At 65.6% G+C, this 55,837-nt stretch carries 51 protein-coding genes (2 of these 51 running past the window's edge); 23 read left to right on the top strand and 28 right to left on the bottom strand.

What is annotated here, in order from left to right; translation table 11 throughout:
* Positions 1-1,059, top strand: the 3' portion of a protein-coding gene (locus ACFV4R_RS13630) for a TM0106 family RecB-like putative nuclease (protein WP_377202959.1). 2,586 nt of this gene lie to the left of the window's left edge; only the last 1,059 of its 3,645 coding nucleotides appear in the window; its start codon lies beyond the left edge, outside the window; the stop codon is at positions 1,057-1,059.
* Here the strand turns inward: ACFV4R_RS13630 and ACFV4R_RS13625 are convergent.
* The 3 genes from ACFV4R_RS13625 to ACFV4R_RS13615 all read right to left on the bottom strand — a co-directional run bounded on the left by ACFV4R_RS13625 (position 1,037) and on the right by ACFV4R_RS13615 (position 3,708).
* Positions 1,037-1,351, bottom strand: coding sequence for an acylphosphatase (locus ACFV4R_RS13625; RefSeq protein WP_377202958.1), 315 nt, complete (start codon positions 1,349-1,351; stop codon positions 1,037-1,039). The genes ACFV4R_RS13630 and ACFV4R_RS13625 overlap by 23 nt on opposite strands.
* A gap of 107 nt (positions 1,352-1,458) precedes the next feature.
* Positions 1,459-2,388 (bottom strand): glycosidase, encoded by a 930-nt coding sequence (locus ACFV4R_RS13620; RefSeq protein ID WP_377202957.1) that lies wholly within the window; start codon positions 2,386-2,388, stop codon positions 1,459-1,461.
* Between the two features lie 258 nt (positions 2,389-2,646).
* Positions 2,647-3,708, bottom strand: coding sequence for an adenosine deaminase (locus ACFV4R_RS13615; protein WP_377202956.1), 1,062 nt, complete (start codon positions 3,706-3,708; stop codon positions 2,647-2,649).
* Between the two features lie 332 nt (positions 3,709-4,040).
* Here ACFV4R_RS13615 and ACFV4R_RS13610 point away from each other — a divergent pair, with 332 nt between their 5' ends.
* The gene (locus ACFV4R_RS13610; RefSeq protein ID WP_377202955.1) at positions 4,041-4,694 is read left to right on the top strand and encodes a transglycosylase family protein; all 654 of its coding nucleotides are present in this window, start codon (positions 4,041-4,043) and stop codon (positions 4,692-4,694) included.
* Between the two features lie 127 nt (positions 4,695-4,821).
* On the opposite strand, the gene ACFV4R_RS13605 is transcribed toward ACFV4R_RS13610, so the two are convergent.
* The gene (locus ACFV4R_RS13605; protein WP_377202954.1) at positions 4,822-5,403 is read right to left on the bottom strand and encodes a hypothetical protein; all 582 of its coding nucleotides are present in this window, start codon (positions 5,401-5,403) and stop codon (positions 4,822-4,824) included.
* 156 nt (positions 5,404-5,559) lie between these two features.
* Here ACFV4R_RS13605 and ACFV4R_RS13600 point away from each other — a divergent pair, with 156 nt between their 5' ends.
* The 3 genes from ACFV4R_RS13600 to ACFV4R_RS13590 all read left to right on the top strand — a co-directional run bounded on the left by ACFV4R_RS13600 (position 5,560) and on the right by ACFV4R_RS13590 (position 8,251).
* Complete coding sequence (locus tag ACFV4R_RS13600) at positions 5,560-6,480, top strand: MSMEG_6728 family protein (RefSeq protein WP_377202953.1); 921 nt, start codon at positions 5,560-5,562, stop codon at positions 6,478-6,480.
* Between the two features lie 3 nt (positions 6,481-6,483).
* On the top strand, positions 6,484-7,344 hold the full coding sequence (locus ACFV4R_RS13595; RefSeq protein ID WP_377202952.1) for an NAD-dependent epimerase/dehydratase family protein: 861 nt from the start codon (positions 6,484-6,486) through the stop codon (positions 7,342-7,344).
* A gap of 61 nt (positions 7,345-7,405) precedes the next feature.
* The gene (locus ACFV4R_RS13590) at positions 7,406-8,251 is read left to right on the top strand and encodes a YqjF family protein (RefSeq protein ID WP_377202951.1); all 846 of its coding nucleotides are present in this window, start codon (positions 7,406-7,408) and stop codon (positions 8,249-8,251) included.
* Positions 8,252-8,327: 76 nt separating this feature from the next.
* On the opposite strand, the gene ACFV4R_RS13585 is transcribed toward ACFV4R_RS13590, so the two are convergent.
* Positions 8,328-10,820, bottom strand: coding sequence for a Tex family protein (locus ACFV4R_RS13585; RefSeq protein WP_377202950.1), 2,493 nt, complete (start codon positions 10,818-10,820; stop codon positions 8,328-8,330).
* Positions 10,821-10,985: 165 nt separating this feature from the next.
* Between ACFV4R_RS13585 and ACFV4R_RS13580 the strand changes: the two genes are divergently transcribed.
* Positions 10,986-11,303, top strand: a complete 318-nt coding sequence (locus ACFV4R_RS13580) for a hypothetical protein (RefSeq protein ID WP_377202949.1) — start codon at positions 10,986-10,988, stop codon at positions 11,301-11,303.
* Between the two features lie 237 nt (positions 11,304-11,540).
* On the opposite strand, the gene ACFV4R_RS13575 is transcribed toward ACFV4R_RS13580, so the two are convergent.
* From ACFV4R_RS13575 to ACFV4R_RS13560, 4 genes are all read right to left on the bottom strand, one after another.
* The gene (locus ACFV4R_RS13575; protein WP_377202948.1) at positions 11,541-12,620 is read right to left on the bottom strand and encodes an alkene reductase; all 1,080 of its coding nucleotides are present in this window, start codon (positions 12,618-12,620) and stop codon (positions 11,541-11,543) included.
* 143 nt (positions 12,621-12,763) lie between these two features.
* On the bottom strand, positions 12,764-13,681 hold the full coding sequence (locus ACFV4R_RS13570; protein ID WP_377203016.1) for a hypothetical protein: 918 nt from the start codon (positions 13,679-13,681) through the stop codon (positions 12,764-12,766).
* Positions 13,682-13,683: 2 nt separating this feature from the next.
* On the bottom strand, positions 13,684-14,268 hold the full coding sequence (locus tag ACFV4R_RS13565) for a DUF6318 family protein (RefSeq protein ID WP_377203015.1): 585 nt from the start codon (positions 14,266-14,268) through the stop codon (positions 13,684-13,686).
* 297 nt (positions 14,269-14,565) lie between these two features.
* Positions 14,566-16,293 (bottom strand): cytosine permease, encoded by a 1,728-nt coding sequence (locus ACFV4R_RS13560; RefSeq protein WP_268158988.1) that lies wholly within the window; start codon positions 16,291-16,293, stop codon positions 14,566-14,568.
* 215 nt (positions 16,294-16,508) lie between these two features.
* On the opposite strand from ACFV4R_RS13560, the gene bioB reads away from it, so the two are divergent.
* From bioB to ACFV4R_RS13535, 5 genes are all read left to right on the top strand, one after another.
* Positions 16,509-17,522, top strand: a complete 1,014-nt coding sequence (gene bioB / locus ACFV4R_RS13555) for a biotin synthase BioB (RefSeq protein ID WP_377202947.1) — start codon at positions 16,509-16,511, stop codon at positions 17,520-17,522.
* Positions 17,519-17,830: a hypothetical protein gene (locus ACFV4R_RS13550; RefSeq protein ID WP_377202946.1), complete on the top strand. Its 312-nt coding sequence runs from the start codon at positions 17,519-17,521 to the stop codon at positions 17,828-17,830. The genes bioB and ACFV4R_RS13550 overlap by 4 nt, the downstream gene beginning before the upstream one ends.
* 54 nt (positions 17,831-17,884) lie before the next feature.
* Positions 17,885-18,319 (top strand): pyridoxamine 5'-phosphate oxidase family protein, encoded by a 435-nt coding sequence (locus ACFV4R_RS13545; RefSeq protein ID WP_377202945.1) that lies wholly within the window; start codon positions 17,885-17,887, stop codon positions 18,317-18,319.
* A 19-nt stretch (positions 18,320-18,338) separates the two neighbouring features.
* Positions 18,339-18,773, top strand: coding sequence for a very short patch repair endonuclease (locus ACFV4R_RS13540; protein WP_377202944.1), 435 nt, complete (start codon positions 18,339-18,341; stop codon positions 18,771-18,773).
* Positions 18,774-18,988: 215 nt separating this feature from the next.
* Complete coding sequence (locus ACFV4R_RS13535) at positions 18,989-19,399, top strand: Hpt domain-containing protein (protein ID WP_377202943.1); 411 nt, start codon at positions 18,989-18,991, stop codon at positions 19,397-19,399.
* Here the strand turns inward: ACFV4R_RS13535 and ACFV4R_RS13530 are convergent.
* Positions 19,372-20,136, bottom strand: coding sequence for a response regulator transcription factor (locus ACFV4R_RS13530; RefSeq protein ID WP_377202942.1), 765 nt, complete (start codon positions 20,134-20,136; stop codon positions 19,372-19,374). The genes ACFV4R_RS13535 and ACFV4R_RS13530 overlap by 28 nt on opposite strands.
* 94 nt (positions 20,137-20,230) lie before the next feature.
* Between ACFV4R_RS13530 and ACFV4R_RS13525 the strand changes: the two genes are divergently transcribed.
* Positions 20,231-21,886 (top strand): sensor histidine kinase, encoded by a 1,656-nt coding sequence (locus ACFV4R_RS13525; protein ID WP_377202941.1) that lies wholly within the window; start codon positions 20,231-20,233, stop codon positions 21,884-21,886.
* Here the strand turns inward: ACFV4R_RS13525 and ACFV4R_RS13520 are convergent.
* The 10 genes from ACFV4R_RS13520 to speB form a co-directional block, all read right to left on the bottom strand.
* On the bottom strand, positions 21,883-23,082 hold the full coding sequence (locus tag ACFV4R_RS13520) for a restriction endonuclease (RefSeq protein WP_377203014.1): 1,200 nt from the start codon (positions 23,080-23,082) through the stop codon (positions 21,883-21,885). The genes ACFV4R_RS13525 and ACFV4R_RS13520 overlap by 4 nt on opposite strands.
* Before the next feature lie 73 nt (positions 23,083-23,155).
* Positions 23,156-25,387 carry an McrB family protein gene (locus tag ACFV4R_RS13515; protein WP_377202940.1) on the bottom strand — a complete coding sequence of 744 codons (2,232 nt, stop codon included), beginning with the start codon at positions 25,385-25,387 and terminating at the stop codon, positions 23,156-23,158.
* Positions 25,388-25,496: 109 nt separating this feature from the next.
* Positions 25,497-25,754, bottom strand: coding sequence for a membrane protein (locus tag ACFV4R_RS13510; RefSeq protein ID WP_015936192.1), 258 nt, complete (start codon positions 25,752-25,754; stop codon positions 25,497-25,499).
* 64 nt (positions 25,755-25,818) lie between these two features.
* A complete protein-coding gene (locus ACFV4R_RS13505) occupies positions 25,819-26,235 on the bottom strand; it encodes an acyl-CoA thioesterase (protein WP_377202939.1) in 417 nt (138 codons plus the stop codon).
* Positions 26,236-26,282: 47 nt separating this feature from the next.
* Complete coding sequence (locus tag ACFV4R_RS13500) at positions 26,283-28,361, bottom strand: ABC transporter ATP-binding protein (RefSeq protein WP_377202938.1); 2,079 nt, start codon at positions 28,359-28,361, stop codon at positions 26,283-26,285.
* Complete coding sequence (locus tag ACFV4R_RS13495; protein ID WP_377202937.1) at positions 28,358-30,091, bottom strand: ABC transporter ATP-binding protein; 1,734 nt, start codon at positions 30,089-30,091, stop codon at positions 28,358-28,360. The genes ACFV4R_RS13500 and ACFV4R_RS13495 overlap by 4 nt, the downstream gene beginning before the upstream one ends.
* 183 nt (positions 30,092-30,274) lie before the next feature.
* Positions 30,275-32,488 (bottom strand): MDR family MFS transporter, encoded by a 2,214-nt coding sequence (locus ACFV4R_RS13490; protein ID WP_377202936.1) that lies wholly within the window; start codon positions 32,486-32,488, stop codon positions 30,275-30,277.
* Positions 32,481-32,978 carry a MarR family winged helix-turn-helix transcriptional regulator gene (locus tag ACFV4R_RS13485; RefSeq protein ID WP_377202935.1) on the bottom strand — a complete coding sequence of 166 codons (498 nt, stop codon included), beginning with the start codon at positions 32,976-32,978 and terminating at the stop codon, positions 32,481-32,483. Before ACFV4R_RS13485 ends, ACFV4R_RS13490 begins: the two co-directional genes overlap by 8 nt.
* Before the next feature lie 166 nt (positions 32,979-33,144).
* Entirely contained in the window at positions 33,145-34,845 is a 1,701-nt protein-coding gene (locus tag ACFV4R_RS13480) for a thiamine pyrophosphate-binding protein (RefSeq protein WP_377202934.1), read from the bottom strand.
* 6 nt (positions 34,846-34,851) lie between these two features.
* Positions 34,852-35,916 (bottom strand): agmatinase, encoded by a 1,065-nt coding sequence (speB, locus tag ACFV4R_RS13475; protein ID WP_261619369.1) that lies wholly within the window; start codon positions 35,914-35,916, stop codon positions 34,852-34,854.
* Between the two features lie 204 nt (positions 35,917-36,120).
* Here speB and ACFV4R_RS13470 point away from each other — a divergent pair, with 204 nt between their 5' ends.
* Positions 36,121-36,411 (top strand): hypothetical protein, encoded by a 291-nt coding sequence (locus ACFV4R_RS13470; RefSeq protein ID WP_377202933.1) that lies wholly within the window; start codon positions 36,121-36,123, stop codon positions 36,409-36,411.
* Between the two features lie 113 nt (positions 36,412-36,524).
* Positions 36,525-36,860 carry an endonuclease domain-containing protein gene (locus ACFV4R_RS13465; protein ID WP_377202932.1) on the top strand — a complete coding sequence of 112 codons (336 nt, stop codon included), beginning with the start codon at positions 36,525-36,527 and terminating at the stop codon, positions 36,858-36,860.
* 123 nt (positions 36,861-36,983) lie between these two features.
* Here ACFV4R_RS13465 and ACFV4R_RS13460 read toward each other — a convergent pair whose 3' ends face one another.
* A complete protein-coding gene (locus ACFV4R_RS13460; protein WP_045731969.1) occupies positions 36,984-37,559 on the bottom strand; it encodes a helix-turn-helix domain-containing protein in 576 nt (191 codons plus the stop codon).
* A 263-nt stretch (positions 37,560-37,822) separates the two neighbouring features.
* Between ACFV4R_RS13460 and ACFV4R_RS13455 the strand changes: the two genes are divergently transcribed.
* Positions 37,823-39,349 (top strand): sodium:solute symporter, encoded by a 1,527-nt coding sequence (locus ACFV4R_RS13455; protein WP_377202931.1) that lies wholly within the window; start codon positions 37,823-37,825, stop codon positions 39,347-39,349.
* Positions 39,350-39,477: 128 nt separating this feature from the next.
* On the opposite strand, the gene ACFV4R_RS13450 is transcribed toward ACFV4R_RS13455, so the two are convergent.
* Positions 39,478-39,702 (bottom strand): hypothetical protein, encoded by a 225-nt coding sequence (locus ACFV4R_RS13450; protein WP_314215390.1) that lies wholly within the window; start codon positions 39,700-39,702, stop codon positions 39,478-39,480.
* A gap of 278 nt (positions 39,703-39,980) precedes the next feature.
* Here ACFV4R_RS13450 and ACFV4R_RS13445 point away from each other — a divergent pair, with 278 nt between their 5' ends.
* Both ACFV4R_RS13445 and ACFV4R_RS13440 read left to right on the top strand, forming a co-directional pair.
* Positions 39,981-41,156 carry a VIT1/CCC1 transporter family protein gene (locus tag ACFV4R_RS13445; RefSeq protein ID WP_377202930.1) on the top strand — a complete coding sequence of 392 codons (1,176 nt, stop codon included), beginning with the start codon at positions 39,981-39,983 and terminating at the stop codon, positions 41,154-41,156.
* Between the two features lie 28 nt (positions 41,157-41,184).
* Positions 41,185-42,126, top strand: coding sequence for a matrixin family metalloprotease (locus ACFV4R_RS13440; protein ID WP_377202929.1), 942 nt, complete (start codon positions 41,185-41,187; stop codon positions 42,124-42,126).
* A 40-nt stretch (positions 42,127-42,166) separates the two neighbouring features.
* On the opposite strand, the gene ACFV4R_RS13435 is transcribed toward ACFV4R_RS13440, so the two are convergent.
* Together ACFV4R_RS13435 and ACFV4R_RS13430 are read right to left on the bottom strand one after the other, a co-directional pair.
* Complete coding sequence (locus ACFV4R_RS13435) at positions 42,167-43,300, bottom strand: LOG family protein (RefSeq protein ID WP_377202928.1); 1,134 nt, start codon at positions 43,298-43,300, stop codon at positions 42,167-42,169.
* Positions 43,301-43,454: 154 nt separating this feature from the next.
* Entirely contained in the window at positions 43,455-44,873 is a 1,419-nt protein-coding gene (locus ACFV4R_RS13430) for a sugar porter family MFS transporter (RefSeq protein WP_377202927.1), read from the bottom strand.
* A 281-nt stretch (positions 44,874-45,154) separates the two neighbouring features.
* On the opposite strand from ACFV4R_RS13430, the gene ACFV4R_RS13425 reads away from it, so the two are divergent.
* Genes ACFV4R_RS13425 through ACFV4R_RS13415 form a run of 3 tightly spaced genes read left to right on the top strand, consistent with a single transcriptional unit; the run spans position 45,155 to position 47,862 of the window.
* A complete protein-coding gene (locus ACFV4R_RS13425; RefSeq protein ID WP_091718525.1) occupies positions 45,155-45,895 on the top strand; it encodes a GntR family transcriptional regulator in 741 nt (246 codons plus the stop codon).
* A 19-nt stretch (positions 45,896-45,914) separates the two neighbouring features.
* On the top strand, positions 45,915-46,808 hold the full coding sequence (gene iolB, locus ACFV4R_RS13420) for a 5-deoxy-glucuronate isomerase (protein WP_377202926.1): 894 nt from the start codon (positions 45,915-45,917) through the stop codon (positions 46,806-46,808).
* A gap of 37 nt (positions 46,809-46,845) precedes the next feature.
* Entirely contained in the window at positions 46,846-47,862 is a 1,017-nt protein-coding gene (locus ACFV4R_RS13415) for a LacI family DNA-binding transcriptional regulator (RefSeq protein WP_377202925.1), read from the top strand.
* 27 nt (positions 47,863-47,889) lie between these two features.
* Here ACFV4R_RS13415 and ACFV4R_RS13410 read toward each other — a convergent pair whose 3' ends face one another.
* Positions 47,890-48,462, bottom strand: a complete 573-nt coding sequence (locus tag ACFV4R_RS13410) for a recombinase family protein (RefSeq protein WP_377203013.1) — start codon at positions 48,460-48,462, stop codon at positions 47,890-47,892.
* Positions 48,463-49,086: 624 nt separating this feature from the next.
* On the opposite strand from ACFV4R_RS13410, the gene ACFV4R_RS13405 reads away from it, so the two are divergent.
* Entirely contained in the window at positions 49,087-49,674 is a 588-nt protein-coding gene (locus ACFV4R_RS13405) for an ABC transporter substrate-binding protein (protein ID WP_377202924.1), read from the top strand.
* Positions 49,675-49,855: 181 nt separating this feature from the next.
* On the opposite strand, the gene ACFV4R_RS13400 is transcribed toward ACFV4R_RS13405, so the two are convergent.
* The 3 genes from ACFV4R_RS13400 to ACFV4R_RS13390 form a co-directional block, all read right to left on the bottom strand.
* Positions 49,856-50,203, bottom strand: a complete 348-nt coding sequence (locus ACFV4R_RS13400; RefSeq protein WP_377202923.1) for a hypothetical protein — start codon at positions 50,201-50,203, stop codon at positions 49,856-49,858.
* Between the two features lie 70 nt (positions 50,204-50,273).
* Positions 50,274-50,906 carry an ANTAR domain-containing protein gene (locus ACFV4R_RS13395; protein ID WP_377202922.1) on the bottom strand — a complete coding sequence of 211 codons (633 nt, stop codon included), beginning with the start codon at positions 50,904-50,906 and terminating at the stop codon, positions 50,274-50,276.
* Positions 50,907-51,412: 506 nt separating this feature from the next.
* Complete coding sequence (locus ACFV4R_RS13390; protein WP_377202921.1) at positions 51,413-51,898, bottom strand: hypothetical protein; 486 nt, start codon at positions 51,896-51,898, stop codon at positions 51,413-51,415.
* 495 nt (positions 51,899-52,393) lie between these two features.
* Here ACFV4R_RS13390 and ACFV4R_RS13385 point away from each other — a divergent pair, with 495 nt between their 5' ends.
* Entirely contained in the window at positions 52,394-53,293 is a 900-nt protein-coding gene (locus ACFV4R_RS13385) for a DNA/RNA non-specific endonuclease (RefSeq protein WP_377202920.1), read from the top strand.
* A gap of 228 nt (positions 53,294-53,521) precedes the next feature.
* Positions 53,522-55,837, top strand: the 5' portion of a protein-coding gene (locus ACFV4R_RS13380; protein WP_377202919.1) for an AMP-binding protein. Its footprint extends 339 nt past the window's final position; 2,316 of the gene's 2,655 nt are visible here — the first part of the coding sequence; the start codon lies at positions 53,522-53,524; the stop codon falls past the right edge of the window.

The following is a 55,837-nucleotide window of genomic DNA, read 5'->3' as shown; positions in this document are numbered from 1 at the left end:
GGCTGGAAGGTGGGCGTGGTGGCACAATCGCATAACGTGGTGGAGAACCTGCTGTGCCGGGCCATCGAGAAGGGTGGGGTGGACCCCTTACTGGTGGCGAAGAAGCTCTCTGCACCCCACGAGGTTCCGTGGAAAGCTACGGCCGACGGCGATGTCGCACGACTGCTGGAGTCTGCCGGCGGCTGCCTTGTGGGGGGAACGGCCTGGACCATGACCGGCAAGGAAGTCCCGGCCGGTTCCCTGGACCTCCTGGTGATCGATGAGGCCGGACAGTTCTCCCTGGCCAACACCTTGGCCGTATCCCGGGCAGCGAAGCGGCTCCTGCTACTGGGGGATCCCCAACAACTCCCCCAGGTGACGCAGAGTGCCCATCCGGAGCCGGTGGATGACTCCGCCCTCGGCTGGCTGGCCGCCGGTCACGCCACCCTGCCCCCGCGGTTGGGATATTTCCTGGCTGACAGCTGGCGGATGCATCCGGCCCTGTGTGCTGCGGTGTCGAGGCTCAGCTACGAAAGTAAGCTCCAGTCCGCGCCGGCCGCGTCCCTGCGTGAGCTGGAAACCGTGCCGCCGGGCGTGGAGACCGTATTCGTGCGGCACACCGGCAATTCGACAAGCTCGGCAGAGGAAGCTGCGGAGGTGGTGCGGCAGGCACACCGTCACCTGGGCCTGAAATGGACGCCCAGGCCGGAAGCTCCGGCCCGGCCGCTGGAGCAGCAGGACCTGCTGGTGGTGGCCGCGTACAACGCCCAGGACCATCTGATCCGCAAGGAACTGGCCGACGCCGGCCTGCCGGACGTCCGCGTGGGCACGGTGGATAAGTTCCAGGGCCAGGAAGCACCGGTGGTGCTGGTATCCATGGCCTGCTCTGCGGTGGCGGAGGCTCCGCGGGGTGCCGAATTCCTCCTGAACCGGAACCGGATCAACGTGGCAGTGTCACGTGGCCAGTGGCGGGCGGTCATCGTCCGCTCCCCCGAGCTCACGAACTACATGCCGCACAAGCCGGCGGCCTTGGAGGAACTTGGCGCCTTTATCGGGCTCAGCGTGCCCGGAACTCCCTGAAAGATCCCTTGGCTTCGGACATGGAGTGGTCCACCCGTTCCACCCGGCCGGGGGCGCGGTCCGAATTCAGCCAGTCCAGGAGCTTCCGCACCTGGTCCCGGGTGCCTTCGGCAACCAGGGCAACCGAACCGTCGTCGAGGTTTTTCACCTCTCCGGTCAGGCCCAGCTCCTCGGCTGCGCCCATGGTCCGGTACCGGAAGCCGACACCCTGCACCACGCCGAATACGCGGGCGCTCAAGCGAACCCGGCCAGCCGACGGCCTGTCAGCCGTTGGTTCTGCGTGGCGTGCCATGGGTAGGCCTCCTTGGGAGCTGCCGCCCTCCCAACTGGGTCGCAGTTAATGCTCGTTCCGAGGGCTCAAAACGAGATTTACTTCGACCCAGCTGGGGAAGATGGCGCCTAGTTGATGGTGATGTCGCGCGTGGAGTGGTTGTAGCGGATGGTCACGGTGCCGCCGGAGTGGTGCAGTTCGTGGTTGGGGCCATCGAACGTCCCGAAGGCGCCGTAGTTCTCGGTCCACGAGCGGTTGAGCGCGATCTTGAAGGTGTAGTGGCCGGCCGGCAGTTCGGCGCTCTTCTTCCACAGCTGGTCCAGGAAGTCGAACTCCATCTGGGCCTCGTCATACTGCGGCGCCCAGTTCTCAGGGGCACCCAGGATGGTGTTGAAGTCACCGGCAAGAGCCACGGCCTCGGGCTGCGGGTGCGTCTCAACGTCCGGACCTTCAAACGGCTCGGCTGCAACAGGCGCGGCTGCTTCGGCCTTGGCCGGCGCCTTCTTGCGAACGGCCTTCACCACGGGCTCCACGGCGTCTTCGATCGCCTTCGCTGCCTTGCCCACAACGGAGGCAGCCTTCTTGGCCGGTGCCTTCTTCGCGGGAGCCTTCTTGGCCGTCTTGGCGTCATCCTTCGCCGGCACCTCAAGGGTGGCGGCAGCGGCGGATACCGGACGGACGAACCCGGCGGGTGCTGCCGGAACCGGGGTGCCGGCCGGAACGGGAGTGCCGGCGTCGAGCGCCGAAGCGAAGGAGACAGCATCCGGGTAGGCGACAGTGGCGCGCATGCCGTCGTCGGTGATGGTCCAGCCCGAGCGGCCCTTGACCAGCCAGCCGGCCTTGACCAGCTTGGCGGTGGCCGAGGTCAGGGTCTTGTGTCCGCGGGGAATCCCGCCGCTGAGCAGCTCTGCCTCGTGCTCGTTGAACGGCACGCGTGCCGTGGACTCCGCCAGGACCTGGCCCGCATTCAGCGCATCACCGGACCACACGCCTTCGGTCAGGACATCCAGCACGGTCTTGAGTCGAAGGAAGGTGTTTTCTGCGGTGGACTTGGCCATGATTCCCCTAGTGTGTGAGCGATCCGATGAGAGCATCTTGCCAAGTGCCCGTTAAATCGCGCGACTTTAATTGGTTAACTCTGCGTGTCGTGACCGACTATGAAGCGCAAGTCACAACAACTGAGGCGGCGGTCTCGGGTAAGGCCGGCTGCTCGACCATTTTCTGCGCTGCCGCGGGATTTCTCCCCCACGTCCCTGACCCGCCTGCGGGACCAAGTTTAGCCGGAGATTGGGCGGCCGGGACGCGCAAGGCCCGGGTCAGTGCGCCAGTTCCCCGCTGTTCAGTTCCTCCAGCAGCTCGGCCTTGCGTTCTTCGGACGCAAACGACGAGTGGATGGAGTTGGCCGCCAGCCGCGCTTTGTCGAATTCAGAGAGCTCGAACACGGCCTCCAGCTGGGCAAAATTGTCGTCCACGTACCCGCCGAAATAGGCGGGGTCGTCAGAGTTCACGGACACGTTGAGTCCGGCGGCCAGCATGGCCGGCAGCGGGTGGTCCGCCAGGGTGTCCACGGTGCGGAGCCGGACGTTGGACAGGGGGCAAACCGTGAGCGGGATCCGCTCGTCCACCAGGCGCTCCACCAGGTCGGTGTCGTCCATGCAGCGGATGCCGTGGTCGATGCGTTCCACACCCAGGACGTCCAGGGCTTCCACGACGTACGACGCCGGGCCCTCCTCGCCTGCGTGGGCGGTCAGCCGCAGGCCTGCTTCGCGGGCTTTGGCATAGAGGCGCTCGAATTTTGCGGGCGGGTTGCCCACCTCCGCCGAATCCAGGCCGATGGCACCGATCGGTGCGTCCATGGCCAGCAGGGCGTCCAGGACTTCGAGGGCAGACTCTTCGGGGAGGTCGCGCAGGAAGGCGGCGATCAGGATGGTGGACATCCCAAAGTCCTCCATCGAGGTGGCCAGGACGGATGCTACGCCGTTGATGCAGGTCTCCAGGGAGATGCCGCGGGACAGGTGGGCCTGCGGGTCCAGCATGATCTCGGCATGCCGGACGCCGGCGGCCGCCGCACGTTCCAGGTAGGCGTGCGTCATGGCCGCGAAGTCCTCTTCGGTCTGCAGCACTGCCATGTTGGCGTAGTACAGGTCCAGGAAGGACTGGAGGTCGGTGAATTCGTACCGCTGGCGCAGCTCGTCAAGGTCCGCGTACGGGAGGGTGATGTCGTTGCGTTCCGCGAGGGCAAAGATCAATTCAGGCTGGAGGGTGCCTTCGATGTGCAGGTGCAGTTCAGCTACCGGCAGGAGCCGGACCGGGACAGCAGCATTGGATTCTGACACTTCGGTTTCGGGCGCAACGGGCTCACCCTCAAAGTTTTCCATCCGGTCAGGATAATCCCCCACGAGGATTCCTGCCTGCCCGGGCCCTGGAGCCGCACACCAGGGTGGAGGCCGCCGGCACCGCGGGCAACCCGCACGGCTGGCCCTTCCCGCGGCACCAAGCCCGGCACCTATCTCGATTTGATAACGCCATGGCTATGTTTTAGCGTGAAATGCATGCCCGTCCGGCGGGCGCATGAATGCCAGGTGCTGCCTTCACCAGAACTGCCCAGCGGCAGCCACCGACGTTGACCTCTATTTGTCAGGGGCGGGCAGTAGCGCGACGATCTTCGGGGACGGAGCCAGCGCTGGTGGCCTTCAGGAGCATCACCACCATGAATAAATCCTCTTTCCGTACTGTCGCGCGCCGTGGAGCCACCGTGGCAGCTATCTCCGTAGCAGGCGTCGCCCTGTCCACCGGCGCTGCCAACGCGGCCGCCCCCACGTCAACGTGGGACTCGCTGGCCCAGTGTGAAAGCGGCGGCAACTGGTCCACCAACACGGGCAACGGATTCTCCGGCGGCCTCCAGTTCACGTCCAGCACCTGGCAGGCCTACGGCGGTTCCGGTTCCCCGGCAGACGCCAGCCGCGAACAGCAGATCGCCGTGGCCGAGCGCGTCCAGGCCTCCCAGGGCTGGGGCGCATGGCCGTCCTGCTCATCCCAGCTTGGCCTGAACGGCGGCGGCGGCGCCCCAGTCCAGCAGGCACCGGTCCAGCAGGCGCCCGTGCAGCAGGCTCCGGTCCAGGCGGCCCCCGTCCAGGCCGCGGCCGTCGAAGCCGCGCCTGCCGCGCAGGCACCCGCCCGGCACGCTACCTCCGTAGCCCTCAGCGGCGAGACCTACACCCTTGAGGCCGGCGACACCCTGAGCATCGTGGCCGATAAGCTGGGTATTGCAGGCGGTTGGCAGCACCTTGCCGACGCCAACCTGGACACCGTCTCGGACCCCAACCTGGTGTTCGAAGGACAGGTGCTCCAGCTCCCCGCCTAGCGGGCCCAAAAACCGGTCGGCGATAGACAAATTCCGTTGACCATAGAACGACGCCGGCACACCCCCACAAGGGACGTGCCGGCGTCGTTCGCTTTAATTGTGGCGCCTCGGAAGCCGAGGTGCAGCTTTAGCTGGCGGGGATCTCCCGGACGATGCGCACCTTCCAGGCCGAATCGTCAGAGGTGTCCAGCAGGGCCACGGTGCCGTGTGCCAGGTTCAGTGCCACGCGCTTGACGGCGAGCAGTTCCAGGTACAGGTGTTCGTTCATGCGTGCCGGAGTATCGATCATGTACTTCACGGCGTCGCGCACCTTGCGGTAGTTGGCGCTGCGTTCCCGGTGCAGGTGGAGTTCCAGGGCGGAGCGCTGCTTCAGGCGCGGCTCGTGACGGTTCAACAGCGTCACTGCCGTGTGCACCGCGAGGACGAGGGCCAGTGAGACGGCGTAGATCCACCATCCGCTGGAGAGCAGGAACAGCGGGAGGTTGCCGATAGCCACAAGGGCGATCACCACGCGAAGGGCCGCGATGCGGCGCATGGTCCTGGCGACGGCGGCCATGCCAGCACGGAAACCGTGCTGTTCGTGGCGGGCAGCGGCGGGGTCGATGGTGAACTCATCGAGGACCAGGATGCCATTGGCTTCGGGACCGAGCATCAGTCCGTAGCGGGGCTGCGCGGGGCGGGAGGCGGGGTTTTCAGCTGAAAATGTCATGAGGTAGCTTCCAAAACGCGGGATGGGTTGCGGTGATCTTAGTGGTTCGACCTACCGCCAGTATGTAACCGTCCACTATTTGGACATCCGGCCTGCCTTCCTGTGGTGCCCGGCACTGCAATTGGCACATCAGCAACGTGCCGTCAGACTGAATGGATGCAAACCTTCCTCCCGTACCCTGATTTCCGGCAGAGCGCCGCTGCACTGGACACCGCCCGGCTGGGCAAGCAGCGGGTGGAGGCCCTGCAGACGCTCCGCGCGCTGGTCCTTCCCGGATACGGCTGGCAGACCCATCCGGCGATCCGGATGTGGATGGGCTACGTCCCGGCCCTCACCATGTACGGCCTGGCCATGGTGGACGAGTGGATGGAACGCGGCCACCCGGACAACACGCGCGCCAATATCGCCGAGTTCGCCCCTCAGGCCGCCCACCCGGATTACGCGTCGAAAATCCTGCTGCCGCCGTGGCTGGGGGAGCCTGACTTCCACCTCAGCCACCGGTCCAAGCTGGTCCACAAAGATTCCAAGTTCTATAGCCCCCTCTTCTCCGACGCGATTCCGGAGATGGACTACATCTGGCCCGAACCCCGCCATGAGTTCCTGCCCCAGGAGCCCGAGGGCGAGATCCTGTGGATCCTCCGCAACCCGCACGCCGACGTCGATCCCCAGACACTGGACACCGTTGCGCTGCCGCCCGTGGGCCGGGGCAACGCCGCCACGGCAGGCACACCGGGCTCGGACGACGACTACAGCCCCGTCTACCTCGAGGAAAAGTCCCGGCGGCCCTCCAAGCAGTCACGGAAGGCCGCGCCCAAGCCGCAGGCCAAGAAGCCCACCCGCAAGCGGCTCGCACAGGAGGAAGCCTTCTCCACACTGCCGGGAAAGACCCCGGTTGCCGTTCCGTTCGAAAAGGGCGCCAAGTTCGCCGTGGGCCAGGTGGTGGGCCGGCCCATCACCCTTGACGACGGCCGGTTCGGCAGGCATTTCACCGTCACGGAGATCATCGACCGTTCCGCGTTCGCCTACCCGGCGCTCCTGCAGGACCCGCGCGTTTTCTTCCCGGTGGAGGCACCGTAACCCATGACGATCCTTTTGGCGGGCTGCGGCGACCTGGGCACAGAGGCCGGGCTTCGGTTCGCCGGCCTGGGCCACCGTGTTGTCGGCTGGCGCCGCTCCCCCTCCAAACTTCCGGCGGAAATCGAAGGCGTGGCGGCTGACCTAAGCTCCGCCCAGCTGCCGGCGGTCCCGGCGGACACGTCCGCCGTCGTCATCGCCGTGGCTGCGGACGCACCGAGGGAAGACGCGTACCGCGCCGCCTATGTGGACGGCGTGGCCCACGTGCTCGATGCTTTGGAGCGCGACGGCGTGATCCCCCGCCGGGTGCTTTTTGTCTCGTCCACCGCTGTGTACGGCGACGCAGGCGGCGGCTGGGTGGACGAAGGGACTGCACCGGAACCGGGCGGTTTCTCCGGCCGGGTTTTGGTGGAAGCCGAGGAACTGCTGCGTTCGAGGCTTGCGGACTCCGGTACCGCGGCGGTGTCCCTGCGGCTCGGCGGTATCTATGGGCCCGGACGGACGAGGCTGATCGACCAGGTGCGGACCGGCTCAGCAGTGGTTCCGCTGGATATCCGGTACACGAACCGCATCCACCGCGACGACGCCGCGGCCGCCCTGGTGCACCTCGCCACCATGGCGGACGAACCGGCGCCGGTCTATGTGGGAGTAGACGACGACCCGGCAGACATGGGCACCGTCCTCCGCTTCCTGGCCGCTGAACTGGGCCTCCCGGAACCCGAAGTGGGTGACGCAGGCCCTGCGCGCGCCGGCAACAAGCGCTGCTCCAACAAGCTTCTCCGCGGGACCGGCTTTACTTTTGCGTTTCCCAGCTTCCGGGAGGGGTACAGGGATGTTTTGGCCGGGAACGGGGTACGGCACCCCTAAGCAGCGGTGAAGAACGGCCTGAGGATCGGGCCGGCGCCGTCGCGCAGTTTAGGCTTCAGCCATGACTGTTCCACTTACCGGCGGTGGTCCGCATTCAGTGCGGCCCGCAAACAACCAGTGGCCCCACCCGCCGGGGCTTCCTGGCCCCGTACTCTCTGACCAGCGCTGGCTGGACGCCATCTTCCTGCACTGGCGGATCGACGTGTCCGTGGCGGCGCGGTTCATGCCGGCAGGCGTCCGGCCGGATGTCTTTGACGGCAGTTCCTGGGTGGGACTGATCGGGTTCCGGATGGAACAGGCCGGGCTGGGGCGCGGGCCAGGCGTCCCCTATCTGGGGAGCTTCAACGAGGTCAACGTTCGGCTCTACTCGCGCGCGCCGGACGGGACGCGCGGAGTGGTGTTCCTGAGCCTGGACGCCAACCGGCTGCCTGTGGTGATGGCCACGCGGGCAATAGGAATCCCTTACGTCTGGTCAAGGATCCAGCGCTGGCCGGCATTTCCCCCGGAGGTTGGTGGACTGCAGAAGACCTGGCCAGGGGCCGGACCCACGGTATCGGAAGGCGGGGCCTTCCCGGTGGGCTACTCGGTACGCCGCTTCGGCGGTTCAAGGGCGGGCAGCGATTTTACTGTTGTTCCCCGCCTCGGCGCTGCGGCGGCTGACCCCTTATCCGTTTTCCTGACGGCACGGTTCGGCATGCATGGCCGCTTCTTCGGCCGCACCGCTTTCATCCCCAACACGCACAGCCCTTGGCCCCTCTTTGGCGCAGATGTCCAGACGCTGGCGGACGGGCTGATTGAGTCTGCGGGCATCAAGGTGGAGGGACCGCCGGAGTCCGTCCTCTACTCACCCGGCGTGCAGACGCGGTTCGGCAGGCCGCGCCTGCTGGGGAGCCAGCGTCCGGGATGACCCGCTAGAACGTACTCCCCTGCGGATTCTCCACCGAGGTGTCCTGCCAGCTATGACTGTCAGTGCAGCGACGCACCTACTTCCCGAGCCCCGCCCGGCGAAGCGCCTCGGCCATGGCAGTGTTCGCGGGTGCAGCCTGCGGAGCAGATCCGCGGCCGCCCGGGCGTCCGCCGGCCGCACCCGGGTTTCGACCTCCCGCGTTCCTGCCGCCCTGGCCTCCGGCCGTATTCCGCTCGCCTTGCTTCGCGGTGCCAGGGCCGCCCCTGCGGGAATCCGGTTCCTTGGCGCCACCCGCAGACGAACCCGCGGGGCGCTGGCCACCGGCCCCCGTACCGCGGGGAGCCTGTCCGCGCGAGCCTGGCTCGTCGTCGAGCCTTAGCGTCAGGGAAATCCTCTTCCGGTCCGGATCCGCTTCCAGCACCTTGACGCGCACCACCTGGCCGGATTTCACCACTTCGCGGGGATCGGATACGAAGCGGTTGGAGAGGGCGGATACATGGACCAGGCCGTCCTGGTGAACGCCCACGTCCACAAACGCCCCAAAGGCGGCCACGTTGGTGACCGTACCCTCGAGGATCATGCCGGGTTTCAGGTCGGAAATCTTTTCAATTCCTTCGGAGAACGCGGCAGTGGTGAACGCCGGGCGCGGGTCACGGCCCGGCTTGTCGAGTTCGGCAAGGATGTCCGTCACGGTGGGCAGGCCGAAGGTTTCGTCCACGAAGTCGCGCGGATCCAGCGACGACGCCGGCGCCGTGCCTGCAGCCACCAGGATCTTCCGGGCCACCGCGTAGGACTCCGGGTGCACGCTTGAGGCGTCCAGCGGCTCCGCTCCCCCGGTGATCCGCAGGAATCCGGCACACTGCTCAAAGGCCTTGGCACCCAGCCGCGGCACTTTCTTGAGGTCCGAACGCTTGCCAAATGGGCCGTTCTGGTTGCGGTACGCCACGATGTTTTCGCTGAGCAGGGGCCCGACGCCGGCTACGCGGCTCAGGAGCGCGGGCGAGGCGGTGTTGACGTCCACGCCGACGGCGTTCACGCAGTCCTCCACCACCGCGTCCAGGCTCCGGTCCAGCTTTGATGCGGTGACGTCGTGCTGGTACTGGCCCACGCCGATGGACTTGGGATCGATCTTCACGAGCTCCGCGAGGGGGTCCTGCAAACGCCGCGCAATAGACACAGCGCCACGAAGTGAAACATCCATGCCGGGGAGTTCAGCGGCGGCGAGTGCGGAGGCCGAGTAGACGGAAGCTCCGGCTTCGGAAACCACCAGCTTCTGCGGCTTCCGGTCCACCTCCGGGAGGAGCTTGATCAGCTCGGCGGCGAGCTTGTCCGTCTCCCTGGACGCGGTTCCGTTGCCGATGGCCACGAGTTCGACGGCGTGCTGCCGCGCCAGTTTCACCAGCGACGCCAACGCTTCATCCCATTTCCGAGCCGGTGCATGGGGGTACACGGTGTCCGTGGCGACCACCTTGCCGGTGCCGTCCACCACCGCCACCTTTACGCCGGTGCGCAGTCCCGGGTCCAGGCCGAGTGTGGGGCGGTTGCCCGCAGGCGCAGCCAGGAGGACGTCCCGGAGGTTCGCGGCGAACACCCGGACTGCTTCGTCCTCCGCCGCCGCGAACATCCTGCCGCGCAGGTCTGCTGTGAGCCGGGCCAGCACCCGGGATTTCCATGCGACCTGGGCAGTCTGCATCAGCCACGCATCGGCGGGCCGGCCGCGGTGGGCGACCCCGAGGAACCTTGCCACCGCGGACTCGTAGCGTGAACGCGAGGCGGCCAGGGCGTCGTCGTCCGCGGGATCCGCCTCGGCGAGGTCGAGTTCAAGGACGCCGTCCTTCTCACCTCGCAGCAGCGCGAGCACGCGATGGGACGGCATTCCTGCGGGCGCCTGGGTGAAGTCGAAGTAGTCCGCGAATTTCTGGCCGTCCGACTCCTTGCCTTTTTTCACGCGGGACACCATGCGGCCCTGCGTCCAGAGACGCTCGCGGAGCGTGGCCGCGAGATCGGGGTCCTGGGCGACGCGCTCCACGAGGATGGCGCGGGCGCCGGCGAGGGCGCCTGCCGCATCGCCGATGGCGTGTTCAGCGTTGAGGTACTTAGCGGCCTCACGCTCCGGATCCAGTTCGGGCCGCTTCACGAGCGCGTCGGCGAGTGGCTCGAGCCCTGCTTCGCGCGCTATCTGTGCCTTGGTGCGGCGCTTGGACTTGAAGGGCAGGTAGATGTCCTCCAGCCTGGACTTGGTGTCCGCTGCCAGGATGGCCTTCTTCAGTTCTAGTGTCAGCTGGCCTTGGGCCTCGATGGCTTCCAGGACCGCGCGACGGCGGTCCGCAAGTTCCCGGAGGTAGCGCAGCCGCTCTTCCAGGTCGCGGAGCTGGCCGTCATCCAGCGTTCCGGTGGCTTCCTTGCGGTACCGGGCGATAAACGGGACCGTTGACCCGCCGTCAAGCAGATCGACAGCAGCTTTCACCTGCCAGGGTTTGACGCCCAGCTCCTCGGCAATCTGTGTGTAGATGGCGTCGTCCGGCTGCTGTGCTGCGGGCTTGGAAGGGGCTTGCGGCTGTTGGGTCACCAGAACATCTTGCCTTACCCGCCAGTTGCGCTCCAGCGGCGGCGGGAGCAGGCGCACTTCATCGGATTGCGCATTCGGAGGGCGTTCGCCGGGCCGTGCGGCCGGTAAGGGTATTCCACTCGCGTCCGCGAAGTGCTGTAGTTGATATGCCGTCTTAGGCCATTAATGCTCGAGGAAGAGGCCGCCATGAAAGAACTGCTGATTGTGTTTCAGGAAGGGTTCGAGGAGGCCAACATCACCCTGACGGTCAACGGCAAGCAGGTGTGGCGTGACGTGGACGTATCCACAAATCCCATCCTCGGGATCGCCTCTGAGGTCTCAGTGGAGCTGCCGGCGAAGGGTTCCCAAGTGGGCGTCGAGGTGACCAATCGCGGACTGAAGGCGATTACGAAGGTGAGCGGAAAGCCTAAAAGCGTGCTTGTCTCCATCCAGGAAAACAGGCTCGTCATGAAGGAGGGAACGGGCCGCGAGGCCTTCCTGTAGCCCTGAAACCTGCACCTGTTCCGCGGCCGAAGAAGGCCTAGTAAAAGTCAAATCGTTGGAGTAGCATCTGATCACCGCCGGCTTCCAATGGGGTCCGGCGGGCCAAAAATCCGAGTAGGCCGGGGGTCGTCGGATGGCTTCCGGTTTTTCGCTGCCGGGACAGCACACCGCGCAGCAGCAGATGAAGGCGGCACCCAATCATGGGTGCCGCCTTCATCGCATGTGGCCGTTTCGCTGCTACGAGTTGCTGTCCTGGTACACGGGGTAGTCCGTGTAGCCTTCTGCGCCTGTGCTGTAGAACGTGCTGGCGTCCGGTTCGTTGAGCGGCAGGCTTTCCTTCCAGCGCCGAGCGAGGTCCGGGTTGGCGATGGCGGGCCGGCCCACCACCACTGCGTCTGCATGGCCATCATCCACGAGGCTCACTGCCTCTTCCCGCGTGGTCACCACGCCGAAGCCGGTGTTGACCAGGAAGGGGCCGCCGAAGCGGGTGCGGAGGTCCTGGACCAGCTGGCCGGTGGGCTCGTGGTGGAGGACGCTGAGGTAGGCGAGGTTGAGCGGGGCGATGCTGTCCACGAGCACTTCATAGGTGGCGCGGACGTCTGCCGCGTCCGTCTCGGCGATGCCCTGGACGTTGTGCTCGGGCGAAATGCGGATGCCCACACGGTTGGCGCCGACCGCTGCCACAACGGCGTTCACGGTTTCGATCACGAAGCGGGCGCGGTTCTCGGGTGAACCGCCGTAACTGTCAGTCCGGACGTTTGAGTTCGGGGCCAGGAACTCGTGCAGGAGGTAGCCGTTGGCGGAGTGCAGCTCGACGCCGTCGAATCCGGCCTCAATGGCGTTGAGCGATGCGTTGACGAATTCCTGGATGACCATGGGAAGTTCGTCAGTGTCCAGGGCACGCGGCACCGGGTACGGCTGCTTGCCGGCCGGCGTGTGGACTGTTCCTTCCACGGCAACGGCGCTGGGCCCTACGATTTCCGCCCCGCCCGTGATGTCCTGGTGCGAGACGCGCCCGCCATGCATGATCTGGGCGAACATGCGGCCACCCTCGGCATGAACAGCGTCTGTGACTGTCTTCCAGCCGGCAACCTGCTCGGGGGTGAAGATCCCGGGCTGGCCTGCGTACGAGCGTGCACCGGCGCTCGGGTGGGTTCCTTCGCTGACGATCAGGCCCAGCGAGGCGCGCTGGCGGTAATGCTCGACGACGAGCGGCCCCGGGACGCCTGCCTCGCCTGAGCGGACGCGCGTCAATGGCGCCATGACCAGACGGTTGGGGAGCTCAAGTTCGCCGAGAGTGAGGGTGGAAAACAGCATGCGCGTTCCTTTCGGGGGCTGAAGGCTTACTCTTCCTGCCAACTAAGAAGCGCATGCAACTATTCCGGATGCGATTCGAATCACAGGCCAGCTGTCCCTGCCGCCGCGGAATGGGCCGAATTCGGCAGTTCTTGGATTGTCGTTCAGCGGGCGGTGCCGGGACAGCCTTGGCCTTGTGGGTTGGTGTTGCAGTCATCTGCGTAGTTACGGGTGAGGGACCGCCAGACACTGATGGTCTGCGGCGGGGCGCTGAACTGCCCTTGGCCGGGAATGGGCAGGGCGGGGCCGTTATTGACGGAATAGGTTCCCTGGAACGACGTGGTCAGCACTACCTGGAAATCACCGGTCGCGCCGTAAGCGTGGCTGGTCCGGGTCTTTTCACCCCACCGATCCTGGGGCAGCGGGCCGCCCATCGAGGGTTGCGGGCCGAAAACGGTGCCGTCGCCGTAGTTCCACGTGTATTGCACCGGGGTGGCGACCACGTGAACTTGCTGGCCGAACATCGTGATGTCGAACTGCTGCTCCACGGACTCCGCATAGAAGTTGGTTTCAGCCCCGCGAAGCGTATGGGGACTCGGCTGGGCAGTGACAGATCCGGCGCTCACTGGCAGGTTTTGGAATTCCCGCTGGATGTCCGCCGCGATGCGGGGCAGCAGGTCCTCGGGCCTGGCGTCGTAAAGGCAGGTCGGGCCGGAGTGGGGCGCCCAAACAGCGCCGGGAACGCCCCGGGGACGGGAAAGCCACATGACAGGGATGCCTTCGTCACCGTCAGGGCCGTTTTTGCATTCCAGCTGGCGGGCCAGGCACGGGGTGTCGAAATCTCCCCCGCCGAGGTGGCACTGCAGCTCGTACTTGTATTCGTTGGGATCAGTACTCACCGCGCCCGGTTCGGGAGTGACAAATTCGTTGCGATCGGAGTCCCAAACGTGTCCGCTCATCCCCAATCCAGGATTCCACTCACCGCCGAACTCCGGATCATCAGCCGCTTGAGCTGGAAGTGGCGCGAGCAACATGGTGCTTGTGGTGACCACGACTAGGCAGAGCCGCTTCAACCGGATCATCGTCAACCAACAATGCTTCCGAGTTCACTGGCAACCCACGACCCGTCTTTGTAGTCCAACATCAGGAGGTTACCCTGATCCGGCGCCTGAGGATCCGTTCGAGCAACTGACCCGTCCGCACGCATGTAGGACAAAGGTTCTTGATGAACTTGTACAGCGACTTGATACCGGCCGTCTTGGGCCTTCGCGAAAGTCGTGTTCGCGACTGGCGTCGTCAGTTTGCCACCAACCAGCCAACGACCTTCCGAATGCCAGTTCTTGATGACTTCCTTTACCTTCAGACAGGTGGTGCAACCTAGCGGCTCCACTTGTTCGAACATGTCGACATTGCCGGTTTCGTATGCGTAGCTGAGCACACTAAACCAGTACTTCGTAAAAGCCTCTGCACCCTCCTTCGTCTCGGTCTTCGCCACTTCCGGCAGCACCGGGACGGGGACGTTTTGGGCGGGCCCGGATGCGTCGGCGGGCTTGTAGACGGCACTGGGAGTGGGAGTAGGCGTGGGCGTAACGCTGGGAGACGCCGACGGGGAAGGCGTCGCCGACCCAGGGCCGGGATCCGCAGGCGCTCCCCCGGAGCAGCCAGCCATCAGAAGCACTCCGGCAACCGCAAGAACAGCCGCACCGGACCGAGGGCCAAAGGACGTACGAACGTTGCGTGAGGTCATGGGCCGCTATTCCCCCAGTAGTTTCAAGACGGCTTGCTCCGGACAGTGATTCAAGGGTAGCCCAGGTCACATCTCTGCGATAAGAGTTATCCACAGGCATCCGACTCCGGTTCTACCACCCCGTCAGGCTGCGCGGAAGTCACACGGAAAAAGCCGGTGCCCCAGGCACCGGCTTCCCCCCAACTGCTTACAACCCCAAACCACGGGGCTCCAGGACGGCTACTTCTGCGCCGGAAGCACCAACTCCCCTGTCTTGTCCGTGGACAAGGCGAGCGAGGAAACATACTGCGGGCCGCCGTCGGGCGCGTCCTGCGCCGAACGCACCATGTCCGGCCGCTCAAACTCCAGCCCCGTTACGTGGCAGGTGAGTTTCGCGTCGCTGGGGTTGCCGTCGGCATCGAACATGGGCAGGTCAATGCCGTCGTCGGTCCGGCGGAGGTAGTACCGGCCGCGGGTCAGGACCGCGAGCGCCGGCGGCAGCACCAGCGCCAGGCCGACAGCGAAGATGGGCGAATACGGCTGGATGCCGGACCCAAAAGCCCCGAAGAACACAGCGATGGAAACGCCCGCGGACACCAGCATCGACACAAACCCCACCGGGTTCACGGCGTAGAGCATGCCGCGGCGGAACTCGGGCACCTTCGGGGAGATCTTGAGCAGGTACTTGTTGATGGCGATATCGGAGGCAACCGTGACCACCCAGGCCATGGCGCAGTTGGCGTAGAAGCCGAGGATGGTGTTGAGGAAGTCGAACATGTTGGCTTCCATCAGGACCAGGGCGATGAGCAGGTTGACCACCACGAACACCATCCGGCCCGGGTAGGTCTTGGTGATGCGGGTAAAGCTGTTGGTCCACGCCAGCGAGCCCGAGTAGGCGTTGGTGACGTTGATTTTGATCTGCGAAATGACCACCAGCACCACGGCCAGGGTCATCGCCAGCCAGGCCGGCATCATCTCCTGGTACACGCCCAGGAACTGGTGCACGGGCTCGTTCGCGGTGGCAGACGCCGCGGGGTCCAGCGTGGCGATGAGGTAGATGGCGATGAAGAGGCCCACGATCTGCTTAATGGCGCCAAAGATCACCCAGCCTGGACCAGCCAGGATGACTGCCCGCCACCAGGCGCCGCGGTTGGCGTCGGTGCGCGGCGGCATGAACCGGAGGTAGTCGATCTGCTCGGCGATCTGCGCCATCAGCGACAGGCACACGCCGGCCGCCAGCATCACGGAGGCCAGGTTCGGGCCGCCGTCGCCGGACTCCCCGGTGTACGCAAAGAAGCTGTCGATGCTCTCCGGGTGCGAAACCAGCAGGTACCCCACGGGAACCACCATGAGGAGCAGCCACAGCGGGGTGGTCCACACCTGCAGCTTGGCGAGGGTGTTCATCCCGTAGATCACCAGCGGGATGATGATCACGGTGGACGCCGCGTACCCCAGCCACTGCGGAATCCCGAGGCCCAGCTCCAGCCCCTGGGCCATGATGGAGCCCTCCAGCGCGAAGAAGATGAACGTGAACGTGGCAAAGATGACGTTGGTGACCACGGATCCGTAGTACCCGAAGCCCGAGCCGCGGGTGATCAGGTCCAGGTCGATGTTGTAGCGGGCCGCGTAATAGGCCAGCGGGAAGCCGGTGGCGAAGATGATCACCGCTGCCACCAGGATGCCGAAAATCGCGTTCACCGTGCCATAGGAAATCCCGATGTTCGCGCCAATGGAGAAGTCCGCCAGGTAGGCTATGCCGCCCAAGGCACTGGTGGCCACCACTCCCGCGCTCCACTTGCGGTACGAGCGCGGGGCGAACCGCAGCGTATAGTCCTCCAGGCTCTCCTTGGTGGCGTTCAGCGCTGCAGCGTTTCCCGCGGTTGGAGTCGCCGTGGATCCGCCGACGACGGCGGCGCCGGGCGGTGCGGCAGGCTCCAGCAGTTGCGTGGATTCTGAGTCGTGGCTCATGGGCGTGCGTCGCTTTCGTTCGGAGTTCGAGGTCTGCGAGAGACGCTATCCAGCCGAAAAGACAGTCCCATCACGTTCCTGTTTCCGCGGTGTAAAGCCTTGACCACTTCAGTCAACAAAGGGCGGGCAGGCTACTTGTTGCCACCCCACAAAAACGGTCGGCACCACCCGAACTAGCGTCGGCAGGGTACGTTCCGCAAGACAAAGGACCATCCATGACTCCCACCGTCCACAATTGGCCCATCCTCGAGACAGCCCGCGCCCAGGTGCTGGAGCAGGGCGTGGGCCTCACCGAAAGCCAGCTGGTGGAGGTCCTCACCCTCCCGGACGAAGCACTCCCCCAGGCTTTGGAGCTGGCGCACCAGGTCCGGCTCCGGCATTGCGGCGAAGACGTGGAAGTTGAAGGCATCGTCTCCATCAAGACCGGCGGCTGCCCCGAAGACTGCCACTTCTGCAGCCAGTCCGGGCTCTTCGACAGCCCCGTCCGCGGCGTCTGGCTGGACATCCCCGAACTGGTCAAAGCCGCCAAGGAAACTGCGGCCACCGGCGCTACGGAGTTCTGCATTGTGGCCGCCGTGCGCGGGCCGGACATCAAGCTGATGAACCAGGTCAAGTTCGCCATTGACCGGATCAACGAGGAAGTGGACATCAACATCGCCTGTTCCCTGGGCATGCTCACCCAACGGCAGGTGGACCAGCTCGCCGGCTGGGGCGTCCACCGCTACAACCACAACCTCGAAACCGCCCGCAGTTTCTTCCCGGAGGTGGTCACCACGCACACCTATGAGGAACGGCTCGAGACCTGCGCCATGGTGAAGGCTGCCGGCATGGAACTGTGCTGCGGCGCGCTGCTCGGAATGGGCGAATCACTCCACCAGCGGGCTGAACTCGCCGCCCAGCTGGCGGCATTGGAGCCTCACGAAGTGCCACTGAACTTCCTCAACCCCCGGCCGGGAACGCCGCTCGAAAACCAGGGCGTCATGGACGGCAAGGACGCCCTCCGGGCCATCGCCGCGTTCCGTCTCGCCATGCCCCGAACGGTCCTGCGCTACGCCGGCGGACGCGAGCTCACGCTGGGCGATCTGGGCACCCGCGAAGGGCTCCTGGGCGGCATCAACGCCGTCATCGTGGGCAACTACCTGACCACCCTGGGCCGCCCCGCCACCGCCGACCTCAACCTCCTGGTGGACCTCAACATGCCCATCAGGGAACTGCAGAAGACCCTGTGAGCCCGATCCCGGCCGAAGCGAACGCCGATGCTGCGGCCGTGTACTGCAGCCACTGCGGCGGGCCCCGCGAAGACGACGCCCGCGAAGGTGGCCCGGGCGATGGCACCCACCCATCAAAGGACACGGACGACGGCGGGACCGCGCCGCCGTCGTCCGCCCACCTGCGGTGCGCGTCCAGGCTCCACCTGGAACCGCCGCGGTTCTGCAGCCATTGCGCGCGCCGCTTGAAGGTCCAGGTCACACCGCTGGGCTGGTGGGCTGCCTGCTCACGGCATGGCGTCACCACCCACCCCGCCATGGAATCGTGAAAAATGCAGCCACAGCCCCTAGCGATTTTCTACAAGCCGTAGAAGAATGGCTGCATGATGTTTGAACACGCAGATGGGCAACCCGTTCTCGAACTCACCGACGAGCAGTCCTGGGAACTCCTCGAGGGAACCAAGCACGGCAGGCTGGTGGTTTCCGTTGCGGGTGAACCGGACATTTTCCCGGTCAACTACGTCACGGCGGACCGAAAGATTTACCTGAGGACCGCCCCGGGCAACAAGCTGGCACAACTGACCATCAACTCCAAGGTGCTCTTCGAAACGGACGGCATCCTCTCGGACCAGGCGTGGTCTGTGGTCCTCCGCGGCAGTGCACGCGTGCTGAGCAACTCGGCGGAGCTGGAAACGGTCGAGGCGTTGGGGCTGAAGACCTGGGTTCCTACGCTCAAGGACTTCTACGTGGAGATCGAACCCAGCTCCGTCAGCGGGCGGCACTTCAACTTCGGTGAGCAGCCCGAACGGGAAATCTAGGCGCTCCTAGACTGGAAGCATGGCGGACAGGCTCACTCCCGAGCAACGCAGCTGGAACATGTCCCGCATCCGGGGCAAGAACACCAAGCCCGAGCTCCTGGTGCGCAGGCTCCTGCACACGAAGGGCTACCGTTACCGGCTCCATGGCGCCGCAGGCGGGGGCAAGCTTCCAGGCAACCCGGACCTCGTATTCGCCGGCCGCCACAAAGTCATCTTCGTCAACGGCTGTTTCTGGCACTTCCACGACTGCCGGGTCGGCCAGCACGCGCCCAAGGCCAACGCGGGCTTCTGGGCCGATAAGCGCACCCGCACCAGGGAACGCGACGCCGGGCAGCGCCGCCAGCTTGAGGACGCCGGCTGGGAAGTCCTCACCATCTGGGAGTGCGAACTCAAGGACACCCCTGCGCTCGAATCGCAACTGGTGAAGTTCCTTGAAACCCGGCAGCAGGCGTGAATCACGCCGTCCGGGTGACGTTGCCCCGTGGCGGCATGGGCGCGCAAAGCACTCGCTCAAGTATTGGGTGTGGAGGCCGCAGTGTCATCAAGAAACCCACAATTATTCCCCGAAACGGTGCCGCCCCCGGGCCCCGGTCCTAACCTGAAACTGCACGCCCGCCCCACCCAGATAATGCGCTGCCGGACTGAGAAACGTCAGCTGGAAGGAACCCCGTGAGCTCCTCCGATGACGCCCCCCTGCCGCTGGTGGACCAGTCAGTGCTGGACCGTCTCCGTGGAGAACTCGAAGAAGACGCGGGCTACTGCAAAGTGTTCGTTGGGAACTTCATCGAGTGCCTGCCCCAGCGGCTCAGCAAGCTCCGGCTGGCCCTGACCACGGGCGACCTGGACGGCTCCGTGGACGCTGTCCTGAGCCTGAAGACCTCCAGCCAGATGGTGGGCGCCGAGCGGCTGGCGGGGCTGGCCACGAATCTCGAAAGCGAAATCCGCACCGGGGCACGCGCGGCGGACGCCGCCGTCGTACTTCCCCACCTGGCCGCCGCTTTCCTGCGGAACATCACCCAATGCAGCCGCCAGACCACGCACCGCCTGCAGGCTCAGTGCGCGATGGGCGCCAGCCTGTAACCAACGCCGCGGACGGTCTGCAGCCAGCGCGGCTGCTGCGGCGAGTCGCCCAGCTTCTTGCGCAGGTTGCCCATGTGAACCTCGACGGACCGTTCGTCCGCCTCGCTGATGTAACTCCCGACGTCGTAATCCTCGTCCCGCAGCCGGCGCACCAGGTCCGACTTGGTCCGGACAGTCCGCCCGGCTTCCAGGAGTGCGTGCAGGAGTTCGAACTCCGTACGGGTCAGGTTCATTTCCGTGCCGTCCACCAGCACGGTCCGGGAAGCGTAGCTGAGCTCGAGCCCGTTGTGGCTGTAGTTACCCCGCTCCGGGTGGCCGCCGGCCTCCGCCGGAATCTCGCCGGGTGCGTCTGCGGGTTCGGAAGCGGAACGCGGACGCCGCATCATGGCCGCCACCCGGGCACGGAGTTCGCGCGGCCGGAAGGGCTTGGTGAGGTAGTCATCCGCACCGGACTCAAGGCCGATCAGGGTGTCCAGCTCTTCCGTGCGGGCCGTGAGCATCACGATATAGGCATCGGAAAATTCGCGGATCTGCCGGGAAACCTCAAAACCGTCGATGTCCGGCAAGCCCAAATCCAGGGTGATGACATCAGGGCTGATGGTTTTGGCCACCAGGACACCTTCTGCGCCACTGCTGGCTACTGTTACATCAAATCCGGCTTGGGTCAGCACCGTGCGAACCAGTTCCCGGATGTCGTGGTCATCCTCGATGACAAGTCCCACACGTGCATCACTCATAGCGCCCCCTCAGCAGCCAACGTCAGAAGTATAGCTGGCTGCGGATATCCTGCTGGTATGGTCTCGCACGCGCCCGCCCGAATGTTCAAGCTCAATGGCTAACCCGGCGGCATGGTCGTCCGGAGGGCTGCGCTTCTTCCGGCGCCAGTTCCACGAGTACAGGCTGCGGGACCGTGTGGCCATGAGCCAGATGCCGCTGTTCATCACCACGCTGCTGACCATGTTCCTGGTGTGGGCCTTCTTCCCCGGAACAATGGGCAATCCACTGTTCGTATCCTTCGTGATTTCGCAGATGGTCCTGATGGGCCTGTGCTACGTCATCCCGTGGGAGCGGCTGCCGTATACGAGTTTCCTGGTCATCCCGCTGCTGGATTTTGTGTCCATTGCTGTGGGTCGCGAAGGCGGGCAGGACAGCTTGACGGGCATCAGTCTGTTGGCCGTCTTCCCCGTGATCTGGCTGTGCGCCTCCGGGTACTATCCCAAGACTGCCCTCTGGCTGTCCTTCCTGGCGCCGCTGGCCATCATCTGGGTTCCGCTGCTCTTGAAGGGGAACGTCACGGCCCAGGACCTCACCCGGTCCCTGCTGCTGCCGGTCATGATGCTCGGCATCGGGATCTCGGTCAGCGTCCTTACGCTCAGCATGATGCGCCAGCAACGCGAACTCGAGGACAAGGACGCCCAACTCCAGGCCAATCTCCGCACCAGCCAGCGGCAGGAGGCCCTGCTGAACACCGTCCTGGATACCGTCCACCTGGGCGTGCTGGCAGTGGATGCCGACGGCCACGATGTCCTGATGAACAAGAAGCAGCGGGCCAATCACCTGCTGGCCAGCCCCAAGGACAACCCGGACCCCAACGAGTCCCAGCTGCTGGTGTTCGGTCAGGACAGGAAGACCCTCATCCCGGTCCAGGACCGCCCCGTCCGCCGCGCCGTGCTGGGCGAAACCTTCACCGACTACCTGGTATGGCTGGGCGACGGCAGGGAGCAGCGCGCCTTCGTCACCACGGCAAGGGCCATGAAGGACAGCGACGGGAAGTTCTCCGGCTCGGTTATTGCGTTCAGTGACGTCACGGACCTGGTGAACGCACTGGCTGCGAAGGACGACTTCGTCTCCAGCGTTTCCCACGAGTTCCGCACACCGCTGACGTCCATCCTCGGTTATGTCGAAATCCTGCTGGCTGACGAACCGGACGAATCACAGCAGGAGATGCTCGAAATCATCCGGCGGAACTCCGAGCGCCTGCTGACCCTGGTATCGGACCTGCTCTCCAGCCGGAACGGTCAGCTCATCGTCACCCCGCACACGGTGGACGTCGCAGAGCTGGTGCGGACCAGCGTGTCCTCCGCCATGCCGAGGGCCACGGCGTCCGGCGTGGTGCTGGCAGCCGAGACCCCGGATCAGCTCGAGGCCCATGTGGACGGGGCCAGGATCTCCCAGGTCCTGGACAACCTGGTATCCAACGCCATCAAATACTCCCCCGACGGCGGCAACGTCCTGGTCAGCCTGGCCCGGGAGGACGGCCACCTCGAATGCCGTGTGACGGACACCGGCATGGGGATGACCCCCGAGGACGCCTCCGAAGTCTTCGCCAAGTTCTTCCGCACCAGTAACGTCCGGCGGACTGCCATCCCGGGCGTGGGGCTGGGGCTGCCCATCAGCAAGGCCATCGTCGAAGCCCACGGCGGGACCATCAGCGTGGACAGCACCCTGGGCCAGGGCACCACCTTCATGTTCCGGGTGCCGGTCTAAGGCTCGCCGGCGCGCGCCTGCCGGACAACTTCGCCCCAGGACTGCCGGGCCAGGTCCTGCACGGCGGCCAGGATCTCAGTGGGCGGCAGGGAGAGGTCCAACGGGAACTCCACGATGTCGATGTCCGTGTTCAGGATCCGGCGGAGCTTGATGTCACCGGATCCGGCGTAGACCAGCCACGCTGTTGGCACCGCCAGCGCTGTGCAGTGTGCCAGCATCTGGAAGTGGTCTGCGGTGAGGGAAGCGCCGGAGTCTGTGGCGGCCTTGTACTTGGCGTTGTAGGCCACCACGGGACGGCCACCGAGCATGTGCACGGCGTCCGGCTGCACGGTGAGGCGGTCGGAGTCGCGTACCGCTTCGCTCAACAGCGCGTTGTACCGGAGCCGCAGTTCCCCGGGGTAGGCGGCCATTGCCTCCCGCAGGGCTGTGCCCACGAAGTCCTCGAAAACCCTGGCCATGTCCACTACGAACGCGGCCGTCTGCTGCCGCCCCGGCCCCGCCTCTGCCGACGCGTTCCGGAGGATGAGCTCGGCCAGCCGCAGCACCGGGTGGTACCGGAGGTTCATCCTGCTGGGCTTCCACGGCGGCAGCGGCGCGCCCGACGGGAGCCGGGTGACGCCGTCGAGCTTTCCCTTGAGCAGGCGCAGCCGGCTGAGCACCTCGGGGCGGACCCTCGGCACCTGGCCCATGCGTTCCAAAGCTGCCCGAAGGATTCGGTTCTCGGCAATGTCCTCGGTGAATTCGTCGTAGGAGACCTCCAGCGGAACCAGCATGCCCGGCCGGCGGGAAATCTGGTCCGAGATGCGGATGCGTCCCTTGACCGTGCGGAGGGATTCGTCCACGGTGAGGTAGCCCTGCAGGACGCCGCGCCCCAGGGCCCGTTCGGCCAGCTGCGCCAGGGACTCGGCCAGGGCGCTCCACAGCTCCCGCTCCTCGAAGGCAGCCACCGAGTCCGGCCGGAAGCCCTGCTCCCCCGCGTAACTCAGGAGGAACAACAACCGGCCAAGGCCCAGCCTGTCCTTGGGCCTGACGTCCAACTGGACCGACGAAGTGCGCACCGAGCCCACCTTGCCCACCGGCTCAATCCGGTACAGCCCCATCCCCATGGGCGAAGCCTTGGCCAATCCGCTCGAATTCAGGAACGAAGCACTGGCAGGATCCAGCCGCTCCACGATTCCGCGGGACAGCTCGTCCAGCACCAGGTGCCGCGCGGCGCCTCCGGGGCCGCGCGCGCCTGCGTTGCCTTCCGGGGTGAAGGCCCTGGCCGGGTCAGCGGAGCGCAAGGCGTCCCAGCAGTTGCTCCAGCCCGAACCGTTCCTCCAGCTGCGCGCGGGTCAACTGGCCGTGATAGTGCTCTTCCAGCAGGGGCATGAGTTCGTACTTCCAGATCCGCTGCAGCCCGGCCGGTGTCTGCGCCGCGGGCTTCATGAAGTAGGACGGGCCGATCATCAGGTCCCGGTCCCATTCGTCGATGGCCCCGTTGAGTGCGTCCAGCAGCAGCGCCGGCGTGGTGTCCAGCCCGCGGGCTTCCAGGAAGCGGAGCAGCGAGCCCTTGACCGGCTCGGTTTGCGGATGCAGCTCGATGAACGAGAAGCGGCGGCGGATGGCGGCATCCATCATGGCGATGGATCGGTCCGCTGTGTTCATGGTGCCGATGATGTACAGGTTGTCCGGCAGCGTGAACGGCTCGTTGGGGCTGTACTGCAGGTAAATCCGGTCGTCGCGGTATTCCAGCAGGAAGTACAGCTCGCCGAACACCTTGGCCAGGTTGGCGCGGTTCATCTCGTCGATGATCAGGAAGTACGGCTTCTTCTCGTTGCCGGGCTTGGCGGCTTCCTCGGCGAGGCGGCGCAGCGGGCCGGCAACCAGTTTGAAGGACACCTGGCCTTCGTCCGTCTTGTCCGGCCGGTACCCCTCGAAGAAGTCCTCGTAGGCATAAGAGGGGTGGAACTGGACCAGTTTGACGCGTTCGTCGGTGGTGTCGTCCGCCAACTCCGCTGCCAGGTGCTTGGCGAGGTAGGTCTTGCCGGTGCCGGGCGGGCCGTACAGGACCAGTTGGCGGTTCTCTTCCAGCAGGTCCGCGATTTCCTGCAGGGGTTCGAGGTCCATGTTCAGGGACTCCGCGAACTCCGGCGTCAGCGGGCGGAAGCCCTCCTGGACAGGTTCCACGACGGCGGCGGCTTCCGTTTCGGCGTCGGGCTCGGTCTCGGCTTCGGCCGGCAGGAGGGCCTGGAGCGCCTGCACCACCCGGGTTGCGTCCACCACGATGCCGGGGGTGGCCAGCTGCCGCTGGACGTGCCGGGGCAGGCTGGTGGTGGCGTGGCCTTCGTCGAACCAGCGCACCTTCCGGCGCAGCCGCCGGTTGTCATCGTTGTACTCGGGTTCGCCCAGCACGCCGCCCAGCCTGACCGTGCCGGCGTGCTGGTACAGGACCAGGTCGCCGGGCTTCATGACGGTGAGGAAGGCGAAGCCGGCGGTCTTGGTGTCCTCGCGCTCCACGTAGCCAAGGTGCTTGTAGTCCTCGTCCACGGCGTGCTGGACCAGCCCGGCGGTGACGCCGGGCTCCAGGAGGCGGAGGTGTTCGACGTCGAGCGTCACCTTTTCCTCGCCCTGCCAGGCGGTGAGCAGCTCGGCGTTGTCGTGGTGGGTCCGGAGCAGCCATGCGCGGCGGCCGGGGTCGCCCACCTTGCGCCACTGGCTCACGAGCTGCCGGGCGTACCAGTCGATGCGCTGGCCGGCCTGCTCATCGAGGTGCAGGCGGATGCGGTGGATGTCGGCGGTGATGTCTTCTTCGGAATCCCCCTTGGCGCCACCCACCAGTGAGGCGAAGGCATCCCGGATTTCCTGCCGCTCCACGTCCGCCACAACGGGTTCAAAGTAGCTGGGCCACGCCAGGAACTCGATGCTGCGGCGGATGGCAGGCTGGTCCCCCGGGGTGCCGGCGGCCAGGGCGTGGAACTTCAGCGGGTCCAGCAGCGCCGCGGTGATGGTGGTGGGCGGTTGCTGGTCCACGTGCTGCACGAACCGGCACAGCCACCGGAGGTGGTCCCAGATGGTCCAGTTGAACTCGGCCGTGCGGTCCCGGATCACGCCGTGGTCCGTCATGCCCTGGTAGAGCTCTTCGGGCAGTTCCAGCGGCGGTTCGAGCCAGGAGGCGGCCTCGGCCACGCGGGCCCGCTTGACCTTGAGCGACTTCACTTCATGCGCCAGCGGCAGGGACTGCAGGAACAAAAGCTCGGCGGCCAGCTGCTTGGCTTCGCGGGAGGCGCCGTCGAGGTTCTGCCGGAGGTTGGTCATCATGGGCGCTTTGGGATCCGGCGTGCCGCGCTCCAGGCGGTCCAGCAGTTCCGCGGCGGCCTCGGAGGTCCAGGTCAGTGTCCGCCCGTCCAGGGCCGATGGTTTGCCCTGCAGCCCCGGGCTCAAAACAAACCATGCCGCGTCCTCGATCTCCTTGGAGATGCCGAGGGCGCGGGTCATGGCAGCAATGGTGGCGGGGGTCATGGATTCAAATTTACAGGGTCTAACTGGACGCCTGCTCAAAGCCGCTTGGCCGCCCGGTTGGGAGCCGTCCGGTGTCCGCCGGACGGCTCCTGGCCGTTAGCCCGGAAATTTACGTGCGCGGAGCGGACCGCTTCCGCCCGAAGATGAAGTACCCCATGGGTCCGACGAAGTTGATGAAGGATGCCGCGCGCCAGGCGCCCTTGGGCCCGTTGATCAGTGCCGCCGGCCGCTTCGATATGTCCCGCTGCGCCGCAACCAGCATTGAGAGCTGGACGATGGCCACGATGATGGTGCCGGCCTTGGAGGACGGCGACATCTCCTTCCAGGTCTTCTTCTTCCTGGCGACGCGGGTCTTGTTCTTGCCCATCTGGCTTCCTTTCGCTGTGGTGTGGTTCCAGTCCAGTGTGCCCTGTGGGGTCCTGTCCAGAGGCTTAGTGCCTGTACGGCGCCAGGCGTTCCTTCTGTTCCGGGGTGAGCCGCTGCACCCGGCCGGTGGCCTCGTCCACGAACGCAAGGTGGCTGCTCGCCCTGACGCAGTCCTCCCCTGTGACGGGATCCTGGACCAGGTAGTGGATGTCGAAGCTGGCGCCTTTCACGGCACCGATCCATACCTGCACCATGGCCGGGACGTTACGGTACTCCAGGGTCCTGACGTAGCGGATCTTGTGGTCCACCACCAGTGCCATGATGCCGTCCGGGACGTCGTTGAACAGCGATACCTGCGGCTCAACGCCGGGCAGGCCCGCTCCCCGGGGCGGTCCGAAGGCACCGATCCGGGCTTCCTCGAGCATGCGGACGATCTGCACGTTGTTGATGTGTCCGTAGGCGTCCATGTCGCCCCAGCGCATGGGAACGGGGACTTCGATCCGCTGCCCGCCGTTCCCGTCGAGCCCGCTCAGCTGTGCACCGCCGTCGAATCGTCCACCGGCACGTCACCGGCGTCGGCCCCGGCGAACTGGGACATGTACAGGCGGTGGTAGGCGCCTTCGGCCGCAAGCAGGACCTTGTGGTTGCCCTGTTCCACAATCTTGCCGTTCTCCATGACCAGGATGGTGTCGGCGTCGCGGATGGTGGAGAGCCGGTGCGCAATCACGAAGCTGGTGCGGTCCGACCGGAGCGCCGCCATGGCCTTCTGCACCAGCAGCTCGGTGCGGGTGTCCACCGAGCTGGTTGCTTCGTCGAGGATCAGCAGTGACGGGTTGGCCACGAATGCCCGGGCAATGGTAATCAGCTGCTTCTCACCGGCACTGACATTGTTGCCTTCCTCGTCGATCACCGTGTTGTAGCCCTCGGGCAGGGCGCGGACAAAACGGTCCACGAACGTGGCCTTGGCGGCTGCCATGACCTGCTCTTCAGTGGCGTCGAGGTTGCCGTAACGGATGTTGTCGTAAATGGACCCGCCGAACAGCCACGCGTCCTGGAGCACCATGCCTACCTTGGAGCGGAGTTCGGACCGGCTGAGGTGCGTCACGTCCACGCCGTCGAGGGTGATGGAACCGGAGTTGAGCTCGTAGAAGCGCATCACCAGGTTCACCAGGGTGGTCTTTCCTGCGCCGGTGGGCCCCACGATGGCCACGGTGTTCCCCGGCTCCGCTGTGAAGGACAGGTTCTCGATGAGCTGCCGGTCCTCGGTGTAGCTGAAGGTGACATCCCGGAATTCCACATGGCCGTCGGTCCTGGCCGGCAGGTGCTCCGTAGCGGTCTCCGGGTCCTGCTCTTCGGCGTCGAGGAACTCGAACACCCGCTCGGCTGAGGCAACACCTGACTGGAGCATGTTGGCCATGCCCGCCATCTGGCCCAGCGGCTGGGTGAATTCGCGGGAGTACTGGATGAACGCCGTGGCGTCGCCGAGCGACATGGAGCCGGAGGCGACGCGCAGGCCGCCCACCACGGCGATGCCCACGTAGCTGAGGTAGGACACGAACTGCATCACCGGGAAGATGATGCCGGAGACGAACTGAGCGCCGAAGCTGGCCTTGTACAGGGCTTCGTTGCGCTCGTCGAACCGCTCGAGCATGTCCGCTTCGCGGCCGAAGACCCGGACGAGGTCGTGGCCGGAAAAGGATTCCTCGATCTGCCCGTTCAGCGTGCCGGTGTTCTTCCACTGCGCCGCGAAGAGCTTCTGGCTCCGCACACCGATGAGGCCCGCGGCGACGCCTGAGAGCGGCAGTGCCACCAGGGCGATCAGGGCCAGCTGCCAGGAGACGATGAACATCATGATCACGATGCCCACCACGGTCAGCAGGGAGTTGATGAGCTGCGCGAAGGCCTGCTGGAGCGCCTGCTGGATGTTGTCGACGTCGTTAGTCACCCTGGACAGCACGTCGCCGCGCTGGCGGGTGTCGAAGTAGTTCAGCGGGAGGCGGTTGAGCTTCTTTTCGGTGTCGTCGCGGAGCTTGCGGATCACCTTCATGACGATGCGGTTCAGGACGTAGCCCTGCAGCCACAGGAAGATGTTGGACACAAAGTACATCAGCAGGACCACGGCGATGAGCATGGTCAGCTTGTTGAAGTCGATGCCGGTGCCGGGCACCAGCTCCATCCGGGAGACCATGTCCGCGAAGTTGTCCTGGCCCTGTTGGCGCAGCCCCTCCACGAACTGGTCCTGGCTCACGCCGGCAGGCAGTTGCTTACCCACCACGCCGCCGAAAATAACGTCCATGGCCTGGCCGAGGATTTTGGGCGCGATAACGTTCAGCACCACGGCCACCACCACCATGGCCACCACCACGCAGATGCCCAGGGTTTCGGGCTTCAGCAGGCCCATCAGCCGCTTGGCCGACGGCCAGAAGTGCTGGGCCTTCTTGGCGGGCATGCCGCCGAACATGTCGCCGTCGGCTTCGGAGGGCGTGAACTCCTCCTCGTAGAAGTCGTCGTCCTCCACCACTGCGGTTTCAGCGGAGCTGCCGGTGCCCTGTTCGGGTGCCCCGGCGTCTTGCCCGGTGTTCGCGGGGTCCTTCTTGCGGGGGCTCATGCCATTTCCTCCACGCTCAGCTGCGATTCAACAATTTCCTGGTAGGTGGGCGAGGTTTCCAGGAGTTCCTCGTGCGTTCCGCGGTCCACGATCCGGCCGTTGTCCAGCACCAGGATCTGGTCTGCCTCGGTGATGGTGGAAACGCGCTGGGCCACGATGATGACCGTCGCGTCAGCAGTTGTGTCCTTGAGTGCCGCACGGAGGCGTGCATCTGTAGCAACGTCCAGCGCCGAGAACGAGTCGTCAAAGAGGTAGACCCGGGGTTTGGTCACCAGGGCCCTGGCGATGCAGAGCCGCTGGCGCTGCCCGCCGGAAACGTTCGTGCCGCCCTGGGAGATCCGGGATTCGAGCGCCTTGGACTTTTCCCGGACGAACGATTCTCCCTGCGCCACCCGCAGCGCTTCCCAGAGTTCCTGGTCCGTGGCATCGGTCTTGCCGAAGCGCAGGTTGTGCTCGATGGTGCCGGAGAAGAGGTAGGGCCGCTGGGGCACGAGGGCCACGCGCTTGGTGATCTCGGCGTGGTCAAGGCTGGTAACCGGAACACCGTCCAGGAGGACTTCGCCTTCCGCGGCGTCGTAGAGCCGCGGCAGCAGCGAGAGGAGGCTGGTCTTGCCGGCGCCGGTGGAACCTATGATGGCGATGGTCTGGCCCGGCCGGGCGGTGAAGCTGATGTTGCTCAACACCGGGGACTCGGCACCAGGGTAGGCGAAGGTGACGTTGCGGTACTCCACTACGCCGCTGAGCTCCGAGGGGGCTACCGGGCGTTCGGGATCGTGAATGGAGGGTTCGACGTCGAGCACCTCGCCGATGCGGTCCGCGCAGACAGAGGCGCGCGGGATCATCATGGCCATGAACGTGCCCATCATGACGGCCACCAGGATCTGGAGCAGGTACTGGAGGAACGCTGTCAGGGCGCCCACCTGCATGTCGCCCGAGTCGACGCGCTGGCCGCCAAACCACAGCACAGCGGCCGTGGACAGGTGCAGGATCATGCTGATGGCGGGGAACATGAGGACGAACAGGGCGCCGATCTTCAGTGAAACGTCGGTGAGCTCCTTGTTGGCTTCGCCGAAACGGCCGGTCTCGTAGGGTTCCCGGACGAACGCCCGGACCACCCTGATGCCGATGATCTGTTCGCGGAGCACCGCGTTGATGCGGTCGATCTTCTTCTGCATCGACCTGAACAACGGCATGAGCCGGACCACCAGGTAGCCCACCACTACGGTCAGCAGCGGCACGGAAACCCAGACCAGCCAGGACAGGTTGATGTCCTCACGCAGTGCCATGATGATGCCGCCGATGCACATGATGGGCGTGGCCACCATGAAGTTCAGGCCCATCAGCACCAGCATCTGCACCTGCTGGACATCGTTGGTGCCGCGCGTGATCAGGGTGGGGGCGCCGAAGGCGTTGACGTCCTTGGCGGAGAAGCTGGTGACCTTCCGGAACACGGCCCGGCGGAGGTCGCGGCCCAGGGCCATGGCAGTCTTTGAGCCGAAGTAGACGCCGGCGATGGCGGCAGCCACTTGGGCAAAGGCCACCAGCAGCATCACGGCACCGGTGCGCCAGATGAAATCGGTGTCTCCCCTGGTGACGCCTTCATCGATGATCCGGGCGTTCAGGCTGGGCAGGTACAGGGCCGCAATGGTGGAAGCGAGCTGGAAGATGATGACGGCGGCGATGTAGGGAGAATACGGTTTGGAGTAGCGCCGTATGAGCGTAAGGAGCATGGTTTCAACTCTAGTGTTGCCCACTGACATTGGAATCCCATTTAGTCCACCTTTTCGATCCGGTTAACGCTGCGGGCACCAGGGGCGGTCCCCACGAAAAAGAGCCGCCGCCCGTACCCGGATTGCGGTCCGGATGCGGGCAGCGGCCCTGTTGTTCACGCGCGGCTGGCCACGCGCAGCGTCTTACTGGTCCCGAGGGGTCCCGGAAGGTGCCGCGGACGACGGGTTGGCGGCACTGTGCTTGCCGCGTCCGGCCAAGTACAGGGCGGCAGCTGCCTGCAGCTTGCGTTCCTTGAGCAGCTTGCGCTGCACCCTGCGGAGTTCAGCGGCCGTCGCTTCCTGCTGGGCGGCGAGGTCCCGCTGGGACCGAAGCTGCTCCTGGATGTCCAGTACCAGTCCGCCCAGTTCGGCCTGCTGCCGGGCCAGCAGGTGCTGGGTGTCCTGCAGCTTCCGAAGCGTATCCGCGGCACTGGCGACGGCGTCGGCCGCCTTTTCGACAGAGCGGGCGGACTGGAGGTCCAACCCTTCGCTGCCGAACGTCCGGGCAAAAGCCTCCTCGAAGTCCTCCGTAGCGACGGACCTGGACGCGGCTGCAGCCGCGGCCCGGCCGCCGTCGTACGTCTTTGCCGGCGCGGCGCCTGCCCCCGGACCTGCGTGGATTCCCACGGGCCCGGCAGCGGGAGCGGTGCTGTGCGCGCTTTCCTCATCGCGGGGAGCGTCAGGGGAAACCATAGGCAGCTGCCCGGTCATGGCGGTCATCCCCGCCTCGCCGGCGGCGTTGGCCTGGAGCGAGGCTTCAGGGGTGATGTCCACGGTCTTGCGCAGCGGCACCTCCTTGATGAAGAGGACGGCGATCAGGGCAACCACGGCAACGACGGCGGAGATCATGAAGATCCCGGCGGTGGCGTCACCGTACGCGGCACGCATGACGTCCGCGATCGGTGCGGGCAGGTCCTTGAGGTCCAGGGTCGCACCGCTGTTTCCGGTGGACTCGATGCCGAGCTTCGCCAGACCGTCCGTGGCCAGGTCCTTGACGTGGTTGGCCATGACGGCGCCCAGTACGGAGACGCCGATGGCGCCGCCGACGGAGCGGAAGAAGGCAACGGATGCACTGGCGGAACCGATGTCCTGGGCGCGGACGGTGTTCTGGACAGCAAGGACCAGGTTCTGCATGAGCATGCCAAGGCCGATGCCGAAGATGCCCGTGTAGATGCCGGTCAGCCAGAGTTCGGTGGTGTGGTCCATGGTTCCGGCCATCGCCAGGCCGCCGATCAGCAGGATGGTGCCGCCAACCAGGAAGCCCTTCCACTTGCCGAAGCGGCTGATCAGCTGGCCCGAAACCACTGAACCGACCAGGTTGCCGGCGATCATGGGCAGGGTGAGCAGGCCGGCCTCGGTGGGCGTGGCGCCGCGGGCCACCTGGTAGTACTGGCCCAGGAAGGTTGAGGAACCGAACATGGCCACGCCAACAGCAACGGACGCCACGATGGCCAGAGCGGTGGTGCGGTCGGAGATGATCTTCAGCGGGATGATGGGTGCGGACACCTTGGACTCAACGAGCACCAGCAGTGCCAGCAGCAGGACGCCGCCGCCCACCATCAGTGCCGACTGCCAGGACCACCAATCGTAGTAGTCGGCCTTGCCGGCGAAGGACACCCAAATCAGGAGCAGGCTGACGCCGGAGGTCAGCAGGATGGCACCAAGCCAGTCGATCTTGGCAGGGCGTTTGACGTGCGGAATCTTCAACGTGATTTGGAGCAGGATCAGGGCGACCACGGCCAGCGGCACGCAGACGAAGAAGGTCCAGCGCCAGCCCAGCGAGCTGTCCACGATAAAGCCGCCCAGCAGCGGGCCGCCAGCGGTACCGACGGCCATGACGGCGCCCATGTAGCCGGAGTACTTGCCGCGTTCGCGGGGCGGGATGATGGAGCCGATGATCGCCTGGGCCAGGGCCGTGAGGCCACCCATAGCGATGCCCTGGATCACGCGGGCGGTGAGCAGGAACGGGATGCTTTCCGAGAACCCTGCCATGACCGAGCCGGCCACGAAGATCACGATGCTCAGCTGGACCAGGACCTTCTTGTCGAAGAGGTCTGCGAGCTTGCCCCAGATGGGGGTGGTGGCCGCGTTGGCCAGCAGTGCCGCCGTGATGACCCAGGCGAAGTCCGTCTGGGTGCCCTTCAGCTCGGACATGATGGTGGGCAGCGCGTTGGCCACAATGGTGCTGCTGAGGATGGCGGTGAAGAAGGCAGCGAGCAGGCCGGTGAGGGCCTCCATGATCTGCCGGTGGTTCATGGGTGCGCCGGGTTCGTGGCGCTTGGATTGCCGTGATTCCTGTTTGGCAGAGCGTTCGCGGTGGCGCTCCTCCAGGTCCGCGGCGGCGGTGACGTTAGCCATTGAGGGACTCCTGCATGGTCTGGTGTTCGGTGGTGGTTCCGGCCGCCCTTGCCCGGATGGAATTCTTCAGTGAGGCTGTCAGCTTGTTGAGCATCGCGGCTGTTGCGATGGCATCCTCTTCGTTCCAGTCGGAGAGGTAGCCCTGCAGCGTCTCGGCCCGGTGCCGGACGAGCTCTGCGAGTTTCTCCTGGCCCCGCGGTGAGAGGGCCAGCAGCTGGGCCCTGCCATCGTCCGGATCTGGAGTCCTGACCACCAGGCCCGCGTCGGCGAGCTCAGCGATGTGCCGGCTGAGCACCGGCGGGCTGACGCCCAGGCGTTCTGCCAGGTGCGCCGCGCGGGTTTCCCCTTCGCCGATGAACTTGAGCACGCCCTGGAGGGCTATGCCGGTGTCCTGGCCTTTGACGTTGATCATGGTGACGCAGCGCAACGCGCGCTGGAGGTCAAAGATATGGCCGACGAGATCGGCGGCGGTGGCCGGTGCGACAGACATGACCCTCCCTAAAGAATTAGTTGCTGCAAGCAACTGTATCAGGAAAAGGTTGCTTAGGGAAACGAATTGTCCCGCCGCCGTCGAACGCCCGCCGTTCTTAAGCGGCAAACGCCCCCGCACCGCTGCCAAGGCAAGGGTGCGGGAGCGTCGCTGCGACGATGCGCTGCTAGTCGCCCAGGTGTGTGGGCCCGAACATTTTCAGGAGCGTTTCAACCACGACGACGTTGGGACCGTCGGTGGCGAAACTTGCCTTGAGCGCGTCCCCCACATCCTCGGGGGCTACCTTGACGGCGGGCACGCCGAACGCTTCGGCGAGCTTGACGAAGTCCGGACGTGCAAGCTCAGTGGCGGTGGCCTTACCGAAGGCGCCCACCATATATTCGCGCAGGATGCCGTAGCCGCCGTCGTCCACGATCAGCCACGTGACAGGGACGTTGTGCTGCTTGGCCGTGGCCAGCTCCGGAATGGAGTACATGGACGAACCGTCGCCGGAAACAGCCAGCACCCGGGCAGAACCGGCGGGCTTACCCACAGTTTCCAGGCCTACGGCAGCCCCGATGGCGGCCGGGAAGCCGTAGCCCAGGCCGCCGGCGCCCTGAGCCGAGTGGAACTGCCCCTCGCGGGAGTCCCAACACGACCAGCCCCAGTAGGAGGCGATGGTCATGTCCCAAAAGGTCTGCATGTCCGCGGGGACGGCCTCGCGGATGTCTGCCATGAACGCCAGTTCCTTGGCGAGGTCCTGGGACTCCAGCCTGGCCTTTACCTTGGCCAGGGATTCCTTCACCAACTCTTCGGCGCTGGAGCCGTGCCAGTCCGCCGCAACTTCGGCCGGTGCCAGCGCTTCGTCCAAGGCTGCGAGCGCCTGGCCGGCGTCGGCCCGGATGCCCAGGCCCGGCCGGTTGGATTCCAGCACGCGGGGTTCGGCGTCGATCTGGATGATCCGGCCGCGGGGTTCGAACGTGAAGTAGTTGGAAGTGACCTCGCCCAGGGACGAACCGATGACCACCAGTACGTCTGCGTCCTCAAGGACGTCGGTCATGTACCGGTCTTCGATCCATGACTGCAGCGACAGTTCGTGGTTCCAGGGAAAGGCGCCGTTGCCGCCCGGGGTGCAGATGACGGGCGCACGGAGTTTCTCGGCAATGGACAGCAGGGACTTCTCCGCCTTGCCGCGGCGGGTGCCGCCGCCGGCGATGATCGCCGGACGCCTGGCCTCCTGGAGCCATTTCACGGCTTCGCGGACCAGTTCGACGCGCGGCGGGTTATCCGCAGCCTCGGCCAGCGCGTCCTCCACCGGCGGGACCATGATGGGATCCAGCAGGACGTTCTGCGGAATCTCGATCCACACCGGGCCCTGGGGCGAGGAGATGGCCTCCGTCCAGGCGTCCTGGATGGCGGACGGGATACCCGAGGCGTGCTGGATCAGCCGCTGGCTCTTGGTGACGTTCGCGGCCGAGGCCTTCTGGTCATCGAGCTGGTGGAGCATGCCCTTGCGCCGGGCACCCAGTCCCTCCAGCGGGATCTGGCTGGCCACCACCACCATGGGCACGCCGGTGGCATAGGCCTCCTGCAGCCCGGCCAGTGAGGTCAGCGCGCCGGGGCCGGTGGACAGGAACAGGACACCCACTTCACCGGTGGCACGGGAATACCCGTCCGCAGCGAAGGCGGAATTGTTCTCTACCCGGGAGGAGACAAACTGCAGGTTTCCGCGGCCCATCGCGTCAAAGAGGCCCAGCGCGTGCTGGCCGGGAATGCCGAAGACGGTCTTCGCACCCAACGCCTCGAGGGTCTCGACCACGAGGTCGCCACCGTTGCGGGCACCGGTCCCCTTGTTCGGGGCTGCAGTCCCTGGATCGAAATCGATCATGGCCGCCTACTCCTTGCCCGCTGCAGCGAACCCTGCCGGCCGGCGGACTTCCTGCCCGAGGGCCTGGTTCGCGTAGCCGGTGGCCGCGCCAAAGCGGTCGCCCGGCACGGCATTGTCCGCCATCAGCGTCACCAGTTCGTAGGCCACGTGGCTTCCGGCGACGCCGGTGATTTCCGCGTGGTCGTAGGCCGGAGCAACTTCCACGACGTCGGCGCCCACCAGGTTCATGCCGCGGAAGCCCCTGATGATCTCGAGTAGTTCGCGGCTGGTGATGCCGCCCGCTTCGGGGGTTCCCGTGCCGGGTGCGTGCGCCGGGTCGAGGACGTCGATGTCCACCGAGATGTAGAGCGGGCGGTTGCCGATCCGGTCGCGGACCTTGGCCACGGTTTCCAGGACGCCCTGGTAGTAGACGTCCGCCGAGGTGACGATGCCGAACCCGAAGCGGTGGTCGTCGTCGAGGTCCTTCTTCCCGTAGAGCGGGCCCCGGGTGCCGATGTGGCTGATGGCCTCGGTGTCGAGGATGCCTTCCTCGACCGCGCGGCGGAACGGGGTGCCGTGCGTGTATTCAGCGCCGAAGTAGGTGTCCCAGGTGTCCAGGTGCGCGTCGAAGTGCAGCATGGCGATCGGACCGCCGGCGCGTTCGGCCGCGGCGCGAAGCAGGGGCAGCGCGATGGTGTGGTCCCCGCCGAGCGTCACCAGCTTGCTGCCGCCGGCGGTGAGGTCCAGGGCGTTCTGCTGGATGGTCTCGATGGCCTCGTTGATGTTGAACGGGTTCACTGCCATGTCGCCCGCGTCGGCCACCTGGACGTTCTCGAAAGGGCTGACATCCCAGGCCGGGTTGTAGGGGCGCAGCAGCCGGCTGGCCTCGCGGACATGGTTGGCCCCGAACCTGGCTCCCGGCCGGTAGGAGACGCCCGAGTCGAAGGGTACGCCCACCAGCGTGACGTCAGCCTTGGCCACCTGGTCCAGCCGCGGAAGGCGCGCAAACGTGGCCGCTCCGGCGTAGCGCGGAATCCGGGATGAGTCGATGGGTCCAAGGTTGCCGTTGGCTTCGATGCGCAGCTCTTCCATGCGGGTTTCTCCTTTGAAGAGTGAGGGGCTGATGTGACTGCCATCATACACCGCGGTTTTCCAATGCGCATCAAGTGTTTACCTTCCGCATGGGCAGCTTTGTGCACTCCAGCCCACTTACCACCTCTGTCTCTACGCTTCGATGACGGAAATCCGCGCCAGCCCGGCACCGAACGGCCACCGGACCGCAGGAACCGGGAGGGAATGCACAGGTACCCGAGCCCCCGGTTGCCCACATACGCCAGCAACCAGGTTCCGCGCGCTCCCGCCACACCTTCCAATAGCCACACGGACATCCACCAGTACCTTCGAAAATCAGGCGGCGTGGCCCGCTCCGGCCAGCTCCGGGACGCCGGGTTCCCTCGCCGGGACCTCTCACGGCTCGCGGAACTGGGGGCCACCCAGCCCCGGCGCGGGATTTTTGTCCTGCCGGAGCATGACAAAGGACTCCTCGCCGCAGTCCTGAATAACGGCCTGCTGAGCTGCGCCAGCTAAGCCGGCATCCGTCGCCATGGCTACCTCGGCGATTAGGCTCCATGGCGTCCCGCGCGAACTGCTGGCATCCCGACTGCAGGCCGACCGCTCCGGCCGCGCGCGCAGAATCCTCAGTGAACTCGACCTCCGCGCAGAATCCATCGTGGAAGTCGATGCCCAGCACCTGCTCCGGGACACACGGAATCGCCTACGACGCCCAGGTCTTCCTGCCGGGAATCGGCCGCGTGGATTTCCTGCTGGGCGGATTCCTGATCGTGGAGATTGACGGCTTCGCCTTCCACTCGAAGCGGGAGGACATGCTTCGGGACAGGACCCGCAACAACCTGTCCGCCGTCCACGGGTATGCCGTCCTCCGCTACATGCCGGAGCATATATGGTTCGGCCCGGGCAGGGTGATCTCGGAAATCACCACAGTCCTGGCGGCAGGGCCGCGCAAGCCGGGCCGGTGATCGTGCACTCCACCCCAGTTACTCCCATGCGGATCCACGGCGACCCACGGAATCCGGGAAGCCGGCGGGCCCGTGACAGGGACGAGCAAAAGTAACTGGGCTGGAATGCCCGCCAAGACACATCTAACGGCTGGCGGCGGGCACCAGTACCCAGAGCACTTCCACCGGCTTGTCGGTGGGGTTGATCCAGGTGTGTGGTTCGCGGCCGGGGAAGGTGACGGTATCCCCCGCACTGAGGTCGTATTCCTCATTGGTAAGGATTAGCCTGATGCTGCCCTTGGTGACGTGCAGGACGTCGACGTCGCAGTCCACGGCGTAAAGCTCGGATTCGCCACGGCCGTGCGGCTCGATGACGGCCTGGATGATCTGGATGCGCCGCTCGGACCGGGCCGTCAGCAGGCGTTCCACGATCCCCTGACCGCCGAGGGAGATCCGCGGGCCTTCATTGCGCTTGGTCAGATGGGTTTCCGGCGCCACAAAAAGGTCACCGATGGAAATGGAAAGGACCTGGCACAGAGTCACCAGCGAAGCCACAGAAGGTGAGGTGAGGTCACGCTCCACCCTGCTAAGGAAGCCCTTGGTCAGCCCGGTGGCGTCCGCCACCTGCTCGATGGTGAGCCGCTGGGACTGCCGCGCCGCGCGAATCCGGGAGCCGATGGCAACCGGAACATTGCTGGGCTCAACTGGCAGTGCCTTCATTCACGAACCTTTCATAGCCGGCAGTCCGGCCCCGCTCTGCAGCAATACTAATGGCCACCACCATGTGTGACGCCTCCATGGCGCGCGGGCCTAAACCATGAACTTTCCCCTTGACTGTTACTGCGGTCACAGCCTAATCTTTGGAAACACCTGTTGCCTATAAGGCAATTATCGGGAGCTTCCTCCCCTTTTTCCATCTTCCGCAGTTCAGTCCGGATCCCCGCCGGGCACATCGGCTGCCAATCAGCTCCAAGGAACCCAACATGGATGCAAGTGTCATCAACATCGCCATCGTGGTGGTGTACCTCGTCGCAATGCTGGCGTTCGGCTGGTGGGGCAAGTCCCGCACCCGCAACAACAGCGACTTCCTGGTGGCAGGCCGCCGCCTGGGACCCTTCCTCTACACGGGCACCATGGCCGCCGTCGTCCTGGGTGGAGCCTCCACCGTGGGCGGCGTCGGCCTGGGCTACAAGTTCGGCATCTCCGGCATGTGGCTGGTGGTCGCCATCGGCGCCGGCGTCCTGCTCCTCAGCCTTGCCTTCGCCGGCACCATCCAGAAGCTGAAGATCTACACCGTCTCCCAAATGCTGTCACTGCGCTACGGCAGCCAGGCTACCCGCACCTCCGGCATCATCATGCTCGCGTACACCCTGATGCTGTGCGCCACGTCCACCGGCGCCTACGCCACTATCTTCGTGGTGCTGTTCGGTTGGGACCGGGCGGTGGCCATCGCGGTTGGCGGCGCCATCGTGCTGGTGTACTCCACCATCGGCGGCATGTGGTCCATCACTCTCGCCGACCAGGTCCAGTTCGTGATCAAGACCGTGGGCATCTTCTTCCTTATGCTGCCCTTCACGCTCAACGCCGCCGGCGGCCTGGATGGCATCCGCAGCCGCGTGGAGGCAAGCTTCTTCCAGATCGACGGCATCGGCGTCGAAACCATCATCACCTACTTCGTTGTCTACACCCTGGGCCTGCTGATCGGCCAGGACATCTGGCAGCGCGTGTTCACCGCCAAGACGCCGCGGGTTGCCCGCTGGGGCGGTGCCACCGCCGGCATCTACTGCATCCTCTACGGCGCCGCCGGCGCCCTCATCGGCCTCGGCGCACGAGTGGCGCTGCCCAGCATCGACGTCGCCACAGAAGGCAAGGACGTTGTCTACGCCGAGGTGGCCCAGAACCTGCTCCCCATCGGCATCGGCGGCCTGGTCCTCGCCGCAGCCGTTGCCGCCATGATGTCCACCGCCTCCGGCGCCCTCATCGCTGCCGCCACCGTGGCCCGCGCCGACGTGCTGCCGTTCGTTGCCGGCTGGTTCGGCAAAACCGTCAACACGGACGATTCCGACAACCCCGAGCACGACGTCAAGGCCAACCGCCTGTGGGTCCTGGGGCTGGGCATCGTGGCAATCCTGATCGCCATCGTCACCAAGGACGTGGTGGCTGCGCTCACCATCGCTTACGACATCCTGGTGGGCGGCCTCCTCGTGGCCATCCTGGGCGGCCTGGTCTGGAAGCGCGGCACCGGCATTGCCGCGGCAGCCTCCATGGCCGTGGGTTCCGTAGTGACACTGGGCACCATGATCATCCTGGAGATCAACGCCGACGAGCCGCTGGCAGGTGTTTTCGCCAACGAACCGATCTACTACGGCCTGATCAGCTCCGCGGTGGTGTACATCGCTGCCTCCCTGCTCACCCGTCCCACCGAGCCGCACGTCATGCGCAACTGGCAGCGGCGTGTGGCAGGTCAGGACTCGCAGGAAGAGTCCGCTGAGCGGATTGCCGCCAACTGACCGGACCCGCAGAAACGGAAAGGTTTCCTGCAGGTAGCAAATCCTGGCAACGCACGACGGCGGCGCCTCCTTTCGCGGACAGCGGGAGGAGGCGCCGCCGTCGTCCGTCCTGCGCCCCTTGGCGCGGCTTATCCGTCTTCACGGACCTCGTCCGGATCGAGCGGGACCACGCGGTCCTCGGCGTCGACCACCACAGGGGCTGCGTGGACCACCGGCTCCTCTTGGTCCAGGAACTCGTCCTCGGTGTCCCAGTCTTCGCCGGCGACCGGTGTGTCTTCGGCGTAGTCATAGGCAGGGTCCGCCTCCACGGCGTCCAGGTGCGGCATGTCCGGGTGCTGTCCGGTGGTGCCCATGATTCAACCTCCGTGTGTTCGCCTGACGTGCTCTTGTGAGTGGCGGCCTGGCCGCGCCGCACTTTCATCTCAACACCGCGGCCAGCCAGGGTCAAGAGTCCAACGGCGGGCTGTGGACAGTGCGCGGAGAGCCTCCCGGGGAACGCTGGGAGCGCCGCCGGATTAAGGCATACCGAAACCCGGAAGCGAGGAATGCCAGCCGAAAAACCGCGGAAATTCGCAGTAGGCTGGCTCTGCAACGGGGCCGAACATCATGTCCCACCAGCCCAGGAGTCTTCGTGTCGCAGCACGCCCAGTCCACGCCAAACCATTCCGATCAGCACCACTCCAGCCCGGAGTCCGCCCCGCGTCCCGGCGCAGCAGGCCACCATCCCGCACCGTCTTCCGCGGACCTCAAACGGTGGCGCCAATACCTTGCCGACGAACGGGCCGAGGCCGCCGTCTACCGCGACCTGGCGCAGAACCGTGAGGGTGAGGAACGCGAGATCCTCCTCGCCCTCGCCGAAGCCGAAGGCCGCCACGAAGCCCACTGGCTGGGACTGCTCGGCGACCAGGCCGGGAAACCGCGCCCCGCCTCCGCCCGCAGCCGGATGCTCGGGTTCCTGGCCCGCCACTTCGGGTCGGTCTTCGTGCTCGCCCTGGCGCAGCGCGCCGAAGGGCGCTCGCCCTACGCCAAGGACCCCAACGCCACCGAGGCCATGGCCGCGGATGAACAGATCCATGAGGAAGTGGTCCGTGGACTGGCAACCCGGGGCCGCAACCGCCTGGCCGGCACCTTCCGTGCCGCGGTCTTCGGCGCCAACGACGGCCTGGTCAGCAACCTGTCGCTCGTAATGGGCATGGCGGCCTCCGGCGTTGCCAGCAGCGTGGTGCTGCTTAGCGGCATCGCGGGCCTCCTGGCCGGCGCCATGTCCATGGGCGCCGGAGAGTTCATCTCCGTCAGGTCTCAGCGGGAGCTCCTGGCCGCCACCCGCCCCACGCAGGTCACGCTGGCTGCGGCCCCCAAACTGGACCTGGAACACAATGAGCTCCTGCTGGTGTACCTGGCCCGGGGCATGTCCCACGAAGCAGCCGAACACCGGGTGGCCGAACGCATGGGCCTGCTCTCCTGCGACTGCGATCCCAGCCTGTCCCTCCAGCCCGAACTGCCGGAAGAGGAGGACCAGCACGAGGCCGTGGGCACCGCCTGGGGAGCCGCGTTGTCCAGCTTCTGCTTCTTCGCGTCCGGCGCCATCATTCCTATCCTGCCGTTCCTGTTCGGCCTGACCGGGGTCTCCGCCCTGGTGGTAGCCGGCGCCCTGGTAGGCGTGGCACTGCTGGCAACCGGCGGCGTCGTTGGCCTGCTGTCCGGCACGTCTCCCCTGACCCGGGGCCTGCGCCAGCTGGGCATCGGCCTGGGCGCTGCCGCCGTCACCTACCTGCTGGGGCTCGTCTTCGGCACCGTCGTCGGCTAACAGCGGCCCCTGCCGTGAAAGCCCTTTTGTGGAGGAATTCCCGCCCCGGCATGCCGGGAGACGCCCCCAACGCAAGCACGGTCCGGGTTACCGGGCCGTGCTTGTCGTCGCCCTCTGCACGGCTGCGGTGCTGGGCGGCGCCGTGGCTCTGGGCGATCGGCGGATCAGCCAACTGCTGGCCCAAGGTCAGGGGCCAAGTCAGGTCCCCGGGCACTCACAGGAACAACCCGACGCAGGCAGTGGCGACCCCCTTCCCGGGCTCGCCGGCGAACCATCTACTGCCAGCACTGACGCGCCCCCTCCGGGGTACGAGGAGGCGTCTGTTCCGCTCGCCGAGCCTGAGGTTCCGGCAGTGGGCAGCGACTCCTACCGCTTCCTGGCGGTCAACGGTGACGGCACCCCGGTGGGCTATTCGCCCTGCCGCCCCCTCCACTACGTCGTCAATGACCAGCTGACCCCTGCCGGTTCGGAACGGCTCGTCCCGGATGCCATCAGCATCATTTCGGCCGCCACCGGCATCACCTTCGTCTATGACGGCACCACTGGCGAACAGCCCTCGCCGCAGCGCGCCGCGTTCCAGCCGTCAGCCTATGGCGAGCGCTGGGCGCCGCTGCTGATCGCCTGGACCACTCCGGAAGCTTCTCCGGAACTCGAGGGCAAGGTGATCGGCACGGGCGGGAGCACGCATTTCAGTTTCGACGGCGGTCCCAAGACCTTTGTCACCGGCAGCCTGGATTTGGATGCCCCGCAGATTACCGATGAGCTGCGCCAGCCGGACGGGAGGTTGTACGCCGCGGCGGTCATCCTGCACGAGCTGGGCCACGTGATGGGACTGGACCATGTGGCGGACCCCGGCCAGCTGATGTATCCGGAAATCGGCGGTTCGGTTGGCGCCTCCGGGAGCCTCGCGGACGGGGACCGCAACGGCCTGTATGAGCTGAGCAAGGCGCAGTGCCGGAAAGACCTCTAGGCCTGCACGTGCCGTGCCGCCCAGGCCGGTTCAGTGCCCGTCAGCCCGGCAACACTGCCACGGCCTGGTCCACGGTGTCCACCAGGAAGATCCGGTCCTCCATGGCGCGGCCCGCCGCGAGCTGGCGGAGCAGGGGCCAGGCGGGGTAGTCGCGGGTCCAGTACTGCGTGCCCACCAGGACCATGGGCGTCACCTTTTCCCGTGCGCCGTAGTAGTTCTCGCAGGCGTCCTGGAAGATTTCCTGGACCGTTCCGGCGGCGCCTGGGAGGAAGATGATGCCGCCCCGGCAGACGTCCAGCAGGACGGCCTCGCGGATGGAGTTGGCGAAGTACTTGGCGATGTGGGTGGCGAAGTAGTTGGGCGGCTCGTGCCCGTAGAACCAGGTGGGAATGCCCAGCGAGGGTGTACCGCCAGGGTAGCGGTCGACGACGGCTGCCGCGGCGCGTGCCCACGCGGACACGGACGGGCGGAAGCCGGGGACGGCAGCCAGGAGGCTGAGCGCGGCCTGCAGCCCGCCGTCGTCGTACCCGCCCAGGTAGGCGCCCAGGTTGGCGGCTTCCATGGCACCCGGCCCGCCGCCGGTGGCCACCGCATGTCCGCCGCTGACCAGCAGCCGCCCCAGCCGTGCAGCCTCAGCGTAGTCAGCACTCCCCCGTTGCGCCGCGTGCCCTCCCATGACGCCCACCATGCGTTTCCCGGACCAGGGGCCGGCGCGGAGCACCTCGTCCAGCGCATCGCCGATGGCGTGGTCGTGCAGCGAAGACGCCAGGGTGGCTTCCACTCGGTGTTCCCGGCCCGGCTGGATGCTCCAGTGATAGATCCGCGCATCCGGCAGTTCTTCATAGGGGGCGCCGGCCAGTCCTTTGTACAGTTCGGCGGGCGCGTACAGGGCTGAGCGGTAGGGATCGAAGGGGACCCCCTGCAGCCGCGGGAAGATCAGGGCTCCCCTGCCGCGCAGCCTGCTTTCCATCCCGTCGTCGAACGTGCAGCCCAAGAACAGGGCGCCTTCCACGTCCAGGCCGTTGAGCGCCGCCGACCTGCCCCGAAGGTCCAGGGACTGCGCATGCCATCCGTGGGCGCGGACCGCCCCCGCGGCGACCAGCCGGTCGAAGCTCTCCAAGTCCTCCACTTCGAGGCTGCGGGGCGTTGGCCCCAACTTTCCGGAATGGCTCATGGCTGCCGTCGTCGTCCGCCGCTGGTCATGGGTTCAGCCTAGGCCAGCCAACGCGAACGCGGGGCCGGACCCCGCCCGCCCGGCTGGTACCGGGAGGGCAGGGTCCGACCCCCCGCGAGGCGGATGTCAGGATGCGGCGGACTTCGCCGGGGTGCTAGGCGCGAACCTTCGCCGGCACCGCACCGTCACGGAAGTGTGCTTCAAGGTCCTCCAGCGAGTGACCCTTCGTTTCCGGGACGAACTTCGCCACGAAGGCCAGCGACGCGACGTTGACCAGGACGAACAGTCCGAAAGTACCGGTGGAGCCGAGGGCGTTGACCACGATGGGGAATAGGAAGGAGATGGCGGCGTTGACCGTCCACAGCGCGAAGACCGCGATTCCCATGGCAAAGCCGCGGATGGCCAGCGGGAACATCTCTGAGAGCAGGAGCCAGACGCAGGTGCCGATGAAGCACTGGACGAAGGCCACGAACAGCATCATGGCGGCCAGGATGGTGTAGCTGGCAAGGTCGGACTGGGGCAGGAGGAAGACGATGGCCAGCAGCGCCTGCGAGCCCACCACGCCGGAGAAGCCGATGACCAGCATCTTGCGGCGTCCCACAAAGCCCAGCAGCCAGATGCCCAGGATGGTCATCAGCACCGAGGTGACGCCGACGCCGATGGTGGCTACGAGTGAGGCGCTGACACCAAGCCCGCTCTTTTCGAGGATGGTGGGTGCGTAGTAGTTGACGGTGTTGATGCCCGTTGCCTGCTGGACGGTGGCCAGGCCGATGCCGATCCACAGCAGCCGGCGCATCCAGGGGTTGTTCTTAAGGTCGCGCCAGGCGTGGCCGCGTTCTTCCTTCGCGGTGCGGGCGGTCCGGGCGATTTCCTCGAATTCGGCCGCGGCCTGTTCCGGGGTGCGGCTCATGGCCAGGACGCGGCGGCTGTCTTCGAGCCGGCCGCGGATGGCGTACCAGCGGGGTGACTCGGGGAGCATGAGCATCCCGGCAAGGAGCGCCAGCGCCGGGAGCGAGGCGATGCCCAGCATGGTGCGCCACACTTCGGTGTCGTGGATCAGGGCGTCCAGCAGGGCATTGATGGCGAAGGCAAGCATCTGGCCGGTCACGATCATGAGTTCGTTGATGGTCACCATCCGGCCGCGGAGGTGGGCCGGCGCCATTTCGGCGAGGTAGAGGGGACAGGTGACGGCGGCCGCGCCGACGCCCAGGCCCAGGACGATGCGGGCGGCGACCATGAACGTGACGTTGGGCGCGATGGCGCAGCCGATCGCGCCCAGCAGGAACAGCAGCGCGCAGACCAGCAGCGAGCCGCGGCGGCCCAGTTTGTCCGCCATCCGGCCACCGGCCAGGGCCCCAACGGCGGCACCGGGGAAGAGCAGGGCGCTGACAACGGTGGCTTCTTCGACGGCGGTCATGTTCAGGGAGTCGTTCATGTACAGCAGGGCGCCGGAAATCACGCCGGTGTCGTAGCCGAACAGCAGGCCGCCGAGGGTGGAGATGACGGTCAGGCGGGCCAGGTAGCCCCGGCGCGTGGACCCGGGGGCAGTAGGGGAAGGTTTCTGCAACAGCATTGTTGCCTCTCAGATTCTTTAGGGACCGAACGGTCCGGAATGTGATGCGTCCCACTAGATTAGAGCGCTCTAATTAGCGGCGTCAAGAGAAAGTCTTAATGTCAGAACAAGTCGATTTGACGGCATGCTGCCCAACCGGCGGGCAGCCAGCCTTGACCCAACAACCCCGCCTGCTACGATCGAACCAGAAAGTATGTCCTATCAAGAGAACATATGACGGCAAAGCGGCTGCGCCCCATCCGGGCGGAACCGGACGCTGCGACCGAGAACAGGAATACACCGTGGCTAACAACCTGGGCCTCAGCATCGACCGCTCCTCCCCCGTGCCGCTCTACCACCAAGTAGTCCAGGGCATCGAGGCAGCCATCCACAGCGGCGTGCTGGAACCGGGCAGCCGGCTGGATAACGAGATCGACCTCGCCGCGCAGCTGAACCTCTCCCGGCCCACCATGCGCAAGGCCATGGACGAACTGGTGCGCTCCGGGTTGCTGGTGCGCAAGCGCGGCGTAGGAACCCAGGTGGTTTCCAGCCAGGTCCGCCGCCCCCTGGAACTCTCCAGCCTCTACGACGACCTCACCAACAACGGCAAGAAGCCCACCACAGAGGTGCTCAGCTTCTCCCACATTGAGGCCGACGACGCCACCCTGGCCATCCTCCAACTGCCTGCCGGATCCAAGGTGTACCACTTCACCCGGTTGCGGAAAGTGGGCGGCAAGCCGCTGGCCCTGATGGAGAACTGGGTGCGCGACGACATCGCTTCCATGGACGAAGCGATGCTGTCGGCCGAAGGCCTCTACTCGATCCTCCGCCGTGGCGGCGTCAACTTCCGGCTTGCCACCCAGCGGATCGGGGCCGTGACGGCCAACGAGTACCAGGCCTCCATGCTGGACGCCGCCGAAGGTTCGGCCCTGGTCACCATGGAGCGCACCGCGGTGGACGACACCGGCCGGCACATCGAGACCGGGCACCACGTCTACCGCGCCGATTCCTACAGCTTCGAAATGACACTCGTACAACGCTAAACCGCAAGGAACACACACCATGACCAACTGGGTCTACCCCCTGGGCACCGCCGCCGACGGCATCTGGGATGTCTCTCTCGGGACGTCCGATTCCTCCCTCACTGTTGACGGGTGGGCACACACCGGCCTGAAGGTGGCCACCCTGGCCGCGGGCGCCGCCGTCGAACTTCCCGCCGCGGACGAAGAACGCATTGTGGTGCCCCTCAACGGGTCCTTCACCGCCACTGTGGACGGCACGGACTACCCGCTTGCCGGCCGCGCGTCCGTGTTCGCTGGCCCCAGCGACGTTCTCTATACCGGGACTGGGCGCGCCGTCACTGTCAGCTCGGCCGACGGCGGCCGGGTCGCCATCGCGACGGCACCCGCCAAGGCCTCGTACCCCACCCGACTGGTACCGGCTGCGGACACCCCCGTGGAACTTCGCGGGGCGGGCAACTGCTCACGCCAGGTCCACAACTTCGGCACACCCGCTGCGCTCGAAGCGGACCGGTTTATCGTCTGCGAAGTACTTACTCCCGCCGGAAACTGGTCCTCCTACCCGCCCCACAAGCACGACGAGGAAAAGGACGGCGAGACCCACCTCGAAGAGATCTACTACTTCGAGACGCAGGTGGCCTGCGGATCCGGAGCGCCGTCCGACGCCGATGCCATCGGCTACCAGCGCGTCTATGCCTCGGATGAACGCCCCATCGACGTCTCCGCCGAGGTCCGCACCGGCGATGTGGTCCTGGTGCCCTACGGCTGGCACGGCCCCGCCATGGCAGCCCCCGGCTACGACCTGTACTACCTCAACGTCATGGCGGGCCCGGGCCCCGTCCGGGAATGGCTGATCAGCGACGACCCGCACCACGGCTGGGTACGCCAGACCTGGGACACCCAGAACATCGACCCGCGGCTGCCCTTCGGAGCCTAAGGCCGGGCCGAGCCGCCTGCTGGCATAGTGGAGTCTTGTGAAACAGACTTCCCCTTCGCCACGGTCAGTGACCATGGAGGACGTGGCACGCGAGGCCGGAGTCAGCCGCGCGCTGGTGTCCCTGGTGATGCGCGATTCCCCCAAGGTCTCCCCTGCCAAGCGGACGGCGGTGCTGGAAAGCGCCGCCGCCCTGGGCTACTCCCCCAACCGGCTGGCCAGCCGGTTGGCGAGCCACCGGACCAACGCCGTAGGAGTCCTCTTCCTCGACCTGCACAACTCCGTCTTCGCCGACATCTATGACGGCCTCAGTGAAGGGTTGGCGGGCAGCGGCAACCAGGTGATGGTCGCCGTCGGCTCCGCGGATCCCCACACCGAGGCTGAAGCGGTGCGTTCCTTCGTGGACCTGCGCGTGGACGGGGTGATCCTGGCCGGCTACACCGGCACCTCCGAGGACCTGGCGGCCGCCCTGCGCGGGACCCCCGCGGTGGTGATTACCCGTGAGTTGGAGGCCGACGGCGTCGATTCAGTTTTGACGGACGACTTCCGTTCCGGCGTCCTCGCCGTGGAGCATCTCTACGGCCTGGGGCACCGGCGGATTGCGCACGTGGACATCTCCGACTGGCTCCCCTACACCGCCCGCCGCGAGGGTTACCTGCACGCCATGAAGGAGCACGGCCTCGCGCCCCAGTTGGTGCACAGCGACATGACCGAACGCGGCGGACGCGCGGTGATGGAGCAGTTCCTCGACTCGGACGCGCAGCTCCCTACGGCGATCTTCGCGCACAATGACCTTACGGCCATCGGCGTCATGGAGGCGCTGAAGGGCAGGGGCCTTACGGTCCCGGGCGACGTGGCCATTGTTGGCTGCGACAACATTGAGTTCGCGGCTTCCCCGTTGGTTGGCCTGACGTCCATTGACCAGCACGCCAGGGAGTTGGGTCAGGTGGCTGCGAGGGCCATGCTGGACCGGATCGCCGGGACCGCCGGGCCGGCAGCGACCCGCAAGCTGGAACCGGCCCTAATGGTCCGCCGCTCTTCGGACCCCACAGCCTGATCGACTGACGCTAAGCAGGGGCGCCGCTCAAGATTCAGTGGTGCGCCTCTTGAGTTCGCGGTATACCGTCGTCCGTGACACGCTGAACAACTCGGCCAGCTCGGCCTGTGTGTGCTCTCCGGCATCGTGCAGTGTCAGAAGGTACTTTCGCTGCGTCTTGGACAATTTCGGCGGCTTTCCTTTCAGCCGCCCCTTGGCCTTTGCAACGGCCATGCCTTCGCGGGTGCGCATCCGGATGAGATCGGCTTCAAACTCGGCCACCATTCCCAGGACGTTGAACAGCAGCCGGCCTACGGGGTCAGTCGGATCGTGGGTGCTGCCGCCCAGACTGAGGGCTACTCCCTTGGCTGTCAGCTCGTCGGCGATGTCCCTGGCGTCCGAAAGGGAGCGCGCCAGCCGGTCGAGCTTCGTCACCACGAGCGTATCGCCGGCCCGGCACGCAGCCATCGCTTCGCGAAGCCCGGGCCGCACACGGTTTGCTCCCGTCAGGCCGTGATCGACAAAGATCTGCTTCTCATCAACACCAAGGGCAAGGAGGGCGTTTCGTTGGGCCGTCAGGTCTTGGTCGTTCGTCGAGACCCGGGCGTAACCGATCTTCATTCCAGTCATGAGGATCATAGTTGCAGTAATCCCCCCATCACCGCGCATTTCATCGTGCGGGTCGTACGTACATGGCCGAGTTCAGCAGCCACGCGGAACTGTCGGTTTCACAAGTCGGCTGCACGGATGTCAGAAGTCATCTGCACATGCCCCTGCCGGAGGGCTCAAATCCGCCCTGACCTAGACTTGCCGGATGTATTCCTTGGCTGCGATTGGACTGGTATTCCTGACAGCGTTTGTGTGGGTTGGAGGGGTCCTGTTGATGCTCCTCACCCTCGACAAGACGCAACGCAAAGCGGCCCGGAACGCCCGGCGCGCTGCGCGCACTTCCGCGGCCCAATTCAAAGCGGCCACGACGGCCTCTAGGCGCTAAGAACCCCCATCCTGGATATTGACCGGCCTCGTGTCCGCCCTGGACGATGTGGAACCTTACGCTTGAGGGCTTGACTAATCAGCATGCTTACGAATAGCTTGAAACTGTAAATGTGGCATGATTCACACAACATTTCAGGGTCTTGGGGGACCCGCCATCCAGCAATCAAATAGTTCCACCGGAGTTCTGAAATGGGGGCGGGGCGACCGGGGGTTCATGCGCCGTGACCGGCGCTGAAAGGAACACCTGCGATGCGAACACGAGTTCTTGCTTCACTAACCACCGTTGCCCTCTCCGGCGCCATGTTTTTGGGGGTTGCAGCACCGGCAGCGTCGGCAGCGCCGCCCGCCGCCGCGCCCGCCGCCGCTGCCCAGGCGCAGAAGCAGCTGGCAACATTCACCGCGACCTACACAAATGTCCCCATGGTCGATCCCGTGACCAAACTACCCGTGGACACGTTCAATGCGACATTCACCGCGAAAAAGTTTGTGAATCAGAACGGGGCCCTGGCGGTCACCGGTGACCTGGTCGGAAAGACGGTAACCGGAGGTCAGAGCTTCTCCGTCCCCGTGACGCTGCCGGTCCAGACGGGCCCAACCACCAATGCTGCGGCGCTGGCGGCCCCGGCCTGTGACGTCCTCAACCTTGTCCTCGGCCCGTTGCACCTTGACCTCCTGGGCCTGGTTGTCGATCTAAATCAGGTGGTCCTGAACATCACCGCCCAGCCCGGTGCCGGTAATCTCCTCGGCAACCTGCTCTGCGCCATCACCGGTCTGCTGGACGGCCCCAGCCCCCTGAACGGCATCGTGGCCCTGCTGAACCGGATCCTCGGCATATAAGTATGGAAACTCAGCCGCTGACCTTGACTCCCGGCGGCTGAACGAAGCGGGTGGCCGATGGGCCGCCCGCTTCGCGCCGTTCAGGCAGCCGTGTGCACAGCTTCGGCAGCCGGATGACAAGGCTGACATATCCTTCTGGTTCGACTCCCCAAGCACCAGCGACGGCGATAGTCTCTGGCGGTTATTCGGTGACGTCGTCGTTTGCCTTGGAGAGGAATTCCGAAAGGCTCTTTGCATCGGAGGGCATCAGAAAGACTTCAAAGGGCTTGATCTGTCCGGTGGCTTCGAGAGTGAGTGTGATGCCTTCGGAGCCAACGCTCGGCCGCGCTGACCAAGTGGCCAGGACCGGTGGGAGGTCTTGGCCCATCAGGACAAAGCGGTCCTGCATGTCCCATGGTGCGCCGGCGTCGATCATGTCCTGGTGCTCGGCACAGACGTAGGCCTCACGGTAGTCCGTGGGCCCGTTCCCGCTGCCGACAGCAAAGGCTGTGCCCGGTTTTCTGCACCGAATAACTGAGCAGGTAATCATGCTTGCGATAGTACTGATGGATGTTCGAGCCCTACAGTCATGGACTGAGAATAGTCGACGTGCCCAGGGGCTATCCGTGTGCTGTGTCGGCTGTTGGGTCGCCGCCGGGGCTGGTGGCCCGGTTGATGATGTCCCGGGCAATGGCATGTACCTTCAGGTTCTTGTCCTGGCTCATCTGGTTCATGAGCTCGTATGCTCTGTCGGCGCTGATACCGGTTTTTCCCATGAGGATGCCTTTGGCTTGCTCGATGTAGTCCCGATTAAGCGCTGATGCGGCCACGGCTTCGGTGGCGAGCTGGTGCCGGTCGGCGTGGATGGACTGCGTAATGTCAGCTACCGCGCCCCAAACGCCCACCGGTGTGCTGCCGTCGAGGATGTAGTCCGCTGTCAGGAGCAGCTTGTGCTGCCGATCTTTACGGTCCCGGATGGAGATGTAAATCGAGGAAGGGCCACCATGGGAGGACACATGATCCCAGTAGGCCTGGACCGTTTCCCGGTCCTCAGGCTCAATGTGGGCCAGTGCCATCTCCATTGACGGAACGACGTCCCCGCGTTCATAGCCGTAGATCCGGTACAGCCCGTCAGACCAGTGAAACCGGTCATCGGCGAAGGAGTATTCGACCAGTCCCGTGGGGCAGTCAAGATAAGCAGGGTGCGGTAGGTTACTGGACGCATTCTCGCCCAGAGAAGGATTGGATGACAAACAAGGGACCATTCGACGCGACGGGAGCCCGCCCCCCTGCTGAGCCGGAATTCAACAGATAGATTACAACAACCGCTCGGTGAGAATTACGCCCAAATCGTGCGTCACGGTTCGACCCTGAGGGTTGGGTCAGAACCGCGTTTGGGGCGTTCGGGATATGACCGGTGGGCATGTCCGGGACCGGCTGCTGGAAGGCGGTCCGTGTCAGTCGGTGGGGAGGGGCAGCCACTGTTCTGAGGGGTGAGCTGTGGTGTTTTAGCGGCTCCTGCGCTGACTTTCGGCTACGCCGGCCTCGTACCAGAAAATGGCTGACGGTTCCGGGCACGGAGTATCAAGATTCCGGTAAAGGGCGTCCAGAAGGAGCGCCAGTTCTTCATCCGACAACGCGGACATGACCGGATCCGGGGCTTGGGGATCACTGATTACCGCCAGCAGCTGCTCATCTGTCATCAACTGCGGCTTTGCGTCGGGCGGATCTTCCTGGTGCGTGCCCAGCGCCTGGCCCCTTACATCCGCCCCGCGGCAAGGTCCGGGTCGTCATCTTTGGCTTTACTGTCCGTCTCCGGGACAGTCAGTGACGGCACCGGCTCCTGCCTCGAGGCCTGCAGGAAGCGCCATACCACCGCCGTGGCCGCGGCCGCCATCAGGAAGCCACCGGCCCACCACCATCGCCTGGCCCCCCGGTGGGTCACCTCGATCGGCGCCGGAGCCGCGACGTCACCAGCTTTTTGTCCGACACGCTTGAGTTGTTCCTGAACCCGGGGAGTCAGCGTCTCCACGCCGCCGGCAAGCTCGTCCGCCACGCGCCGCAACACCGTTTGGAGTCGAGGGGACGCGGTTTCGACGCCTGCATCCAGCCCGGCGACGGCTCGCTGTAAAGCGGCCTGCACACCGGGTGTGGCCCATTCCCTGCCCCTGGCCAGATGGCCGGTGAGATTCTCCACAAGACGGTGGAGCTGCTCGGTGTCCGTCATACGTTCTGTGGTGCGCATGGGGTGCCTCCTGTTTGCAGTGGATGCCCACAGCATAGGGTGGGTACCCACTGCAGGAACAGACCCGATTCACATCAGCCCATAAGCCCCGGGTGATACCTACCAACCGCACTATCCGGTAGGTTTCGGCGGGCTGACCGGCAGCCCACAGTCCGGGGAGCAGGGTCATACCGGTGCCTTCCGGAAACGCACCTTGGACGGAGCCGGCGAAGGCTGGGGGAGGCGTTCGTGGTCTCAGACGAACGCCCACCTCGCCGGCTCCGAACTTCACCCTAGGATCCGTAGGCTGCTGAGCGCTCCAGTAGTGGGTACCCGCCTTTCATAGGGTCGGGTACCTAGCATCGGAAGGACACCCCGGCCACGGCCGGCTGAGAACCGCGTTATCGGGTCCCCCGGTGCAGAGTTTGTTGTGACCTGGGTGTGGGCGGCGACGGTATCCTTTCGGCGTTGCCGTGCGTTAGCTGCCGTGTCACCGGCAGTTGATAGGGTCCGGGAATGGATGAAGTAGTGACAGCCGCGGCTTTGGCCGGAGCGGCACGAAACCTGGCCAACCGTATCGGTTACGACGAGGATTTCCTCGGCCGTACCGTGCCGGTCCCTGCCCTCCCGGGTGTGAAGACTGTGTTGCTTCCCTACACGCATTTCTCTGTCCTGATGCGTCCGGACAAGCGCCTCGCGGCAGTCACCGCTTTGGGCCTGGACGGCACCAAGCTGATGGACATTGACCGTGGCGGGATCCAGTGGAGGCTGGATCCACGGCTCCCGGCAGGCGAGCAGACAGGGGAACGTGTCTACGCCCGCAACGACGTGGATCGCGGCCACCTGGTCAGGCGTGCCTCCGCCGTGTGGGGCGAGACCCGCGCCGAAGCAGCCCAGGCAAACGAGGACACCTTCTTCTACACGAACGCCGCGCCCCAGGCAGCAAAGTTCAACCAGGGCATGGAACTCTGGCTCGGTCTGGAAAACTACCTCCAGGAGAACGCGGCCGGCAACAGCCGCCGGATCGTCGTCTTCACCGGCCCCATCTTCGGCGACACCGACCCCGTGTATCGGGGCGTGGAGATCCCGCTCAAATTCTTCAAAATCGCCGCGTTTCTCTACCGCAGCGAACTCGCGGCCACCGGTTACGTCGTGGACCAGACACCGCAACTGGCTGACCTGCCCGACGTCCCCCGTCCCGGCGCCACCGACGAAGCTCCCCCGCTGGGTCCGTTCCGTACCTTCCAGACCCCCATCCGGGACATCGCCACACTCACGGGACTCAGCCTGGACCACCTCGTAATCGCGGACCGGATGCCGATCGCCGCCGCTCTTCCGGGCGCCCGCATCGGTTCGATGTGGCGGGAACTTCGCTCTCCTGAAGATCTCGACCTCGACTTCGACCTCGAATCCTGACGTGCGGCCGGCTCACCCGCACCACCGCCGCGCTCATCCCTAGTGGGGCGCCAGAGTTCTAATGGGGGCCACGAATGACGCCGATGCGAGTGTCGGTGCCTGACTTCCTGCCAGGCTCAGTGGCTGTTCACGATGCGGGTATTCCAGGCGGGATCCATCGCTGTCATCTGTTGGGGCAAAGACATAGTCCATTTGAGTTAGGTAAGGTTTACCTTCTAACGTTCAGGCGTGACCGTACAGCCAGAAGTGGCAGGAGTCTCTTTCGCCGCTAACCTGGCCCGTTTCGGAGACCGCATCGCCATCAGAACCAGAAGCCAGTCAGTTAGTTACAGCGAACTGGCCCGCCGCGTGGAGGACATTGCCCTTTCTTTTGGGCCGAACCGTCGTCTGGTCGCCTTGGAGGCCGACAACACGTTGCCGTCCCTGATCGTCTATCTGGGCGCCCTCGCGTCCGGCAACCCGCTGTTGATTCTGCCCGCAGGTAGCGGCCGCGCGGCCCAGACGCTCCTGGCCGCCTATGATCCGGACATTATTGTCCACTCGGCCCATGATGAGGTGGTACTGGACGTGCGTCGGGATGAGACCCGGCATACGCTTCATCCGGACTTGGCGGTGCTTCTGAGCACGTCGGGTTCCACCGGTTCACCCAAGCTCGTCCGACTCGCGGCCGAGTCCGTCCAGGCCAATGCGGCGGCAATCGCCCAGTACCTGCAGCTGCGACCCAGCGACACGGCGGCCACGACGCTCCCGCTGTCCTACTGCTATGGGATGAGTGTCGTGAACAGCCACCTCTCCGTCGGCGCCTCACTGGTCTTGACGGACCTTTCGGTCGTGGACCCCTGTTTTTGGGAACTGGTTCAGTCTCGGGAGGTGACGTCATTCGCCGCCGTGCCGTACACATTCGACCTTCTCGATCGTGTGGGATTTGAGGAGATGGTGGTGCCCAGCCTGCGCTACATCACCCAGGCCGGCGGGCGTCTGGACCCGGACCGTGTGCGCTTCTACGCCGAACTGGGCCAACGGCGCGGCTGGGATCTCTTTGTCATGTATGGCCAGACCGAAGCGACGGCCCGCATGGCCTACCTGCCTCCGGATCTGGCCGCCCTGCACCCCCACGCCATTGGCGTTCCGGTACCCGGCGGATCCTTCCGGCTGGAACCTGTGGCGGGACTGGATGACTGCGAACTCGTTTACACCGGCCCGAATGTCATGCTCGGGTACGCCGAAGGGCCGGAGGACCTTGCCTTGGGGCGGGTCATCACAGAACTTCGGACCGGAGACCTGGCCAGACGCTCAGCGGACGGTCTCTTCGAAATCGTGGGTAGGCGCAGCCGCTTTGTGAAAGTCGTTGGTCTCCGCGTGGACCTGGGGCAGGTCGAGCGGCTGCTGGCGGACCTTGGTATGACCGCCGCGGCGGCGGGCAAAGATGAGCTGATCGTCGCTGCCGTCGAAGGCGGCCAGGACCTTTCCCTGATGGCCAAGTCTCTTGCCCACGACCTGGGTGTTCCACGTGGGTCCGTCCAGCTTTTTTCCGTGCCGGCCCTGCCGCGTCTTAGTAACGGGAAGCCTGACTACCCGGCAGTCCGGGCCCTGGCCGCCCCTGGTGAGGAAGGTGCGTGCTTGCCTGCCGTTGTTCCACCTGTTCTCGAAGGCCCGGCGGACGTGCGGAGAATTTTCGCGGAAGTGCTCGAACAGGAGGACATCGCCGACACGGACACATTCGTTTCCCTGGGCGGGGATTCGCTCTCGTACGTGGCAGCATCGATCCGGCTGGAGCGTGCTCTCGGTTACCTCCCGCAGGGATGGCATCTCGTGCCGGTCTGCGAGCTGGTCCCTGACGAGGCCTATCAAACAGGTCCAGGACGGGCAGCCCCGGGCGGACCGGCGCGCACGTCGCGAAAATGGTCCCGGCGGCTCCTTGCCCGTATGGAGACCGGGACCGTCCTGCGGGCTGTGGCCATCGTCTTTATCGTCTCCACTCACATAGGGTTTTTCCACTGGGAAGGCACGGCGCATGTCCTGATGGCCGTGGCCGGCTATAACTTTGCCCGCTTCCAGCTGACCGGAACACGCCGTTCCCGGCTTAGAAGGCAGCTGCGCAGCATCGCACGGATCGTGGTTCCCAGTGTGGCGGTCATCGGTGTCGCCTTCACGGTGACAGAGACGTATGCGTGGCCCAACCTGTTCCTGCTGAACACCCTGCTTGGCCCGGAGGGATGGACCGACTACTCGCGGTTCTGGTTCGTTGAGATTCTGGTCCACATTCTGATCGGGCTGGCTGTTCTGTTGGCGGTGCCTGCAGCTGACCGCGCACAGCGCAGGTGGCCCTGGGCTTTTCCGCTGGGACTGGTCGCCATTGACCTGCCTCTGCTCTTCGGCCTGGTGGACAGCCGCTATCCGGGCCAGGGCCCGGTCCTGTGGCTGTTCGCCCTGGGCTGGGCAGCGGCCGCGTCACGGACCCTGTGGCACAGGGCGGCCGTGACCCCGATCGGCCTTCTTGCCATCCCCGCCTCGTTCGAGGACCCCTACCGCAGCGCCACCATC

Origin of the sequence: Pseudarthrobacter sp. NPDC059871 (assembly GCF_042731175.1) — a bacterium.
In the GTDB taxonomy this organism is placed as follows: domain Bacteria; phylum Actinomycetota; class Actinomycetes; order Actinomycetales; family Micrococcaceae; genus Arthrobacter.
The sequence above is the reverse complement of the archived record's forward strand: the minus strand, read 5'-3'. Positions and strand labels throughout refer to the sequence as shown.

What these genes read in the sequence shown, in the direction of transcription:
- ACFV4R_RS13625 (WP_377202958.1), bottom strand. Translation starts at nt 1,351, where the DNA reads ATGGCACGCCACGCAGAACCAACGGCTGACAGGCCGTCGGCTGGCCGG.
- ACFV4R_RS13620 (WP_377202957.1), bottom strand. Translation starts at nt 2,388, where the DNA reads ATGGCCAAGTCCACCGCAGAAAACACCTTCCTTCGACTCAAGACCGTG.
- ACFV4R_RS13615 (WP_377202956.1), bottom strand. Translation starts at nt 3,708, where the DNA reads ATGGAAAACTTTGAGGGTGAGCCCGTTGCGCCCGAAACCGAAGTGTCA.
- ACFV4R_RS13610 (WP_377202955.1), top strand. Translation starts at nt 4,041, where the DNA reads ATGAATAAATCCTCTTTCCGTACTGTCGCGCGCCGTGGAGCCACCGTG.
- ACFV4R_RS13605 (WP_377202954.1), bottom strand. Translation starts at nt 5,403, where the DNA reads ATGACATTTTCAGCTGAAAACCCCGCCTCCCGCCCCGCGCAGCCCCGC.
- ACFV4R_RS13600 (WP_377202953.1), top strand. Translation starts at nt 5,560, where the DNA reads ATGCAAACCTTCCTCCCGTACCCTGATTTCCGGCAGAGCGCCGCTGCA.
- ACFV4R_RS13595 (WP_377202952.1), top strand. Translation starts at nt 6,484, where the DNA reads ATGACGATCCTTTTGGCGGGCTGCGGCGACCTGGGCACAGAGGCCGGG.
- ACFV4R_RS13590 (WP_377202951.1), top strand. Translation starts at nt 7,406, where the DNA reads ATGACTGTTCCACTTACCGGCGGTGGTCCGCATTCAGTGCGGCCCGCA.
- ACFV4R_RS13580 (WP_377202949.1), top strand. Translation starts at nt 10,986, where the DNA reads ATGCTCGAGGAAGAGGCCGCCATGAAAGAACTGCTGATTGTGTTTCAG.
- ACFV4R_RS13575 (WP_377202948.1), bottom strand. Translation starts at nt 12,620, where the DNA reads ATGCTGTTTTCCACCCTCACTCTCGGCGAACTTGAGCTCCCCAACCGT.
- ACFV4R_RS13570 (WP_377203016.1), bottom strand. Translation starts at nt 13,681, where the DNA reads ATGATCCGGTTGAAGCGGCTCTGCCTAGTCGTGGTCACCACAAGCACC.
- ACFV4R_RS13565 (WP_377203015.1), bottom strand. Translation starts at nt 14,268, where the DNA reads ATGGCTGGCTGCTCCGGGGGAGCGCCTGCGGATCCCGGCCCTGGGTCG.
- ACFV4R_RS13560 (WP_268158988.1), bottom strand. Translation starts at nt 16,293, where the DNA reads ATGAGCCACGACTCAGAATCCACGCAACTGCTGGAGCCTGCCGCACCG.
- bioB (WP_377202947.1), top strand. Translation starts at nt 16,509, where the DNA reads ATGACTCCCACCGTCCACAATTGGCCCATCCTCGAGACAGCCCGCGCC.
- ACFV4R_RS13545 (WP_377202945.1), top strand. Translation starts at nt 17,885, where the DNA reads ATGATGTTTGAACACGCAGATGGGCAACCCGTTCTCGAACTCACCGAC.
- ACFV4R_RS13540 (WP_377202944.1), top strand. Translation starts at nt 18,339, where the DNA reads ATGGCGGACAGGCTCACTCCCGAGCAACGCAGCTGGAACATGTCCCGC.
- ACFV4R_RS13530 (WP_377202942.1), bottom strand. Translation starts at nt 20,136, where the DNA reads ATGAGTGATGCACGTGTGGGACTTGTCATCGAGGATGACCACGACATC.
- ACFV4R_RS13525 (WP_377202941.1), top strand. Translation starts at nt 20,231, where the DNA reads ATGGCTAACCCGGCGGCATGGTCGTCCGGAGGGCTGCGCTTCTTCCGG.
- ACFV4R_RS13515 (WP_377202940.1), bottom strand. Translation starts at nt 25,387, where the DNA reads ATGACCCCCGCCACCATTGCTGCCATGACCCGCGCCCTCGGCATCTCC.
- ACFV4R_RS13510 (WP_015936192.1), bottom strand. Translation starts at nt 25,754, where the DNA reads ATGGGCAAGAACAAGACCCGCGTCGCCAGGAAGAAGAAGACCTGGAAG.
- ACFV4R_RS13505 (WP_377202939.1), bottom strand. Translation starts at nt 26,235, where the DNA reads ATGCGCTGGGGCGACATGGACGCCTACGGACACATCAACAACGTGCAG.
- ACFV4R_RS13500 (WP_377202938.1), bottom strand. Translation starts at nt 28,361, where the DNA reads ATGAGCCCCCGCAAGAAGGACCCCGCGAACACCGGGCAAGACGCCGGG.
- ACFV4R_RS13495 (WP_377202937.1), bottom strand. Translation starts at nt 30,091, where the DNA reads ATGCTCCTTACGCTCATACGGCGCTACTCCAAACCGTATTCTCCCTAC.
- ACFV4R_RS13490 (WP_377202936.1), bottom strand. Translation starts at nt 32,488, where the DNA reads ATGGCTAACGTCACCGCCGCCGCGGACCTGGAGGAGCGCCACCGCGAA.
- ACFV4R_RS13485 (WP_377202935.1), bottom strand. Translation starts at nt 32,978, where the DNA reads ATGTCTGTCGCACCGGCCACCGCCGCCGATCTCGTCGGCCATATCTTT.
- ACFV4R_RS13480 (WP_377202934.1), bottom strand. Translation starts at nt 34,845, where the DNA reads ATGATCGATTTCGATCCAGGGACTGCAGCCCCGAACAAGGGGACCGGT.
- speB (WP_261619369.1), bottom strand. Translation starts at nt 35,916, where the DNA reads ATGGAAGAGCTGCGCATCGAAGCCAACGGCAACCTTGGACCCATCGAC.
- ACFV4R_RS13470 (WP_377202933.1), top strand. Translation starts at nt 36,121, where the DNA reads ATGCACAGGTACCCGAGCCCCCGGTTGCCCACATACGCCAGCAACCAG.
- ACFV4R_RS13460 (WP_045731969.1), bottom strand. Translation starts at nt 37,559, where the DNA reads ATGAAGGCACTGCCAGTTGAGCCCAGCAATGTTCCGGTTGCCATCGGC.
- ACFV4R_RS13455 (WP_377202931.1), top strand. Translation starts at nt 37,823, where the DNA reads ATGGATGCAAGTGTCATCAACATCGCCATCGTGGTGGTGTACCTCGTC.
- ACFV4R_RS13450 (WP_314215390.1), bottom strand. Translation starts at nt 39,702, where the DNA reads ATGGGCACCACCGGACAGCACCCGGACATGCCGCACCTGGACGCCGTG.
- ACFV4R_RS13435 (WP_377202928.1), bottom strand. Translation starts at nt 43,300, where the DNA reads ATGAGCCATTCCGGAAAGTTGGGGCCAACGCCCCGCAGCCTCGAAGTG.
- ACFV4R_RS13430 (WP_377202927.1), bottom strand. Translation starts at nt 44,873, where the DNA reads ATGCTGTTGCAGAAACCTTCCCCTACTGCCCCCGGGTCCACGCGCCGG.
- iolB (WP_377202926.1), top strand. Translation starts at nt 45,915, where the DNA reads ATGACCAACTGGGTCTACCCCCTGGGCACCGCCGCCGACGGCATCTGG.
- ACFV4R_RS13410 (WP_377203013.1), bottom strand. Translation starts at nt 48,462, where the DNA reads ATGAAGATCGGTTACGCCCGGGTCTCGACGAACGACCAAGACCTGACG.
- ACFV4R_RS13405 (WP_377202924.1), top strand. Translation starts at nt 49,087, where the DNA reads ATGCGAACACGAGTTCTTGCTTCACTAACCACCGTTGCCCTCTCCGGC.
- ACFV4R_RS13400 (WP_377202923.1), bottom strand. Translation starts at nt 50,203, where the DNA reads ATGATTACCTGCTCAGTTATTCGGTGCAGAAAACCGGGCACAGCCTTT.
- ACFV4R_RS13390 (WP_377202921.1), bottom strand. Translation starts at nt 51,898, where the DNA reads ATGCGCACCACAGAACGTATGACGGACACCGAGCAGCTCCACCGTCTT.
- ACFV4R_RS13385 (WP_377202920.1), top strand. Translation starts at nt 52,394, where the DNA reads ATGGATGAAGTAGTGACAGCCGCGGCTTTGGCCGGAGCGGCACGAAAC.